General features: G+C 34.6%; 44 protein-coding genes, 4 pseudogenes and 1 riboswitch (2 of these 49 running past the window's edge). Of the genes and pseudogenes, 31 read left to right on the forward strand and 17 right to left on the reverse strand.

Annotated features, from left to right (window positions below; translation table 11 throughout):
• The 11 genes from P5P87_RS23425 to ku all read left to right on the forward strand — a co-directional run.
• Positions 1–208, forward strand: partial view of an AGE family epimerase/isomerase gene (locus tag P5P87_RS23425; RefSeq protein WP_278020767.1) — the 3' portion only. Its footprint begins 980 nt before the window's first position; only the last 208 of its 1,188 coding nucleotides appear in the window; its start codon lies beyond the left edge, outside the window; its stop codon occupies positions 206–208.
• 94 nt (positions 209–302) lie between these two features.
• A complete protein-coding gene (locus tag P5P87_RS23430) occupies positions 303–3,506 on the forward strand; it encodes a LamG-like jellyroll fold domain-containing protein (protein WP_278020768.1) in 3,204 nt (1,067 codons plus the stop codon).
• A gap of 9 nt (positions 3,507–3,515) precedes the next feature.
• Positions 3,516–4,286, forward strand: a complete 771-nt coding sequence (nagA, locus tag P5P87_RS23435; protein ID WP_278020769.1) for an N-acetylglucosamine-6-phosphate deacetylase — start codon at positions 3,516–3,518, stop codon at positions 4,284–4,286.
• Positions 4,271–4,657, forward strand: coding sequence for an amidohydrolase family protein (locus P5P87_RS23440; protein ID WP_278020770.1), 387 nt, complete (start codon positions 4,271–4,273; stop codon positions 4,655–4,657). Before nagA ends, P5P87_RS23440 begins: the two co-directional genes overlap by 16 nt.
• Complete coding sequence (locus P5P87_RS23445; RefSeq protein WP_278020771.1) at positions 4,657–5,574, forward strand: DMT family transporter; 918 nt, start codon at positions 4,657–4,659, stop codon at positions 5,572–5,574. The genes P5P87_RS23440 and P5P87_RS23445 overlap by 1 nt, the downstream gene beginning before the upstream one ends.
• Positions 5,575–5,750: 176 nt before the next feature.
• On the forward strand, positions 5,751–6,965 hold the full coding sequence (locus P5P87_RS23450) for a hypothetical protein (protein ID WP_278020772.1): 1,215 nt from the start codon (positions 5,751–5,753) through the stop codon (positions 6,963–6,965).
• 14 nt (positions 6,966–6,979) lie between these two features.
• Positions 6,980–7,984, forward strand: coding sequence for an NHL repeat-containing protein (locus P5P87_RS23455; protein WP_233074097.1), 1,005 nt, complete (start codon positions 6,980–6,982; stop codon positions 7,982–7,984).
• Between the two features lie 333 nt (positions 7,985–8,317).
• On the forward strand, positions 8,318–9,349 hold the full coding sequence (gene metN, locus P5P87_RS23460) for a methionine ABC transporter ATP-binding protein MetN (RefSeq protein ID WP_278020773.1): 1,032 nt from the start codon (positions 8,318–8,320) through the stop codon (positions 9,347–9,349).
• Positions 9,342–9,995 (forward strand): methionine ABC transporter permease MetI, encoded by a 654-nt coding sequence (locus tag P5P87_RS23465; protein ID WP_278020774.1) that lies wholly within the window; start codon positions 9,342–9,344, stop codon positions 9,993–9,995. Before metN ends, P5P87_RS23465 begins: the two co-directional genes overlap by 8 nt.
• Before the next feature lie 83 nt (positions 9,996–10,078).
• The gene (metQ, locus tag P5P87_RS23470) at positions 10,079–10,891 is read left to right on the forward strand and encodes a methionine ABC transporter substrate-binding lipoprotein MetQ (RefSeq protein WP_198856559.1); all 813 of its coding nucleotides are present in this window, start codon (positions 10,079–10,081) and stop codon (positions 10,889–10,891) included.
• Positions 10,892–11,053: 162 nt separating this feature from the next.
• Positions 11,054–11,833, forward strand: coding sequence for a non-homologous end joining protein Ku (ku, locus tag P5P87_RS23475; RefSeq protein ID WP_198856558.1), 780 nt, complete (start codon positions 11,054–11,056; stop codon positions 11,831–11,833).
• On the opposite strand, the gene ligD is transcribed toward ku, so the two are convergent.
• On the reverse strand, positions 11,830–14,394 hold the full coding sequence (gene ligD / locus P5P87_RS23480) for a DNA ligase D (protein ID WP_278020775.1): 2,565 nt from the start codon (positions 14,392–14,394) through the stop codon (positions 11,830–11,832). The genes ku and ligD overlap by 4 nt on opposite strands.
• 538 nt (positions 14,395–14,932) lie before the next feature.
• On the opposite strand from ligD, the gene P5P87_RS23485 reads away from it, so the two are divergent.
• A complete protein-coding gene (locus tag P5P87_RS23485) occupies positions 14,933–17,077 on the forward strand; it encodes a catalase (protein ID WP_278020776.1) in 2,145 nt (714 codons plus the stop codon).
• 131 nt (positions 17,078–17,208) lie between these two features.
• On the opposite strand, the gene P5P87_RS23490 is transcribed toward P5P87_RS23485, so the two are convergent.
• The 12 genes and pseudogenes from P5P87_RS23490 to P5P87_RS23540 all read right to left on the reverse strand — a co-directional run bounded on the left by P5P87_RS23490 (position 17,209) and on the right by P5P87_RS23540 (position 32,564).
• The gene (locus tag P5P87_RS23490) at positions 17,209–18,000 is read right to left on the reverse strand and encodes an aminotransferase-like domain-containing protein (RefSeq protein ID WP_278020777.1); all 792 of its coding nucleotides are present in this window, start codon (positions 17,998–18,000) and stop codon (positions 17,209–17,211) included.
• Positions 17,997–18,698, reverse strand: a complete 702-nt coding sequence (locus tag P5P87_RS23495) for a GntR family transcriptional regulator (RefSeq protein WP_278020778.1) — start codon at positions 18,696–18,698, stop codon at positions 17,997–17,999. Before P5P87_RS23495 ends, P5P87_RS23490 begins: the two co-directional genes overlap by 4 nt.
• 146 nt (positions 18,699–18,844) lie before the next feature.
• Positions 18,845–19,609 (reverse strand): acyltransferase family protein, encoded by a 765-nt coding sequence (locus P5P87_RS26240; RefSeq protein ID WP_422854080.1) that lies wholly within the window; start codon positions 19,607–19,609, stop codon positions 18,845–18,847.
• Entirely contained in the window at positions 19,579–20,115 is a 537-nt protein-coding gene (locus P5P87_RS26245; protein ID WP_422854081.1) for a DUF5009 domain-containing protein, read from the reverse strand. Before P5P87_RS26245 ends, P5P87_RS26240 begins: the two co-directional genes overlap by 31 nt.
• A gap of 80 nt (positions 20,116–20,195) precedes the next feature.
• Positions 20,196–23,192: a serine hydrolase domain-containing protein gene (locus P5P87_RS23505; RefSeq protein ID WP_278020779.1), complete on the reverse strand. Its 2,997-nt coding sequence runs from the start codon at positions 23,190–23,192 to the stop codon at positions 20,196–20,198.
• A gap of 74 nt (positions 23,193–23,266) precedes the next feature.
• Positions 23,267–24,776 (reverse strand): annotated as a pseudogene (locus P5P87_RS23510) (sodium:solute symporter).
• A 171-nt stretch (positions 24,777–24,947) separates the two neighbouring features.
• A pseudogene (gene murQ, locus P5P87_RS23515) lies at positions 24,948–25,776 on the reverse strand (N-acetylmuramic acid 6-phosphate etherase).
• A 299-nt stretch (positions 25,777–26,075) separates the two neighbouring features.
• A pseudogene (locus tag P5P87_RS23520) lies at positions 26,076–27,279 on the reverse strand (exo-beta-N-acetylmuramidase NamZ family protein).
• A 236-nt stretch (positions 27,280–27,515) separates the two neighbouring features.
• Positions 27,516–28,496, reverse strand: coding sequence for a RagB/SusD family nutrient uptake outer membrane protein (locus P5P87_RS23525; protein WP_278020780.1), 981 nt, complete (start codon positions 28,494–28,496; stop codon positions 27,516–27,518).
• Complete coding sequence (locus P5P87_RS23530) at positions 28,438–28,698, reverse strand: hypothetical protein (RefSeq protein ID WP_278020781.1); 261 nt, start codon at positions 28,696–28,698, stop codon at positions 28,438–28,440. The genes P5P87_RS23525 and P5P87_RS23530 overlap by 59 nt, the downstream gene beginning before the upstream one ends.
• Positions 28,643–29,251, reverse strand: a complete 609-nt coding sequence (locus P5P87_RS23535; protein ID WP_278020782.1) for a RagB/SusD family nutrient uptake outer membrane protein — start codon at positions 29,249–29,251, stop codon at positions 28,643–28,645. The genes P5P87_RS23530 and P5P87_RS23535 overlap by 56 nt, the downstream gene beginning before the upstream one ends.
• A gap of 25 nt (positions 29,252–29,276) precedes the next feature.
• Complete coding sequence (locus P5P87_RS23540) at positions 29,277–32,564, reverse strand: SusC/RagA family TonB-linked outer membrane protein (RefSeq protein ID WP_198856548.1); 3,288 nt, start codon at positions 32,562–32,564, stop codon at positions 29,277–29,279.
• A gap of 247 nt (positions 32,565–32,811) precedes the next feature.
• Between P5P87_RS23540 and P5P87_RS23545 the strand changes: the two genes are divergently transcribed.
• The 11 genes and pseudogenes from P5P87_RS23545 (at position 32,812) to P5P87_RS23595 (ending at position 46,742) form a co-directional block, all read left to right on the forward strand.
• Positions 32,812–33,561: a DeoR/GlpR family DNA-binding transcription regulator gene (locus P5P87_RS23545; RefSeq protein WP_278020783.1), complete on the forward strand. Its 750-nt coding sequence runs from the start codon at positions 32,812–32,814 to the stop codon at positions 33,559–33,561.
• A 329-nt stretch (positions 33,562–33,890) separates the two neighbouring features.
• Positions 33,891–36,807: pseudogene (locus P5P87_RS23550) on the forward strand (FAD-binding and (Fe-S)-binding domain-containing protein).
• Positions 36,808–36,862: 55 nt separating this feature from the next.
• Positions 36,863–37,384, forward strand: a complete 522-nt coding sequence (locus tag P5P87_RS23555) for an alpha/beta hydrolase (RefSeq protein WP_278020784.1) — start codon at positions 36,863–36,865, stop codon at positions 37,382–37,384.
• Positions 37,350–37,691: an alpha/beta hydrolase gene (locus tag P5P87_RS23560; protein WP_278020785.1), complete on the forward strand. Its 342-nt coding sequence runs from the start codon at positions 37,350–37,352 to the stop codon at positions 37,689–37,691. The genes P5P87_RS23555 and P5P87_RS23560 overlap by 35 nt, the downstream gene beginning before the upstream one ends.
• Positions 37,692–38,101: 410 nt before the next feature.
• Positions 38,102–39,583, forward strand: coding sequence for a glycoside hydrolase family 10-like protein (locus P5P87_RS23565; protein ID WP_278020786.1), 1,482 nt, complete (start codon positions 38,102–38,104; stop codon positions 39,581–39,583).
• A 13-nt stretch (positions 39,584–39,596) separates the two neighbouring features.
• Entirely contained in the window at positions 39,597–41,378 is a 1,782-nt protein-coding gene (locus P5P87_RS23570) for a beta-N-acetylhexosaminidase (protein ID WP_278020787.1), read from the forward strand.
• Positions 41,344–42,099 (forward strand): hypothetical protein, encoded by a 756-nt coding sequence (locus P5P87_RS23575; RefSeq protein ID WP_278020788.1) that lies wholly within the window; start codon positions 41,344–41,346, stop codon positions 42,097–42,099. Before P5P87_RS23570 ends, P5P87_RS23575 begins: the two co-directional genes overlap by 35 nt.
• Positions 42,100–42,103: 4 nt before the next feature.
• Positions 42,104–43,408 (forward strand): serine hydrolase domain-containing protein, encoded by a 1,305-nt coding sequence (locus tag P5P87_RS23580; protein WP_278020789.1) that lies wholly within the window; start codon positions 42,104–42,106, stop codon positions 43,406–43,408.
• A 189-nt stretch (positions 43,409–43,597) separates the two neighbouring features.
• Positions 43,598–44,737, forward strand: a complete 1,140-nt coding sequence (locus P5P87_RS23585; protein WP_278020790.1) for an exo-beta-N-acetylmuramidase NamZ family protein — start codon at positions 43,598–43,600, stop codon at positions 44,735–44,737.
• 141 nt (positions 44,738–44,878) lie between these two features.
• Entirely contained in the window at positions 44,879–45,658 is a 780-nt protein-coding gene (locus P5P87_RS23590; protein WP_278020791.1) for a TonB-dependent receptor, read from the forward strand.
• A complete protein-coding gene (locus P5P87_RS23595; RefSeq protein ID WP_278020792.1) occupies positions 45,642–46,742 on the forward strand; it encodes a TonB-dependent receptor plug domain-containing protein in 1,101 nt (366 codons plus the stop codon). Before P5P87_RS23590 ends, P5P87_RS23595 begins: the two co-directional genes overlap by 17 nt.
• A gap of 68 nt (positions 46,743–46,810) precedes the next feature.
• Here the strand turns inward: P5P87_RS23595 and P5P87_RS23600 are convergent, their stop codons facing one another.
• From P5P87_RS23600 to P5P87_RS23610, 3 genes are all read right to left on the reverse strand, one after another.
• Complete coding sequence (locus P5P87_RS23600) at positions 46,811–47,548, reverse strand: alpha/beta hydrolase (protein ID WP_278020793.1); 738 nt, start codon at positions 47,546–47,548, stop codon at positions 46,811–46,813.
• Entirely contained in the window at positions 47,545–48,378 is an 834-nt protein-coding gene (gene ygiD, locus P5P87_RS23605; RefSeq protein WP_479724225.1) for a 4,5-DOPA-extradiol-dioxygenase, read from the reverse strand. Before ygiD ends, P5P87_RS23600 begins: the two co-directional genes overlap by 4 nt.
• Positions 48,379–48,537: 159 nt before the next feature.
• Positions 48,538–49,368, reverse strand: a complete 831-nt coding sequence (locus P5P87_RS23610; protein ID WP_278020795.1) for a helix-turn-helix transcriptional regulator — start codon at positions 49,366–49,368, stop codon at positions 48,538–48,540.
• Between the two features lie 218 nt (positions 49,369–49,586).
• On the opposite strand from P5P87_RS23610, the gene P5P87_RS23615 reads away from it, so the two are divergent.
• The 7 genes from P5P87_RS23615 to P5P87_RS23645 all read left to right on the forward strand — a co-directional run bounded on the left by P5P87_RS23615 (position 49,587) and on the right by P5P87_RS23645 (position 56,678).
• Positions 49,587–49,847: a hypothetical protein gene (locus tag P5P87_RS23615; RefSeq protein WP_198856536.1), complete on the forward strand. Its 261-nt coding sequence runs from the start codon at positions 49,587–49,589 to the stop codon at positions 49,845–49,847.
• A gap of 177 nt (positions 49,848–50,024) precedes the next feature.
• A complete protein-coding gene (locus tag P5P87_RS23620; RefSeq protein ID WP_278020796.1) occupies positions 50,025–50,228 on the forward strand; it encodes a hypothetical protein in 204 nt (67 codons plus the stop codon).
• Between the two features lie 232 nt (positions 50,229–50,460).
• Positions 50,461–51,261, forward strand: a complete 801-nt coding sequence (locus P5P87_RS23625; protein ID WP_278020797.1) for a PAS domain-containing protein — start codon at positions 50,461–50,463, stop codon at positions 51,259–51,261.
• Between the two features lie 16 nt (positions 51,262–51,277).
• Positions 51,278–53,134, forward strand: coding sequence for a PAS domain-containing sensor histidine kinase (locus tag P5P87_RS23630; RefSeq protein ID WP_278020798.1), 1,857 nt, complete (start codon positions 51,278–51,280; stop codon positions 53,132–53,134).
• Positions 53,135–53,136: 2 nt separating this feature from the next.
• Complete coding sequence (locus tag P5P87_RS23635) at positions 53,137–53,592, forward strand: response regulator (protein WP_198856533.1); 456 nt, start codon at positions 53,137–53,139, stop codon at positions 53,590–53,592.
• A 216-nt stretch (positions 53,593–53,808) separates the two neighbouring features.
• Positions 53,809–53,909, forward strand: a riboswitch (SAM riboswitch).
• Positions 53,910–54,156: 247 nt separating this feature from the next.
• Entirely contained in the window at positions 54,157–55,056 is a 900-nt protein-coding gene (locus P5P87_RS23640) for a TlpA disulfide reductase family protein (RefSeq protein ID WP_278020799.1), read from the forward strand.
• A 143-nt stretch (positions 55,057–55,199) separates the two neighbouring features.
• Positions 55,200–56,678 (forward strand): aminotransferase class V-fold PLP-dependent enzyme, encoded by a 1,479-nt coding sequence (locus P5P87_RS23645; RefSeq protein ID WP_278020800.1) that lies wholly within the window; start codon positions 55,200–55,202, stop codon positions 56,676–56,678.
• A gap of 177 nt (positions 56,679–56,855) precedes the next feature.
• Here the strand turns inward: P5P87_RS23645 and P5P87_RS23650 are convergent, their stop codons facing one another.
• Positions 56,856–57,230, reverse strand: coding sequence for a winged helix-turn-helix transcriptional regulator (locus P5P87_RS23650; RefSeq protein WP_278020801.1), 375 nt, complete (start codon positions 57,228–57,230; stop codon positions 56,856–56,858).
• A gap of 92 nt (positions 57,231–57,322) precedes the next feature.
• On the opposite strand from P5P87_RS23650, the gene P5P87_RS23655 reads away from it, so the two are divergent.
• Positions 57,323–57,671: the start of a quinone oxidoreductase family protein gene (locus tag P5P87_RS23655; RefSeq protein ID WP_278020802.1), read on the forward strand. 368 nt of this gene lie beyond the right edge of the window; the window shows 349 of its 717 coding nt (coding positions 1–349); its start codon is at positions 57,323–57,325; its stop codon lies off the right edge, out of view.

Below are 57,671 nucleotides of genomic sequence, written 5' to 3' on the forward strand. Positions count from 1 at the left end.
GAAATATGCAAAATGGCATAAAATGATTCACGATTACTCGTATAGTAAATTTCATGATAAAGAAAATGGGGAATGGTTTGGCTATTTGCACCGAGACGGAAGCGTAGCTCAAACTGCCAAAGGTAATCTTTATAAAGGACCATTTCATTTGCCTCGTCAGGAATGGTATTGTACACAAATATTAAACGATTATCTTGAGAAAAATTAAAGTCCGCTTATCCTGATTTATCCGCCAGTCATCAAGTTTTTCGTTATTATTTTTTAATGCTTTTTAACCAATTTATAACCAAATATTAAAAACTATGAAAAATGTATTACGCTATTTTTGTTTGTGTTTGATGTGTTTATGCAGTATAAATACAAAAGCGCAAAGTGGTAAAGTTTTAAATCTTGATGGTACTTCAACTTATATGACAGTGGCAGATCATCCGGATTTAGACTTTGGTTCGGGTCAAAATAAAACCGTAACCTGTTGGATTAAAACAACAACCAATACTGGAACACCAAGAATTTTTGCTAAAAGAAATGGCACTTCTGGTAACGGATATGAATTTTGGACAGGAAACGGCACAAATGCAGGAAAGTTTGCCATGAACATGAGTGGTACTGGAACTCCAGCAAACATAAGTACAGCAGGCTATTCTGCTAATTCTCTCGCAGACGGAACTTGGCATCATATTGCTTTGGTTATGGATGCCTCGAGTAACCGAACTATGTATGGATACATTGACGGAGTTTTAGCCAATACAGGAAAAACATTTACTTCTGTAACTTCCGATTTTTCTAATGCTGTAAGCTTCGTTATTGGTGCAACTTCAGACGCTTCCAACAGCTACAAATGGGCAGGACAGATTGATAATGTACGTGTTTGGAATAAAGCAATGACAGCAACTGAATTGCAAGCAGATATGACAGCAGTTGTTAATGGACCTGCGACAGATCTTTTGGCGACATGGAATTTTGAAAATATAACCGGCACGTCAGTTCCAGATGTTTCAGGAAATAGTCATACGGGAACTCTTTTTGGATCTGTTACTTTTCCAAATGCTTTTCCGATGGTTTTAAATTTAGACGGAGTAAATGATTATATGTTAGTTTCAAATCATAGTGATTTTAACTTGGCGGCTGGACAAAATTTAACCATAAGTTGCAGAATAAAAACGGGCGATTTCGGAAAACGTATTTTGAGCAAACGTCCAAATGGTTCTGGAATTGGATATGAATTTATAAATAATACTTCGGCAGGAGGAGGACAGTTTGGAGTAAATTTAACGACAAGCGCAGGAGCAGCAGGCCCGCCGTACGGGACTTCGAGTATTGCAGACAATGTTTGGCATCATTTGGCAATGGTGGTTGATGTTGCCACCACAAGCTGTAAAATTTATGTTGATGGTGTTTTGCGACAAACTAAAACATCGTCTAACATTGGAGGAACAAATACAGTTTCAAATACAGGAGATTTGTTTTTTGGCACGATAAGTAATTTTTCTTCTTATATGAATGCCCAAATCGATGACATTCGTTTTTGGAGCAAAGCTATGACTGCAGCAGAAGTTTTGACCGATAAGACAGTTGCAATAACGGGAACAGAAACTGGATTAATTGCCGCTTGGGATTTTGAAAATATAAGTGGTACAACGGTTCCAGATATTTCAGGGAATAATCATCCAGGAACATTAATGAATGGAGCTTCTGTTATTGCGCAGACGAATGAAATGCAGATAAATTCGATCTCTTTGATTCAGACAGAATTACCAACAGGTTTAGGAGATACAGATCAGAGAATTATAGCGGTTAGAGCTTCTGTTTCGGGCAATTTAAATCCGTTGACGGTAAGTGCTTTAAAGTTTACTATGGCAGGAACTACCAATATTAGCGACGTTACAAATATTAAAATATATTCAAGCGGAAGCACAGCAATTTTTAATCCGACAACAGCAACATTATTTGGAAATGTTACACCTTCTAGCGGAAATCTTATTGTAAACGGATCAAAAGCATTGGCTTCTGGAGATAATTATTTTTGGATTACTTACGATGTTTCAGCTGGAGCAACTGAAGGAAATTTATTAGATGCAACCTGCGAGTCAATTGTTGCAAACGGAATAACTTATAATGTAGCCTCAAATACAGTATCTGGAAACCGAGTAATATTATTAACCAATACGCTTTTATTTACGCCTGGAGATGCAGGTTCTGCAAGTTATCGTATTCCAGCAATCATCACTGCTGCCGATGGTTCGCTGGTAACGGTAACAGATAAAAGATGGAATGGCTCAGGAGATTTATCAGCAAAAATAGATCCTGTTGTGCGTAGAAGTACCGATAACGGAAAAACTTGGTCTCCACCATTAACAATTGCCAATTTTGGAGCGGCAACCGGAGCAGGAGATGCGGCTTTGGTCTTAGATAAATCGACAGGAGAATTATTGTGTTTAGTTTCTGCAGATAAAGGCTTTTTTGCTTCAACTAATGCGGTTCCTGCAAAGGTTTTGGTAATTCATAGTACGGATAACGGCGTAACTTGGGGAACTCCTGTAGATATTACAAGTCAGATCTACGGACCAAACCCAAATTGGAAAGGATTGTTTGTTGCTTCTGGCAGAGCACATCAATTACGTGATGGTAAAATTGTTGCCGCAATTGCAGTTCGAGAAAATGTTTCAGGAACAGAACGCATTAGTAATTATTTAATTACAAGTGCCGATCACGGTATTACTTGGACAGCATCGACAAAGAGAGCAGAAATAGATGGAGATGAAGCAAAAGTGGTAGAATTGAATAACGGAAACATTATGATGAGTATAAGAAATCCGGGAACACGCCGTTTTAATATCTCGACAGATAAAGGAGCAACATGGGGAACAGCTTATAATCAAACAAGTATAACAGATCCAAATTGTGATGGTGATTTTATTCGTTATACTTCAACACTTGATGGTTACGATAAAAATCGCTTATTGCATTCAATTCCATTTTCAAGCGACCGTAAAAATGTAAGCGTGCAAATGAGTACAGATGAAGGAACAACTTGGGGTTCGCCAAAAACAATATTTCCTGGAGCATCTGCTTATTCGAGTCTTACTATTTTGCCAGACGGAACAATTGGCATTTATTATGAAAATGGCGAAAGCTCAACTTATCAGATGTATTTTGTCCGTTTCTCATTAAACTGGCTTACAAGCGGAGCTGATTCATTTTTGCCTCCATCAAGTTCTTTATCAGCAAAAAAAGTAACAGAAAATACTGTAATAGAAAACAACGAATTTAGTGTTGAAGTAAGTCCAAATCCTGTTAAGGATATAGTTAAAATCAAAGTAAATAATGCTTCTGGAATTGTCGCAATTAAATTATTCGATTTAACTGGGAAATTAATTCGAACTTCCGTTTTAAATTTGAACGAAAAAGAGATATCATTTTCATTGGCAGACCAGCCTCAAGGAATTTATCTTTTAAATGTAAAAGATTCAAATACTGGACTTAACAGTAAAATTATAAAGAAATAAAATTAAAACATGAAACAAGCAATTGTAAATGCGATTGTGCATACAGGAGATGAAGTAATTGAAAATGGAGCCGTAATTATTGAAAACGGGACTATTATTTCAGTACACCAAGAAATACCAAATGACATTGAGCAAATTAATTTGGGAGGAAATCATCTCGCTGCAGGATTTATAGATATTCAGATTAATGGAGGAGAAAAGTACTATTTCAGTCAGACTCCAAATGAAGAAACCATTCAGGATATTTATGATGCAAGCATGAAGTATGGCACAACACATGTTTTACCTTGTTTGATTTCTTCTTCGAGAGAAACTATTCTCAACGGAATTGAAGCAGTTCGAGAATACATGCAAAAGCACAAAAATGGCGTTGTCGGAATGCATTTGGAAGGTCCGTTTTTAAATCCGTTAAGACGTGGCGCCCACAGTATTGATCAGGTAAGAAAGCCAACGAATGAAGAACTAGAAGAAATAATCAGAAAGGGAAAAGATGTTATAAAAGTTATTACAATTGCGCCCGAATGTTTTACAGAAGAACAATTGAATATGCTAATCGAGAGCGGATTTACGATCTCGATTGGCCATTCGACCATAACACACAAAGAAGCACAATTTTATTTCTCTAAAGGAATAAATCTTGTGACACATTTGTTTAATGCCATGACGCAGTTTGGCCACCGCGAACCAGGTTTGGTTGGAGCTGTTTTTGAAAATGAAGAAGTTTATGCTCCAGTTATTCTAGATGGTGCACATTGCGATTATGCTTGCAGACAAAAGTAGCTTACAAGTTAAAACAAGAAAAATTCTTCCTAATAAGCGATGCAACTTTTTTAGGACGAAAAGTAGCCAATTTTAAATGGGACAATTTTGATGCGCATTTAGAAAACGGTTTTTACAGAAATGAAGACGGCAATCTGGCGGGAGCTACAATATCAATGACAGAAGCGGTGCAAAATGCTTACAATCATCTGAACGTTTCGGCTGATGAAGCAATAAAAATGGCAACTACAAGGGTAGCTTCTGCTATTGGTATGCAAGAAAAAATCGGGAAAATAAAGCCTGGTTTTCCTGCCAGTTTTGTCCAATTCAATGCTGATTTAAGTAAAATAGAAACGCTTGATTTTTCTAAAACCAACAGTTCTATTTCCTAATGATTAAAGAAAAAGTGTCTCCAATTTTGGGTAAATTTAAAGAACTCAAAATCATTTTTATCGGAATTATTTTTTCCTTTTTGTGGGCTTCTGCATCTACAGCTACAAAAATTGGACTTCATTCTGCTCAGCCTTTTGTAATTTCTATTTTTAGATTTCTAATCGCTGGATGCATTATGCTTCTTATTTCGCATCTTATAATGGCAAAACGTCTGCCTCAAAGAAAAGAATGGATTCAAATCAGTATTTATGGTTTGCTCAATATTACTTTTTATTTGGGTTTGTATGTTCTTGCTATGCAAAAAGTATCCGCTGGTTTAGGGAGTTTGGCAGTAGCAACTAATCCTGTTTTTATTGTTTTGATTTCGGCAGTTTGGTTATCTCATAAAATCGATTTTAAAAATATTATTAGCTTATTGCTTTGTCTTACGGGTGTTTTTTTTGCGGCCTATCCTTTATTACAAAGCGGCTTTGCAACTCCCAGCGGAATACTGATTCTTCTAGTTAGTATGATTGCATATTCATTAGGAACAATTTATTATTCTAGGCAAGAATGGAATGATTTGCATATTTTAACCATAAATGGCTGGCAAACCATAATTGGAGCTGTATTTCTTTTTCCTGTCTTGGTTTTAACTTATAAATCAGATCAAAATAATTTAGATTTAAATTTCTGGCTTTCCACTTTTTGGCTGGCAATTGCAGTTTCTATTGGAGCCATTCAGCTTTGGCTTTATCTCTTAAAAATAAATCCGATAAAAGCTTCGTATTGGCTTTTCTTGTGTCCAATATTCGGTTTTTTAATCGCTTACTTAGTTGTCGAGGAACCATTGACTTTTTATACTTTTCTTGGTGTTGTTTTCGTAATATTAGGATTGTATATTAGCCTTTCTTCAAAAAAAATAAAAGAAAAATGACAAGATGAAATGTTTGAAAATCAAAACATTAAAAAAGTTTTAAGTGTAGAAATAGTATACAAAAATTTACTATTAGTATACTTTATATTCATATTTTTCTTGCAATATGCTTGTTTTTATCGAGCATATTTATAGTTTTGCATGATATTTTAACCCCAAACCTACTTTACTTACTGATGAGAAAAAACACTCACTTTTTTGTATTTGCCCTATTGGCAAGTATTATTTTTGGCTGTAGTGACGATGGCGAAAACTACAAACCAAGTTACCTGCCAAGCATAGATGCTACAGCTTTACCCGCAGAAAATAAACCAATGACTATGTTTGAAGATAACGAAGACCCTTCAATCATGTACAATAAAGCAGATCGCTGGTTTAGAGTAAACGAACCTTTTCAAGTTATTTTGAAAGGAAAAGATTCTGTACAAGTTTCACTTTATTCTCCAGTTGGACTGACAGATGTTAAGGTGTACGCAAAATTGGCGAATTACGATAAGAAGTTTTTGCTTTTTAATTTTTCAAAAGTTCCAGCTTTTCATCGTTCGTTTCATAAAATTCCTTTAACGGAGCAGAAAAATGATTATTTGCTAGAAACAGGAAATACGGTAACAATCGATAAAATCGACGGATTTTCGTCTGGAGCAATTGAGTTTTTTATAGAATCGGAAGATCCTTTGTTTAAGAAAATCAAAAAGATAAAATCGACGCATTTAGTTCAGTTTCATGATGGATACCACATTAATGAATTGGGTAAATTTCTTCCAATGAATCCAGCTTTAGCAAAAGAAGCAATTACGATGATTATTAACTATTCGTATGCGTTAAGCCATCCTTTGTATTATGATACTTTCATCAACTTTGACAGATACAAACAAGAACAGGCAACGACTGCAGGGACAGCTATAAACGGTGCATTAAATTGGCATGGAAATGCTGAAGATGTTGATGGAGTTTACGATTACTATTCTAAAGAAGAAATCGAAAAAATATATTGGAACTATCTTGATAAAAGAACCGTTTGGATGGCTATGGTAGGAGGAGATTCTGCTTGGGGCGGAGGAAATCTGGCTTCGCAATGGGAGTCGGGTTATGTAACTGGACATTGGTTAGGAGAAATGTCGGTTTGGTCTCACGAATATTCGCATCACATCGGTTTTAGCCATAGCAGTAATTTAGCAAATAGTGGCGAAGGCGGTGGCCAACAGGAAATGCTTACTCATTTTTATAAATACCTGATTTACTTAAATGATCTTCCGTTTACAGATCCAGAAGTTTTAAAAACATATGCAAAAACGGCTTATGTAAAAGGAACTTATAAAAAACCAGTATTTACCATTAATCCTAAAAATCCATTTTTGCTGAAATATAAAGGTGAAGGAAAATGGAACTAAAATATAAATTAAACATGAAACATATTCTGCCCCTAATTTTAGCGCTTTGTTTGTTTACAAATTGCAGTAAAGACGATGTAGCATCTAAAGATTATACCTATTATTATCCAACAGATGAAGCTTCTATTACTAACGAAAATATTCCAGGAAGCACAGAAGCATTCGATCCAAAAGGAATTGCAATTGCAAATGAGAAATTATACGTTATTAACGGAAATGTATTGGAAGTTTTTAATGCACTAACATTAGCTCATATTAAAACAATTAAAGAGTACAAAAAAGGAACAACAACAATTCCTTTAACAAGCTTAACATCTGTTAGCGTTGATAACGGTCGCATTTATGTAGGAAGTACAGAATCGAGATTATTTGTTTTTGATGAAACTACAAATGCGGGAATCAGTACGGTAGGAAACGGTCAATGGTGGCAAACTTTTGTACACGTTTTTGGTGTTGTAGCAAAAGACGGATTGGTGTTTGTAAAAGAAAAAGAAAAAAGCATAAAAGTTCTTGACGCTTCTCAAATTACAGAAACCAGCGATTGGAATTTAAAACCTATTGCCAAATTAAATACTTTAAACGGATGGACAGAAGTGTATTCATTAGATATTCTTGACGGAAATTTGGTAGTAGCAGGAAGAGATGCAAAAAGCTATTTGTATTATAATATAGCCAATATAAAAGCTAATGCAGAAGCTTCGCTTACAACTCCTATAGAGCCACAAAAAGTGCAATTTTTGGATATTAAACCAATTGCAGTATCTTTTAGCAAGGATTGGGCAGTTACTTCAGAAAATATTGGAAGTGCTTCTTATTTAAAATTGTATCCAAAAGCAGAGTTCAATAAAATGAATTACAAAGCGGTTTTAAGCGCTTCTGATATTTTAGGAAAAAATCCATTTGGGACTATTGTTGGTACGGCACAGCTTGATGACCGTATTTTCTTATCTGATAATACCAATAAAAAAATTAGAGTTATTAAATTGAATAAATCTGTAATTGCAGAACAGAACAATTAAGATTTTGACTCTCAATACTTTTAAATCCAAGTTCCAAACTTCAAATTGGAATTTGGATTTTTTTATTTAAAGCCTTAAAATAACCTACTAAATTGATAGGTTAATAAAAGTTTTGATAATTTATGCGTTAAAATTGAAAATAACTGTTTAAATTTGCACTCGCTATGAAGAAACAGAACCAGAAAATGAATAATTATTATCGTCGCAGCATGATGTGCTGTGGTACTGTTATGGTATTTATTGAGCTGGCTTAAATATAAAATGATAAAATTTATTTCAAAAAAGCCTTTCAACTGATTTATGAAAGGCTTTTTTGTTTTTAAAACTCAAAAAATGATTGAATTAAAAAATGTAACCAAAACTTTTCATCAGAAAGACAAAATCGTTTCGGCTTTGTCTGATGTCTCTTTGACAGTTCCTGAAGGGAAAATTTTTGGTGTAATTGGAACTTCCGGAGCAGGAAAAAGTACGCTGATTCGCTGCGTGAATTTGTTGGAAAGACCAACTTCTGGCGAAATTATCGTTGACGGAAAAGCTTTAATGCAGTTATCAAACGCAGAATTAGCGATTGAAAGAAGACAAATCGGAATGATTTTTCAGCATTTTAATCTGCTTTCTTCTAGAACTGTTTTTGACAATGTGGCTTTTCCATTAGAATTGGCTGGAACTTCAAAAAGCGAAATCAAAACACGTGTTTTAGAATTATTGCAATTAGTTGGTTTAGCCGAAAAAGCAAACGATTATCCAGCAAGTCTTTCGGGCGGACAAAAACAAAGAGTAGCTATTGCAAGAACTTTAGCCAATAATCCGAAAGTACTTTTGTCTGATGAAGCTACAAGCGCACTAGATCCTGCAACTACAAGATCGATTTTAAATTTATTGAAAGATATTAACAAACGTCTGAATATTACGGTTTTATTGATTACGCATCAAATGGAAGTTGTAAAATCGATTTGTGATGAAGTCGCGGTAATCAGTCATGGAAAATTGATCGAGCAAGGAAGTGTTGGAGAAATCTTCGCAGACCCAAAACATGAATTGACAAAAGAGTTTATTGCTTCGTCTTTACATATTGATGTTCCTTCTGTTTATCAGGAAAAATTACAGAAAGAAGATAACGGAAACTTGAATCCGTTATTGAAATTAGAAATGACAGGAAAATCGGTTAATGAACCGGTTATATCAGAAGTTTCAAGACTTTTTGATACCGATTTCAAAATTGTAAGCGCACAAATGGATCAGGCGGGCGAAGTTAATTTTGGCGTAATGCTGATTGAACTTTCAGGAAAACGCGAAAATTACACTGCGGCAATTCAGTATTTTAATTCAAAACATATTAAAACAGAAATTATAGGTTATGTCTGATTCTCTTATAGATTTATTATTAAAAGGAACATGGGAAACCATTGTTATGACTTTTGTATCAGGCTTTTTCGGTTTTTTGTTAGGACTTCCAACTGGAATTTTATTGTTCTTAACTCGTAAAAATCAAATTCTAGAACAGCCAGTTTTAAACAGAACATTATCGGTTGTGGTGAACGTTTTTCGTTCTATTCCATTCATTATTTTAATCGTTTGGATGATTCCGTTTACACGCGCCATTGTCGGGACTTCAATTGGTGTGAGTGCGGCTTTGGTTCCATTGAGTATTGGTGCGGCTCCATTTATTGCTCGATTGGTAGAAAATAGTTTATTAAGTCTTCCGTCAGGATTAATCGAAGCAGCAAGAGCTTTGGGAGCAACTCCTTTGCAAATTGTGTACAAAGTATTATTACCAGAAGCTTTGCCTTCGTTAATTAATGCGACTTCAATTACTTTAATTACTCTTGTCGGATATTCTGCAATGGGTGGAGCTGTCGGAGCAGGAGGTTTAGGACAAGTTGGATACCAGTACGGTTATATTGGTTATGATGCTGTAACAATGAATTCAGTTTTGGCTTTATTGGTCATTTTAGTATTCGTGATTCAGTTTGCGGGAGATCGATTATCAAAACGATTCGATCATAGATAAGATTTGGTCGAAAGTCAAAAGTCGAAAGTCAAAAGTCAAAAGTGAAGTGTTAGAAGTTAAAATTTAAAAAAGATATAATTATTATGAAAAGAAATATTTTAAAAATAGCTGGAGTTTTGGCTTTGGCGCTTGTTTTATCCAATTGTGGAAATAAAAAAAATAATGATCCTCATTTTATTAAAGTGGGAGTGGCTTCAGGTCCAGAATTGAAAGTGGCAGAAGCGGCTAAAAAAGTGGCAAAAGAAAAATACGGATTGGAAGTAGAATTAGTTTCTTTCAACGATTATGTGATTCCAAACGAAGCTTTGAGTCAGGGTGATATTGATGCAAATGCTTTTCAGCATAAACCGTATTTAGATGAACAATCAAAACAACGCGGTTACAAATTGGCCATTATCGGAAAAACGTTTGTGTATCCGATTGCGGCTTATTCTAAAAAAATAAAAAGCCTTTCTGAATTGAAAAACGAAAGCACGATTATTATTCCAAACGATCCAACAAACGGAGGACGTTCTTTATTGCTTTTACAGAAAAACGGATTATTGAAATTGAAAGATGGCGTTGGTTTATTGCCAAAGGTAACTGACATTGTGAGCAATCCTAAAAACTTAAAAATTTTAGAATTAGAAGCGCCTCAATTGCCTCGTGCATTAGACGACGAAAATGTTTCTATTGCAATCATCAACAATACTTTCGCTTCTGCAGCAGGATTGGTTCCTTCTCGTGATGCTTTATTTGTGGAAGATAAAGAGTCGCCTTATGTGAATTTGGTAGTAAGCCGTGAAGACAATAAAAACGAAGAAAAAGTAAAACAGTTTTTACAGGCTTTTCAATCTCCAGAAGTAGAAAAAGCAGCCGAGCAAGAATTTAAAGGCGGAGCAGTAAAAGGCTGGTAAAAGAATGTGATATGTAAAATGTGAGATGTGAAATGTTATGGATTAAGACATTTCACATCTCACATTTTACAATTAACAATTATATAAAACAATCTTTTGATTTTGTAAGGCTTACATTTTTTGATTGAACTAAATTTAATGTTCAATTTTAAAACAAAAATCATGAGAGCGATTTGGACAGGTTCGGTAAGTTTTGGGTTGATTAATATTCCGATAAAAATGTTTTCGGCTGTAGAGGAAAGCAGTCTAGATATGGATATGCTGGATGCGAAAGATCATGCTAATATCAAATTTAAGCGTGTTAATGAAAATACGGGCAAAGAAGTAGATTACGCCAATATCGTAAAAGGATATAATTTGGATGGTAAATATATTATTCTGGAAGATTCTGATTTTGAAGCCGCAGATGCCATTAAAACCAAAACAATTGATATTGAAAGTTTTGCTTTCGAAAAAGAAATCCAAAGTATTTATTACGAACAGCCCTATTATCTCGAACCAGACAAAGGCGCAATGAATGCCTACGGATTGCTTCGCGATGCGCTTGAAGCTTCAGGAAAAGTAGGCATTACAAGATTTGTACTGCGAAATAAAGAAAGCCTAGCAATTTTAAAACCGTACAAAAATGTGATTGTTTTAAACCGAATTCGGTTTGAACAGGAAATTAGAAGTACGAGCGAATTGAAGCTGCCGCCAATGTCCAAAAAAGCGACAAAAGAAATGGATATGGCAGAAAAACTGATAGATCAGCTAACAGAGAAGTTTGATATTTCTGGGTTTAAAGATGAATATACAGCCAAGCTTTTGGATATCATTAAAAAGAAAGCAAAAGGAAAACCACAGAAAGCAGCTCCAAAACTAAAAGTGGTACACAAACAAAGCGACGATTTAATGGAAATGCTAAAAGCAAGTTTAGAAAATAAAAAGAAAAAATCTTCTTAACTGTTTTGACTATTTTCCAGTTTGTGAATAATCTTTTTAATATTGGCGCCTTTAGATAAAACGGGTTTCCATAAATCGCCTTTTTTCTCAAATCGCTTTAATACATTTTTGATGGTAAATTGCGATGGATGCAGTTTATCATTTACCTCACTCCATTCTAAAGGCGTAGAAACTGTAGCGCCAGGTTTTGGACGAACAGAATACGGCGCCGCCAAAGTTTGTCCGCGTCGGTTTTGTAAAAAATCGATATATAATTTGTTGTTTCTCTTTTTAATGCTTCTATCAACCGTCGTGATATCAGGAAGTCTGGATTGCACTTCTTTGGCAATCAATTCACTTAGAATTTTTATAGAATCATAATCGTATTGCGCTCCAAGCGGAATATAAATATGAAGTCCAGAAGCGCCCGAAGTTTTACAGAGGCATTCGGTTTCCAATTCGTCTAAAACTTCTTTTACAACCAAGGCCGTCTGAACCACTTGTTTAAAATCGTCTTTGGCGGGATCTAAATCAATTACGAGCCAATCTGGATTCTGAATATGTTTGATGGTCGAGTTCCACGGATTCATTTCGATACAGCCTAAATTGGCCATATAAAGTAGCGTTTCTTTATTATTGCAGATCAGATAATCAATATCGGCATTGTTGGATTCTGAGAAGATTTTTTTGGTTTTAAGCCATTTCGGAATTTTATCAACATCAACATCTTTCTGATAAAAACTAGGAGAATCAATTCCGTTCGGGAAACGATTCATCGATTCTGGGCGGTCTTTTAAATAGGGCAAAATCAGTTCTGAAACTTCATTATAATATTGCACAATATCGCCTTTTGTAATCTTATCTTTTGGAAAATAAATTTTATTCTGATTAGTGAGATGTAAAGTCGTTTTACCAATTTTTAGATCATAATCATTTTCGGCTTTATGTTTATTTAAGTGTCCCATTTCAATTAAATTAGAATCTTTATTACTATTGTTATTTCCATTCTCATTGCCATTAAAATTAACTTCATCGGCCTTTTTATCAATCCTTAATCCAAGATAAACTGGATGTCTTAAATGTTGCTCTTGCGTCCATTCTGAAAATTTCACCTGACATACAAGTTTTGGTTTTATCCATTGAATTGGGTCGTGCAAAGGAACTTTTTCATCAAGCGGAGATTTTTCAATAAAATACGGTTTTAGTTTAGTGTATAATTCTTTAAGGATTGCTTCTGTAAAACCAGTTCCGCATTTGCCAATATAGTGCAGCTTTTTGCCATCATATTGGCCAAGTAAAAGAGCGCCAAAATACTTTCTCGAATTTTTAGGTTCCGTGATTCCAATAATAATTGCTTCTTCTTCATTGGCGGTTTTTATTTTAAGCCAGTTGGAACTTCTTCTATTTACAGTATAAGTGCTATCAGATTTTTTGGCAATGATTCCTTCTGTTTTGTTTTTAACCGCTTTTTCAAATTGTTGTATTCCGTCGCCAACGGTATGTTCAGAATAAAAAACATTCGAAAAAGAATACTTATTGAAGAGAATTTTCAACAGTTCTTTTCGTTCCAGAAGCGATAATTCGGTAATTAGATTTCCATCCAAATTCAATAAATCAAAAACATAATACTTAAGATTTCCAATCCCAGTTTTCATATAGTTTTGAAGCGACTGGAAATCGGCTTTACCAGCATCATTTTCCACGACAACTTCGCCATCGAAAACTACATTATGATCTATTTGTTGTAATTCTTCGGCGATTGGTTTGAAATTATCAGTAAAAGAAAGCTGATTCCTGCTGAATAAATCTGCCTGCTGCGCATTAATGACAGCAATCGTCCTATAGCCATCGTATTTATTTTCGAAAATCCATTCTTCATTATCAAAAGGTTTTTCTCGTAAGCTGGCTAGCATGGGTTTTAGAAATTCAGCTTTTTCGGTTTTTGGATTGGTCTTTTTTTTTACAGCTTTTTTCTCAGCCGTTTTTTCTTCTGTTTTTGAAGCCTGTTTTTCAGATTTTGCTATCAGCTGTTCCAAACTTCTTTTAGAAATAACCGATTTGTCTTTTTCTAAAATATCTTCGGTAGAAGTATATTGATCTTTTTTCTTGATTAAAAGCCAGGCATTTTCCTGTTTTCCTTGAAGTTTCACTAGAGAAAATTCGCCTTTCAGTTTTTTGCCTTTTAAAACAAAACTCAAACGGCCTTTTTCGAGATCACTCAGCAATTGTTTTTCGTCCGAAGCTGTTTTTTCATCAGAAGTATACGTTCCGTTATCCCAAACAATTACATTTCCAGCACCATAGTTTCCTTCTGGAATTGTGCCTTCAAAATCCTTATAGCTGTATGGATGATCTTCGACCATCATGGCTAGACGTTTTACCTCAGGATCCATTGACGGACCTTTTGGCACTGCCCAGCTTTTTAAAACACCATCCATTTCTAACCTAAAATCGTAATGTAGATGCGATGCAGCATGCTTCTGCACGACAAAAATCAGTTCGTCTTCCGATTTCTCCACTTTGCCTTTAGGTTCTCTAGTTTGTTTAAAATCTCTTTTTTGGTTGTATTTAGACAGTGACATAAGTTTTCAAAAGAATTAAAGTGGTTAATGATATAGAGTAAAGCGTCGTTGCTGTGACAGCAAAAATAATATGGGCAAAGAACAGCTGAATATAATAACCTTTAAAATCAATTGGGGGTTGATGATCGGTCATTTTAAATATGATAATCCAGCTGAGTATGCCAATTACACCACTGATAACTCCTAGTAGGAGAGCATTGAGTGGAGAAACTGGTAATATATTCTTTACCCATACTATTTTGATATTCCATAACATTAGAAGATCAATTATAACATAAAAATTCAATAAGTCTTTTTTGAATTAAAACTTTATTTCAAAGTTACTTTCAAAAAGGTTTTTTCTGTTATAGGATTAAATTTAGCGCTTATATAATTATAAGTAAAATATTGATTTTCATATATGTTATAATTTGAATGTTATAATCCTTAAGCTGAATTGTATAAGTTTTAACTTGAAAAGCGATCTAACTTTGTTAGCCTATTGTTTGAGAAATACCTCACAAGCTTCATTGAATGATAAATGTAAAATCAACAGAAAATGAAAAATTCAAAAAAAACAAATCAAGACAATTCTGATGGAAAACAGAACGATTTAGAACAGAATAAATCAAATGCCGAGAACGAATTTTTAACCACCAACCAAGGCGTTAAAATAAACGATAATAACAATTCTTTAAAGTCAGGAGAAAGAGGCCCTTCTCTTTTAGAAGATTTCATATTACGAGAAAAAATTACCCATTTTGATCACGAAAGAATTCCAGAACGCATTGTTCATGCACGAGGTTCGGGAGCGCATGGTTATTTTGAATTGTACAATAGCATGGAAAAATATACAAAAGCAGGCTTCTTAAACGATAAGAGTATTAAAACACCAGTTTTTGTTCGATTCTCGACTGTTGCTGGTTCTAGAGGATCTACTGATTTAGCTCGTGATGTTCGAGGTTTTGCTGTTAAATTTTATACGCAGGAAGGTATTTTTGATTTGGTCGGAAATAATATGCCTGTATTTTTTATTCAGGATGCCATGAAATTTCCAGACTTGATTCATGCTGTTAAAGCAGAACCGCACAATGAAATTCCACAGGCTGCTTCGGCACATGATACCTTTTGGGATTTTATTTCGCTAATGCCAGAATCGATGCACATGATTATGTGGGTAATGAGCGACAGGGCGATTCCAAGAAGTTTAAGAATGATGGAAGGTTTTGGAGTGCATACTTTTAGATTTATTAATGAGAAAAATGAATCGCATTTTGTAAAATTTCATTGGAAACCAAAATTAGGCACCCACGGAGTTGCTTGGGATGAAGCACAGAAAATATCAGGAAAAAATTCAGATTTTCATAAACAGGATTTATGGGAAGCTATAGAAGCAGGAAATTTTCCAGAATGGGAATTAGGGGTTCAGATTATTCCTGAAAGCGACGAACATAAATTTGATTTTGATTTGCTTGATCCAACCAAATTAGTTCCAGAAGAATTGGTTCCTGTAACGATTGTCGGAAAAATGGTTTTGAATAAAAATCCAGATAACTTTTTTGCAGAAACAGAACAGGTGGCTTTTCACCCAGGACATATTGTTCCAGGAATTGATTTTTCAAATGATCCTTTATTGCAAGGAAGATTGTTTTCGTATACCGATACGCAATTATCAAGATTAGGAAGTCCAAACTTTCACGAAATTCCAATTAATAGAGCCATTGCGCCAATGCACAATAATCAGCGTGATGGACACATGCGTCAGGAAATTGCAAAAGGTAAAGTGAGTTATCATCCAAATTCTTTAGGAGGCGGATGCCCATTTCAAGCCAAAATGGATCAGGGCGGATTTGTAAGTTTTAATGAACGAGTAGATGCTCATAAAGTGCGAGAAAGAAGTAAAAGCTTTTCAGATCATTTTAGTCAGGCGGCGCTTTTTTACAACAGCCAAACGCCTATAGAACAAGATCATATTGCCAGTGCTTTGTCTTTTGAATTGGGAAAAGTAGAAACGGTTTCGATTAGAGAAAGAATGCTCGGACTTTTAAATCAGGTAAATACTGATTTAGCATCAAAGGTTGCTAAAAATTTAGGAATTCCAGTTCCGAAAAATATTGAAAGACCAATAAATCATGGGGTAGGAGCAGATGATGAAGGAAATCAAGAACCGTCAAAAGTAAAACCGAACGTAGGCAGTTCAGATGCTTTGAGTATGCTTAAAAATCCAACCATTTCCAATACAATTGCAACTCGACAAATAGCTTTTTTATGTACTGACGGCGTAAGTGCAGATTCAATAAAAGTAATGAAAACGGCTTTGCAAAATGTAGGAGCAAAAGCCGTTATTATAGCACCGCATCTAGGAACTATTGTTTCTGCAGAAGGAACAGAAATTCCAGTAGATCAGACATATAAAATTGCTGCATCAGTACTTTTTGATGGCGTCTTTATTCCAAGTGGAAAAGGAATTGCAAATCTTTCGAAAATAAAAGAAGTAAAAGAGTTTTTAAATGATTCGTATCATCACTGTAAATTTATTGCGGCTGAAGCCGAAGGAGTACAGGTCTTAAAAAATAACAGTGATATAAAATCTAAAGACCCTGGAGTTTTGACAAGTGAAAATGGGGCAGACAAATTGCTAGCTACTTCGTTTATAAAAGCTTTGGGAAGACATCGTTTTTGGGAAAGAGAAAAAAGTCTGTAATAAAATGAAAATGGCTGTCTTTTGCGACAGCCATTTTTTTTAGAATAAAACAATTATTCTGTGCACATTTATATTCCAATATAACCCATGGTTGAAACCACGCGCTATGTTTTGTTTTATGGATTGAAAAATTATTTCTCTAGAATTATTTCCAAACTCTCACTCAAAATAGAAACGGCTTTTTCCATTTCTTCTTTTTCCAAATGCCCAAATCCTAAACGTGTCGCGGTGAGGTTTTTGCTTTGATATAAAATGGTTTTTGGCAGAAACAAACCATGTTTAGAACATTCTTTTTGAAACTGAATCAGATTAAAATGATCTAGCCATTCGACCCAAATTGCCAATCCTCTTGGAGGTACTTTAAACTTGATTTTGCCTTTCAGTTTTTCATTAAGAATTGAAACAAAATAATCGCGACGTTCTTTATAGATTTTTTTATTTTTCTTTGAAAGACGGTGCACTTCGCCTTCAGTAATCCATTCGGTAAGAACTTGTTCTTTTATGACATCAATTCTGGGTTCTAAGATGTTTTGATGCTTTTCGAGTTCTTTGATAAATTCGGCAGGTGCGGCGACAAAACCGTAGCTAAAACCAGATGGTAGTGATTTTCCGAAAGAACCAATATAAACTACTTTCTGATTTGAGTCAAAAGCAGCCAATGGCAAAACAGGATTATTATCATAATGAAATTCAAAATCGTAATCGTCTTCCAAAATCACAAACCCGTATTGATTGGCCAATTCCAGCACTTCGATTCTTTTTTTAGCGCTAAGCGAAATAGTGGTTGGATAATGATAATTGGATGTCAAATATAAAACCCTGATTTTGGTTGTTTCGCAGATTTCTTTTAGCTTTTTGGTGTCAATTCCATCTTCATTTACCGGAATAGAAATGATCTGCGCTCCCGTATTGGTCAGCGTCATGTTTGACATATAATATCCGGCGAAGCTACGATGACTTTATCGCCTGGAGTAATAAGCACTTTTGTAACCAGATACAAAGCGATTTCGTGACTGCTTGTTGTAAGAAGGTTAGAAGTCGAAATACGAATTCCACGGGTAAGATTGAGATAATTGGAAAAATGAGTTTTAAAATTCGAATGCGAACGAAGTTCTATCTGTTCGTAAGTTTTAGAGGTTTTTCGTCTTTTTAATTTCGAAACATATAATCTGGCCAAAACATCGGTTTGAACCAATCGCAAATCGGGCATTCCGTCATTAAATTGATATGGCAAATTGCTAATTTCAATCGGACTTTCAAGAATAGTAGAACGCTGAAAACTAAAGCCGATATTATCTGAAGTGGTATTTTGTTCTTTCGAAATACTAAATTCAGCTTTGTTTTTTTGTTTTTGCTGAGATAAAATGAAAGTTCCTTTGTTGGGAAGTGTTTCAATCCAACCTTGTGATTCTAAATCCTGAAAGGCTTTGATTAAAGTGTTTCGGTTAACAGAAAGCACTTTACATAAAATTCTAGTACCGGGAAGTTTGGTACCTTCGGGAAGAAAACCTGTTTGTATGGCTTTGATAAATTCAAAAACAAGCTGTAAGTAAATAGCAGTGCTTTCTTCTGGTTTAAGCTGAATAAAGCTTTTAAAAGGAATTTCAACCGGACTATCCATAATTTATAAACTGACACTTTTGTTGGTACGGCAAGATACTGCTTTTCTTAAAATTTTCAAGAAAAAAGAAAAGTGATCTTTACATAAGTGCTAGAACGATGACCAAATCAAACTATTAAGTCCGGCTAAAATATTATTTAACCGACTTACACTTTAAAAATCAGTTTCTTTTTGTAGAAAATCCATAAGATAAACGACCAGAAAACAGCATAAGATAAAGCATAAGCGAGTGATGCATTTAATGGGTTTTCAAAACAAGGAACAATTCCGTGGTTATATATATACGCTTGAAGTCCAATTTCTTCTCCGGCTTTTTCAGGGTCGGCTACTTTTATACCGCTTAGAACTCTCGGAATTATTCCAGAAAAGAAAAATACGATCATTGGGTTTACACCCCAGATCAGGAATAATTTAGTCCATTTTTTATGTCCTTTAATATCGATTATATAGTACAAAAGCGTTAAACATAATGTTGCAATTCCGGCTGTGTATAAAACATAAGAACTTGTCCAGAGCGATTTGTTAATAGGGAAGAAGATGTTCCAAATTAAACCTCCAATTACTAAACCAGTTCCTGCAATGGCGGTCTTTTTTACGATTTCCATTTTATCGACAGATAAATTTAACAGCTGACCAATGTACATTCCTAAAATTCCAGTTCCAATGGCTGGCAAAGTGCTTAAGATTCCTTCTGGATCCCAAGTTTTAGATGAAGCCCATAAATGTCCGTTTAGAAGTGTATCGTCTATCCAAGCGGCAAGATTGGTTCCTTTGTCGAAATTGGCAGGACCAAATCCAGGAACGGGAACAAAAGCCATTACAAGCCAATATCCAATTAAAAGCGTGGCTAAAACTAAAAGCTGTGTTTTTAAATTAGTTTTTAAATACAAAATAGAAGTAAAGAAATACACAATGGCAATTCGTTGTAAAACACCCGAATTCGGGTATCTTCAAAATGCTCCAAACCGCTAAATGATAGTGAAATCAAAATTAGAAATACTCCAACGGCAAGAATGGTTTTTACTTTCATTGAAAAGTTTCCTAAAAGGGCATAAGCAATCGCAAAAGCAATTAGCAATCTTACTCCTAATAGAGGAATGCCTTCTAAACCAAATAAATGGATTCTGCTGAAAACACTTAAAAACAACCCTAAACAGAAGATTCGCAAAGAACGAACTAAAATTTTATTGAAAACACTTCCGTCAAAATGTTTCACAGGCATTGCAAATGGAATAGCCGTTCCCATAATAAAAACAAAAAACGGGAAAACTAAGTCAGTAGGCGTACAGCCATGCCATTCAGCATGTTCTAAAGGCGGATAAATAGATGACCAGCTTCCCGGATTATTGACAATCGTCATTAAGAGAATGGTAAATCCTCTGAAGACATCGAGTGAGGTTAAACGTTCTTTTGTCATTGGGTTTATTTTTTTTGGTTGTTAGATTTTTTTTAGATGAAAGATGCAAGAAGAAAGATTCTTTGGACTTTGCTTTCAGTTTATTTTATGATAGCGTCTTGAATGATCTGTTGGATTTCTTCTCTGATTTTTCCTTTGACTAATTTGTTTTCGTCATTTACTACTTCTGGATACGTTCTGTTGGATAGAAATACATACACAATTTCGGTTTCTGGATCTGCCCAAGCCATGTTGCCTGTAAAACCTGTGTGGCCAAAACTGGCTTCAGAAACACAGTCGCAAGTTGGTCCGCCTTTGTGTACTCTTTTATCAAATCCTAAACCTCTTAGAACGCCTTGATTTTTGTAATAACAGGTATTAAAAGCATCAAAAGTCTGAGGAGAAAAATATTGAATACCGCCGTAATTTCCTTTTTGAAGATAAAGCCGCATCATTTTGGCAACATCCATTGCATTAGAAAAAATTCCTGCATGACCTGCGACTCCACCTTCCATTGCGGCCGCCATATCGTGCACATAACCTTGAATAACCTGATGTCTGAAATAGTTGTCAATTTCGGTTGGAGCGATATTGCTTTTGTCAAATTTGTCTAATGGATTATAAAGCGTATTGGTCATTCCTAGTGTGCTGTAGAAATTTTCTTGGCTCAGCTCTTCTAATTTTTTATGTGTTTTTCTTTCTAAATATTCTTTTAAAATGATAAAAGTAAAATCGCTGTATTTGTATTCTTTTTTTAGAGCTACAGGACTTTCAGCAATGATTTTCATAATCGTATCATGATAATCATTTCGAATGTAAAGATTCTCGGCAACTTTTGTTGTAAAACCGTTTTCTGCTGCTTTTCGATAGTATTTTTCAGAAGGCTGATTGTTGCTGTCTAAAGTTGCTTTGTAAAACGGAATCCACGCTTGAAGTCCTGCATAATGATTTAGCAAATCTTTGAAAGTGATGTTTTCTTTGTTTGTTTTGGCAAAAAACGGCACCATATCTTTCAGTTTGGTATCCAACTCTACTTTGTTTTTATCGTACAATTGCATCACATTTGGCAAAGTCGAAATCATTTTTGAAATCGAAGCTACATCGTATAAATCGGTATCCGCGACTTTTTTTCCGTTATCATAAGTTTGCGCTCCGTACGATTTCTGAAAAACAACATTTCCTTTTCTGGCCACTAAAACCTGCATTCCTGGAGTCATTTTTCCGTCAATTGCTTTTTGCGCCACAGCATCGATTTTGGACAGAATTGCTGGATTCATATTTACATTTTCTGGAGCTGTAAAAGCCAGACGATTTAGTTTTTCGGTAGTCAAACCATCATTCACATGGAAAGCATCATTTATAGAAACAGGCAATTTTCCTTTGGCTTCAATGGCGCCAAAAAGTAATCCTGCCGAAACAACCTGACTAATATCTGAGTTTTGATAGGAAACTACCAATCCTTCAATATCATCAAAATTATTAATAGATAATAACGAATAAGGTTTTGCAAAAATGTCTAGAATTACTTTGTTGTGTTTTGCAATTTCTTTCAACCAAAGCATTTCTTGTAAGGTGAATTCTTGTTTTTCCCAAGCTTTATTTACTTTATGATAGCTGATAATTACCTTGTCAAATTTTTTCAATTCTTTATTTAGACTGTCCAGATTGGTGTCTTTGACTTCTGTAATATTGGTATATTTTTTTAAGGTCGAAACGAAAGTGCTATTGGTGTCTTCACCCAATTTTATATAGGCGATTTTTTCGCTTAAATCTTTTATCGGAAGAATTTCTTTTTCGTTTTTTAAAACCGTAATCGCATTTTCATACAATTTATAATGTAAAGCATCATTTTGCGACGGATTCAAATCATTGTACAAATTATTTAAATCAATCGGTTTGTATTTGTTCAGTCCTGCTTTGTATTTAAAATGAAGAATTTTTTTAACCGAATGTGCCAATCGTTCTTCGGTAATTACTTGCGTATTGTAAGCCTCTTCCAATTTCTGAAAAGCAACAGGTACATTTTCTGGACAAAGCAAAATATCATTTCCTGCTAAAATAACAGCGATTTCTAGATCTCCAGGACCTTTAAAATTGGCAGCGCCTTTCATCGCCAAACCGTCTGTAAAAATTAAGCCATTAAAACCTAACTCTTTTTGAAGCAGATTGGTTACCACATTATATGAAGCAGAAGAAGGACAATTTGGCTGTGATTCTAAACTCGGAATATTAAGGTGCGCGACCATAACAGAAGCAAGACCTTCGTCGAATAATTTTTTATATGGATATAGTTCGACTAATTCCATTCGTTCTTTAGAAAAATTAACGGTAGGTAAAGCATGATGTGAATCGGTTGAAGTATCGCCATGTCCAGGAAAGTGTTTTCCGGTACAGAAAACGCCATTTCCTTGTATTCCTTTCATTAAAGCAAGAGCTTTTTCGGTTACATTGACTTTATCTTCGCCAAAAGAACGGTTTCCGATAATTGGGTTTTTCGGATTAGTATTAATATCTAAAACTGGTGCAAAATTGAAATGAACGCCGATTCGTTTGTTTTCGGCTGCCATATTTCTTCCCACATTTTCAATTAAACTTAAATCCTGAATTGCGCCTAAAGTCATATTCCAAGGATAACGATACGTTGAATCTAATCTCATGGCTAATCCCCATTCGGCATCGATTCCGATCATCAGAGGAACTTTTGCTTTTGACTGATATAAGTTGGTTAATTTCGCCTGACGAACTGGTCCGCCTTGAAAAAAAATAACGTTTCCTATTTTATAATCTTCAATCATTTTACTGATCTGATTAACGTGCACAGAATCTTTGTTGGAATAGGCAGAAACCATAAACAATTGCCCGATTTTTTCCTGTACAGTCATTTTACTATAAATGCTGTCGACCCAAGCCGTTTCTTTATCAGAATCTTTAAAGAAAGTTTTTTTGTCTGAAGTGTTTTTTTGTACGTAAACAACAGTGTCTTTTAAAGGAATATCCTTTTTATCATCTGCTGCACCATTATTTTTTTTGGATGCGCAATTGGTAATTAAAAATATAAAAGCGGCGTATAAACTGATTTTTATAAATGGATTTTTCATATCATTTTTTTAAGAATCAATTTGAGTTTAATGCATTTAAATTCAAATTGATTCATCAATAGTATTAAGCTGAATTAGAAACTTATTTCTTTTTCACTGCGTGAACTGGTTATAAATAATCCTAAATAAGTAATTAATCCGTTTAGTATAATTAATTCATTATCAAAAACATATCCTGCGAATAAAACTTTAGAATATTCATTGATGAAATAGGTAAATAATGGAGAAAGCAAGCAGATAAACGGAACCAGTTTATCGTTTACATGTCTCGATTTTTGGAATAAACCAAAAGCGTATAATCCTAATAATGGACCGTAAGTATAGGAGGCAACTTTAAAAATCATTCCGACTACCGAACTGTCATTGATTGAGTTGAAAATCAAGATGATAAAAAACACCAAAATAGAAAAACTGATATGTACTAAATGTCTAATTCTTACCGTGTTTTTCTTATGGCTGTTTTCTGCTTTGTCCATGCCTAAAAAGTCAACGCAAAAAGAAGTTGTTAAGGCTGTTAAGGCAGAATCGGTAGTTGCAAAAGTGGCGACAATAATTCCCAATAAAAATACAATTGCAGGAACAAGCGCTAAATGGTTTAATGCAATTTCAGGAAAAAGTAAATCGGTTCTTGGTTTTCCAGTAATTAAATCGGTTGGAACAGCAATTCCGTTTTTGTTTGCATATATATATAACAACGCTCCAACACTCAAAAAGAAAATATTAATGATAACAAATATTCCTGTAAAAGTGAACATGTTTTTCTGTGCTTCGCCAATGTTTTTACAGCTCAAGTTTTTTTGCATTAAATCTTGATCTAGACCAGTCATAGCGATAGTTACGAACATTCCGCCCAAAATTTGTTTTACAAAATGGAATTTACTTCCCATAAAATCATCAAAGAAAAAGATCTTAGAATAATTGCTGTTTTTTACTTCTTCAAATGCGCTAATGGCACTCAAATCCATTCTATCGCAAATAAAATAAATAGTAAGGAAAACAGAAGTTACAAGGAAAAACGTTTGTAGAGTATCGGTAATAATAATCGTTTTTAGTCCGCCTCTGTAAGTGTACGAAAAGATAAGCAACAGCGAAATTAAAACGGTAAATGCAAAAGGAACATGATAAAAATCGAATACAAAACGCTGTAAAACAATTACCACCAAATACAATCTGAAAGCAGAACTTATCGTTCGGCTGATTAGGAAAATAGAAGCTCGCTGTTTTGTAGCTGAAAAAGCCCATTCTTTGCTCTATATATCCATAAATCGAAGTCAGATTCATTCTGTAATATAAAGGCAGTAAAAGCTTTGTAATGACAATAAATCCAAGTGCATTTCCTAAAACAAACTGAAAATATTTAAATTGTTCACCGCTTGGCGCGCCAACTTCTCCAGGAACAGAGATAAAAGTTACTCCAGAAAGAGCAGTTCCGATCATTCCGAAAGCCACTAAATACCATTTTGAATTTTTATTGGCAGTAAAAAACGCTTCATTTCCGCTGTCTTTTCTGCTGACTCTGTGCGATATATAGAACAATGTTCCGAAATAAACGATAATAAGGAGAAGGATGGTACTTGGTGTCATTTTATAGTTTTGGTGATTTTTGGTTTTTATAAATAACTCAGATAAAGAAGATTTTTTAATTGACCTGACGGATTTTACTCTGTCAGGTCGGTGTTAAAAACTCCAAAAAATGAATTTATTCAGCTTTTTGAATTTGTATAAATCTATAAAAAGATTTTGATTGTGTGGTTTTTAGTTTTCCTGATTTTTGGTGTGCGCTAATAAAACAGCTCGTACACTTTTATGTTTTTGCAGTAATTCTTCGGCAACTTCATATTCAATAGCAAGTTCTTCCATAATCATCTTGATGCCGCGTTTTACCAATTTTTCGTTAGACAGCTGCATATCAACCATTTTGTTGCCTTTTACTTTTCCTAATTTGATCATTACCGAAGTAGAAATCATATTTAAAGTAAGTTTTTGAGCCGTTCCTGCTTTCATTCTCGTGCTTCCTGTTAAGAATTCAGGACCTACAATTAACTCAATCGGATAATCAGCTTCTTGAGCGATTAGTCCGTTGCTGATACAAGAAATACTTCCTGTTTTAATGTTGTGTTCTTTAGCTTTTTTCAAAGCGCCTAAAACGTATGGAGTATTGCCAGAAGCAAGCAATTCCGATAATCATATCTAAACTTGAAATTTCGAATTTTGCCAAGTCTTTCCAAGCTTGTTCGGTATCATCTTCGGCATTTTCTACTGCTTTTCTAATGGCTGTGTCTCCGCCGGCAATAATTCCGATAATCATATCATGCGGAACACCAAAAGTTGGCGGACATTCCGATGCATCTAAAATTCCTATTCTTCCAGAAGTTCCAGCTCCGATATAAAATAATCTTCCGCCCAACTGCATTTTTTTTACAATGGCTTTAACCAGTTTTTCTATTTTAGGAATTTGCTCTTCAATAATATGCGGAACTTTTTTGTCTTCTGTATTAATGTTTGTAAGAAGTTCTTTCACGCTCATTTGATCCAAGTCTTTGTACAAAGATTCTTGTTCCGTTTCAGGATTTTTATTTTTCATTTTTCTTTTTTTGATTATTGAAACCGAGATTTTTCTACTATCAGGCTTCTCTATTTTTACATTAATAGTTTGATATTTTTATTTAGAATAGAATTTAATTTTAAAAACATAGAAACACAGGTTTTGATTTTTGTTTAAAAAGGTAACCAATCTTTAAAAAGCAAACCAAAGAGAACTACATTTCTGCTAGCAATATATATGTGTGTATTTATGCTAATGAAACGCTTTTTTGTAGGTCTATCAAATTCTATGTTTCTAGTGTTTAAAAAATTGAGTCTAAGAGAACTGAATTAGAAATGTTATTTATAAATCAGGTATTTTGTTCGCATTTTTTTGAAAGATTCTAGATCTTTCTTCCAAGATTGTCTTATCTGAGCTTCAGAAACGCCGCTTTCAATTTGCTCGCTGTAATTTTTTTGTTCCTGCCAGTTTGGTAAAAAATGCATTAAAGAATTTTGTTTTATCGCTGGTATTCTGATACGCTTTAATAAGCCATTTCAGTTCTAATTGTTTCAATTTCGGATAAGCAGTCAAATCTTCGCCAAAACATTCTTTTCCATTGTATAAAGGATCTTTTGCGCCAAAATTGGGTTTTGGAGTAAAACTGAAATTGGTTTTGGTTAAATACGGGGAGCCGTAGATTTGAAACTGTTTCTCAGTTCCGCGCCCCATACTTACGTTTGTTCCTTCAAAAAGGCATAAACTGGCATATAGATTAATAGACTGATCGTTAGGCAAATTCGGAGATGGTTTTACCAATAAACTGTACGGCATTGTTCTGCTGTAATCTACACAAGGAATAACGGTTAGTTTACATTGATCACCATCTTTTAGCCATTTTTCTCCATTTACCATTTGCGCATATTCCCCAATTGTCATTCCGTGAAGGAGCGGAATAGGGTGCATGCCAACAAAACTGGTAAATTCTTTTTCTAAAAGCGGTCCGTCTACGATAGAACCATTTGGATTTGGACGATCAAAAACAATAAGCGGAATGTTATTTTCTGCGCAAGCTTCCATTACATAATGCAAAGAAGAAATGTAGGTATAGAATCGTGCTCCTACATCTTGCAGGTCAAAAATCATGACATCAATTCCAGATAACTGCTCTGGTTTTGGTTTTTTATTTTCGCCATAAAGCGAAATAATTGGCAAGCCTGTTTTGGGATCTTTTCCGTCAACGATATGTTCGCCGGCATCGGCTGTTCCTCTAAATCCGTGCTCGGGAGCAAAAATAGTCTGAACAGTAATTTTTTTCTCCAATAGAAAATCTACTACATGAGTTTTGTCAGATAAAATTCCGGTTTGGTTGGTTACAATTCCAACTTTTTTATCCTTTAAAAGCGGCAGGTATTTTTCGTAATTGTCAGCACCTGTTTTTATAACAGCGTAATTGCTATCTACTGAAATAATAGTTTTATTGGGCTGAATGACTGCCGAATAAGACGGAGTATAAAACAGAAATGCTGTAACAAAAGCACTTTTTGCTATAAATTTTATCATTTTAATACAGTTATTAGTTAGAGACAAAATGGACTAATAAAATTAAGATTTTATCGGAGAATATATGATTGTTTTTGGTAGACTGGGGAATCTAAAAACTAACAAGATACAACCTGAATGAACAGGTTTTTTGGGGTCACAATTTGTTTTAAAAAAGTGTTTTTAAAATACTGCCTCCGAAAAGTCTCACGTCGGAGGCAGTTTTATTAAATTTGGTTTTTTCAGTTTTTACCGAATTACCAACCTGGATTTTGTTTTAATTCTACACCTTGAGCTTTGTATAAATCAATGTCATTCGTTGGAATGTTCATTAAATAATGCTTAGGTTCAAAAGTTCTTGTGCTTGCTGGGTATATTTTTACATATCCGTTTGCATCAACAACAGTTTGCGATCCAACTGGAGTTCCAATTCTAGCACCAAGATTAACGTCAGGGTTTTTATTTGTATCTAAATAATCACCTTTTTTCCAACGGTAAATATCAGCTTGTCTTAATGTTGTCCAGCTCATGAATTCAATTTGACGCTCACGACGAACTTCCCAAATTAACGGATTTACTACTCCAGTCAATTGTTCTAAAGAAGAAGTTCTTCTTGGGTCGTTAATTTGAACACCATTTGCAGAAGCATTTACTCCGTCAGTAGTCAAAGGAGCGATTCCGGCACGAGTACGCACTTTGTTGATTGATAAATCAAGATCTGCGTTTGTTGCAGTTCCTAATTCAGCACAAGCTTCAGCATAATTTAAATACACTTCACTTAAAGTGAATAATGGAGCATCGGTATAGTTGCGTCCTCCTGTAGTTACATCTGGACCTGTTGTAGCAGGATTATTGTACAATTCAAATACATATCCAGACATTGAAACTAAAGCTGTTGTACCAAAAGGTTTTCCTTTGTAACCGTAGTTAGCAGGATTTACCGTTTTACTAAAACGAGGATCTCTGTTAGTGAATGTATTTGTAACATTGTCGTCTCCTGCGTATTGGCTGTTTCCAGCTTGTTGAATAGGCAATCCGTTTGTTGTTACATAACTGTCAGCAGCCCATTTTGTTAAACCGTACTGGATTGTTGAAGTGTTTGTATAGTTTTGAAGAGAGTGCATTAATACGTTTGTTAAATAACGTTTTGCTAATATCACCTCTGAATTTCCAAGTAATTCAACTGAGTTGTAAAGCCCTTTCCAATCTGCATTCAATTTGTAGCTTGGATTGTTCATAATCATCAAAGAAGTCTGCTTTTGCTTTGTTAAGGTAAACGCTTCCATCTTGACCTAAATGGTATTTTCTGTAAGTACCTTCATAAATACAAGCATTGCTTAAGGCTGCGTAAGCTGTGTATTTATTTGCCGTAACGTTTTTGTCATCATTTACAAGCATCAAATCGGCTGCTTCTTGAAGTTCTGCAATTACGTTGTCCATAATTTCGGCTCTTGGTTTTGAAGGAGCATATACTGCAAGCATCATCTTGAGCTAAATATTTGTCAGTGTAAGGCACATCTCCAAATTTTTGCACTAAACGGAAATAGGTATAAGCTCTAAAAAATTTAGCAACTCCAATGTAATGGTTCTTTTTTTCTGTCGACATGTTTACTGTCGGGATTTTTTCTAGCATTAGGTTGCAACGACGGATAAGCGTGTAATATTCATTCCAAGAATAAAGATTCGTAGTTGCAGCTGTAACTGGCATTTGGTAGAAAGTAAAGGCAGACAAGTTATCGTCAACTCTATAATCACTTCCATGATAGTAGAAGAACGAAAGTCCAATTGTTGTACCATTTCCATAACCATAAAAAGTATCATAATTAAGCCATGAAAAGGTTTTTACGTTATCTTCTGACTGCCAAAAGTTATCGTTTGTAAATTTATCTGCTGGATCATCAGTAAGATAATCTGAACAGCTAACTGCGCTTCCTGCTAGTAAAGCAGTTGCAAATATTAGCAGAAACTTAGATTTTATATTGTATTTTTTCATTGTAAGAGTTTTGAATAGTTAGAAATTAGAAAGAGATATCAACACCAACTGACCATGTTTTTGTGTAAGGATAAGCTCTTCCCCAGAAAACTTCTGTTTCGTCAATTTCAGGATCTACAGGAAGACGTTTGTCTGCCCAAGTCGCAATATTTTCACCAGAAGTATATAATCTTACTTTTTCTAATCCTGCTTTTTTCACAAGAGCTGCTGGCAAGTTGTATCCGATAGTAAAGTTTTTAAGACGGAAATAAGACATGTCTAATAAATATCTTGTTGAAGTAACAAAGTTGTTCTGGCCTTGAGTACCAGACCCAAAAGTATTTGCTTCGTTACCATAATATGGATTTGGGAAATAAGCACCTGTGTTTTCTGGAGTCCAGTAATCTGCTTGGTTTGCATACATTTGCTGAGGCGCACGGAAGAAAGGCAATACAGCATCTGAAGCAGCCCAGTAATCACGTTTTCCAACTCCTTGGAAGAAAGTAGAAATATCAAATCCACGGAATTTACCACCCAATGTAATACCATATCTGTATCGAGGGGTTGAATTACCAATTTTTTTCAAATCTCCGTGATCGTCTGCAGTTCCCGCTCCACGAGTAATAGCTCCGTCACCATCTAAATCCACATAGTGAACGTCTCCAGCTCCGTATTTGAAGTTTCCACCCATTGTTTTAGAGTAGTCAACACCATTTACCGTTTTTCCGTTATTAGTAATTACGTCATCAGCCTGTAAAAGTCTATCACTTGTTAATCCCCAAATCTGGCCAATCTCGTAACCATCATAGTAAGGCTTAGTATCAGTGGTAACTAAAGCTAATAATTTAGAAGTGTTATTCCATTTTGTAATAACCGATTTAGAATCAGATAAAGCAACATCAACAAAAATAGAAGCAGTTTCGCTTAAATTTTTATTAAAGTTCAAAGAAAGCTCCCAACCTTGAGTTCTCATGTTTCCTGAGTTAGTTTGTGCAGAAGTCTGTCCAAATGAACCTGGAAGTGTTATACCAGGAGCAAGCATTCCTTTTGTATCACGTTGGTACCAGTCAAAAGAAGCACCAAGCATATCCAAAATTTTAATATCAATACCCACATCTTTAGTCATTACTTTTTCCCAAGTCAATGCAGGATCTACGTTAGTTGGTAAATTTGTAGAAGGCGGAAGAGTAGCACCGCTATTTACCCAAGAAGGGTTTTTAGCTGTCATGATCGATAAGAAAGCATTGTTTCCAACGTTTTGGTTACCGATTGATCCGATAGAACCACGCAATTTAAGATCGTTTAACCAGCTGCGTGTTCCTTCCATAAATTTCTCGTTCACAATTTTGTATCCTACAGAAGCAGAAGGGAAGAATCCCCATTGTTCGTTAGTTGGAAATCTTGAAGAACCATCATAACGAGCATTAAGCTCTACTAAATAAATTCCGTTGTAATCATAGTTTACACGGCCAAAGAAACCTGCAATCGAGTACTCTGTTACCGTTGGATTTAAATCTGTGTTTGCGGCTCCAGAAACAAATTGTTCACCAACTGCAAGGTTAAATTCTGGCTTAGATTTGTCCAAAAGCGTATTTCTTCTTGCGTAGTTGCGAGATAAATTTTGCCATTCTGAGTTGAAACCAGCTAAGAATTTGAAATTATGCTTGTCAAATTGTTTTTTATAGTTACCATAAATGTTTACCACATTTGTAGTTGATTCTTGTTTTGATTGTCCAACAAAATCATTTCCTGTTTCTAGAGTTGCAGGAGTAGCGGTTTGAATCGTAGTGGCATCGTATGGCATTGCAGACCAGCTGTCCCATGCTAAGAATTTACCACCATTTTGTTTTCTGTTGTAATAATCGTTTACACTGCTAATTTCAGTGATAAGGTTTAAATCTTTTGTAATATCTGCCGTAAATCTAGCGCTTACTCTAGTATTACGTTTGTTATTTTCGTTTCTAGAAGCATTAGATAAATATCCTCCAGCTGTACGGAAATTGTATCCTCTGTAGGTTCCAAAATTCGGGAAATATTGCCCCCAACGAAGCGCATAACCAAAGTAACCTCCGTAACCAGTGTCATCAGTTCCAGAACCTCCATAATAGTTAAATGGTTGATCGTAAGAACTGTTGATTGTCATTACTTTAAAATCTCCAGTAAGCCAATCTGCTAATTTTGTTGTAAAACCTAAATTAATGTTGATTCTTTGTCTTTTTTCCTGATTTACTCTTAACATACCATCTTGGTTAGTCAATCCGAACGAAGCAAAGAATGAACTTTTATCTCCTAAATTTCCTTGAGCAGAAATATTGTGTGTAGTTTGTAATGCATTGCTTGCATATAATTCTTTGTTTGCATCCCAAACTCTATAGAAATAAGGAACACCATTTTTTATTTCCCAATCTTCTCCATAAACCATTTCATTACTGGTACGATTGTTTGCATATTTTTGTTTCCAGTTTTTAATTCCGTCTAACAAAATGCTGTAATTCTGACCAAAAATTTCCGGAGTAGAACCATCAGTTCTTGTTCCTGCGGCAATTAATCCTGGAATTTCTTCTGTTGGATCTAAGAATTTAAGTGTAGAAATTGGGTTTGTAAAAGCCGTATTGGCAGAATAAGAAAATCTCACTTTTCCTTCGCCTGTTTTTCCGCTTTTTGTAGTAATAAGAACAACTCCAAATGCAGCACGAGCACCATAGATAGACGCAGAAGCCGCATCTTTAAGTACAGACATCGTAGCAATATCATTTGGGTTAATTAATGATAAATCTGTAGGAACACCATCTACTAATATTAAAGGATCGTCTGAACCATTAATTGTACCCGCTCCACGAATGTTTATTTTTGCGGCACGGTTGATATTTCCTGAATTAAAATTAATGTTTACCCCCGGAGTAGTACCTTGTAAAGCTTTACTAACATCAGTTAAAGGTCTGCTTCCAATTGTTTTAGCAACATCAATATTGGCAACAGCTCCTGTTAAATTGGTTTTTTTCTGAGAAGCAAAACCTACAACAACAACTTCGTCTAGTTTCGAAGTGCTTTCTGTAAGACCAACATTTATTTTCTGTTGGCTTTCCACTTTAATTGATTGAGTTTCATAACCCATATAACTAAAGCTTAGAGTTCGTCCCGGTGCTACAGAAATGCTGTAGTTTCCATCAAAGTCAGTTGTAGTGCCATTATTTGTTCCTTGAATAACGACGCTGACTCCAGGAATTGGAATTCCGTCTGATTTGCTTTTTACTGTTCCAGTAACTGTTTTTGCTTGTCCAAATGCTGTTTGAATGCACAAAACCAACACTGAAATAAAGAGTAACTTTTTCATGATTAATCTGGTTTTTTATGGTTGTTGTTGAGCAAATATATTTATTAATTGCATATGAATGCGTTATTTTTGATTTTTTTTCGAAAAAAAATTGAATAACGCAAAAAAACGCAAGTTTTGCCTCAAAAAGTTTATTTGATTTATTTTAAAAATCTACTTAATGCGTATTTTTGCAGTTTTTAACGTCTTTTCTGATAGAGATTAAAATATTTGATATATTTGTGATGAACTTTAACTTTTAAAAAACATGCTGAAAGCCGAAAGACATAAATACATAATGACTAAGCTTATTGAAGACCAAAAAGTTGTTACAACAGATTTAGCTTTGGCTCTCGATTTGTCTGAAGATACCATAAGAAGAGATTTGAATGAATTGGACAGTAAAAAGCAGTTAGAGAAGGTGTACGGCGGGGCAGTTCAAGTTAAAGAGAAACCTTCAAATGTATTTGATATTGCAATAACTGCAGAAGAACAAAAAAAACAAATCGTATCAAAAGCATTGTCTTTACTTCATGACGATCAGGTTATTATAATGAGTGGAGGAAGCACCAATTTGGTTTTTGCCAAGTTAATTCCTGCTAATTTAAAAGCTACGATATATACTTATAGTTTGCCAATCGCGATGCAATTATCTCAACATCCAAATATTGATTTAATATTTATTGGAGGCAAAATGCAGAAAAACGCAATGGTAACCATTGGTATGGATGTGATTCAGGTGGTTTCTAAAATCAAAGCCGATATTTGTTTCATTGGTGCCAGCAGTATTAATATCAAACAAGGACTTACAGAAGTGGGTTATGAAATCTCAATTGTCAAAAAAGCAATGATAGAGGCTTCTGATAGAGTAGTTTCTATGTTTGCTTCGAATAAATTAAATACCAAAATGCCACACGGCGTATGCGATCTTACACAACTCGATACGATTGTGACAGAGTTAGATCCAGAAGATGAAAAACTAGACGAATATAGAAAATCTGGTGTTTTTATCTTATAATTTTAAACTTACTTAATGCAGTTTTTGCGTTTTGTTGCGTTATTCTAATTTAATTATGTTAAAAAACGCAAAATAATGTATTTGTATGCTTTTTGTATCTATATTTGTTAAAACTAATTTTATTAGTCAGGTATATTTATGAAAATCATTTCTTGGTTTACTTGCCATTTCTTTGGTGCGTTAAAAGAAGTTCAAAGCTTTTACGAGGAACTTTAATAAATATCAAATTCTAATAAAATTTAGAATGTATTGTTTTTGCCAAACAACTTTTTAGTGAAGCGCAGAAATAAAACATGTATTAAAGAACCAAAAGCAACAGAACTAATTAAATGTCCGATTCTCTTCAACTACAAGAATTAGAAACCTCGCTAGAAGGAACTCTTTTTTATGATGATCTTCATAAAAAAATATACGCTACAGATGCCTCTGCTTATAGAATTATGCCTCTTGCCGTGGCGATTCCAAAATCAGAAAATGATATTGTAAATATTATTCGGTTCGCTTCAAAAAATAAAATTTCTATAACGCCTAGAACAGCAGGAACTTCGCTTGCAGGTCAAACTATCGGAAGCGGAATCATTGTCGATGTTTCGAAACATTTTAATAAAATTGTTTCTTTTGATCCTAAAAATAAAACCATAACAGTTCAGCCTGGAGTAATTCGTGATGAACTGAATATATATTTAAAACCTCACGGATTATTTTTTGCTCCAACTACATCAACTACCAATAGATGTATGATTGGCGGAATGGTTGGAAATAATTCGTCAGGAACAACCTCAATTCGTTATGGCGTTACCCGAGATAAAATTGTAGAAATAAAGGCCGTTTTAAGTGACGGAACTACCGCAATATTTAAAGATTTAACTTCTGAAGAATTTATCGAAAAAACTAAAGGCGATTCTTTAGAAAATAAAATTTACAAAACCATTTACGACGAACTTTCGAGCAAAGAAAATCAGGAAGAAATTTTAAAAGAATTTCCAAAACCAGAAATTCACAGACGAAATACAGGTTACGCAATTGATGTTTTACTGAAATCAAAACTTTTTTCGGGAACAGAAGATACCATCAATTTAGGAAAACTGCTTTGCGGAAGTGAAGGAACTTTGGCATTTACTACAGAAATTACCTTGAAAGTAGACGATTTGCCGCCAACCAATAACATCATGGTTGTGGCACATTTTCATACCATTCAGGAAAGTTTAGAAGCCGTTGTCACTGCCATGAAACATCATTTGTACACTTGCGAAATGATGGATGATACGATTTTAGATTGTACCAAAACCAATAGAGAACAAGCTAAAAATCGATTCTTTATTGTGGGCGAACCAAAAGCTGTTATTATGCTTGAAGTGGGATCGCACATTAGCATGGAAGATGCCGAATTGCAAGCCGATGCATTAATTAAAGATTTAGAAAATAATGGTTTCGGATATGCGTTGCCAAAAATCTATGGAACCGATATTGACAAAGTAAATGAGGTAAGAAAAGCTGGTCTTGGACTTTTAGGAAGTATTGTAGGAGACGACAAAGCTGCCGATTCTATTGAAGATACAGCGGTAGAATTGAGCGATCTTCCCAATTATATTGCCGATTTTGCAGCAATGATGGAAAGACACGGACAAAGTGCTATTTACTATGCACATGCTGGAGCGGGAGAGTTGCATTTGCGTCCGAAGATAAATTTAAAAACAAAAGAAGGATTGCATCAGTTCAGAAATTTATCTACTGAAGTAGCCCATTTGGTGAAAAAATATAGAGGTTCGTTAAGCGGTGAACATGGCGATGGAATTCTACGCGGAGAGTTTTTACCTTTTATGATTGGCGATAAAAACTACGAACTGCTAAAACGAGTAAAAAAAGCATTTGATCCTAATACGATTTTGAATGTTGGGAAAATTGTAAATGCTTCTAAAATGGATGAAAATCTTCGTTTTGAAGCGGGAAGGGTAGAACCTGAGATAAAAACCATTCAAGATTTCTCTGATAGTTTAGGAGTTTTGCGTGCTTGCTGAAAAATGCAACGGTTCGGGCGATTGCCGTAAAATGCCTTCTGCAGGCGGAACTTTATGTCCGAGTTATCGTGCCACAAGAAACGAAAAAGATACTACACGTGCACGTGCCAACGCTTTAAGAGAATATCTGACGAATTCTGAAAAAGAAAATAAATTCGATCACGAAGAATTATATAAAGTTTTTGAATTGTGTGTGAGCTGTAAAGCCTGCGCGAGCGAATGTCCAAGCAATGTAGATGTGGCAACTTTAAAAGCAGAATTTTTATACCAATACCAAAAAGCAAACGGATTTTCTTTCCGAAATAAAATATTTGCTTTCAATTCGAAATTGAATGAAGTGGGAAGCATTGCGCCATCTATTACCAATTGGGCTTCGAATCTTTCGTTTGTTAAAAAACGTATGGGAATTGCGCCTGAAAGACAGGTGCCTTTATTGGCTCCAAAGACCTTTAGAAAATGGCACGAAAAGAACAAAAAGCATTACGTAGACAGCGCTTTTGAAAACGGCGGCGTTTATCTTTTCTGTGATGAATTTACCAATTACTACGATGTTTCAGTCGGAATTGATGCTTACGAATTATTGACAAAATTAGGTTACAGAGTAATTATAATTGAGCATGAAGAAAGCGGAAGAGCCTTTATTTCAAAAGGTTTTCTAGAAGAGGCGCAGGAAATTGCCAATAAAAATGTCAATACCTTTAAAAATATAATTTCTGAAAACACACCTTTAATAGGTCTTGAACCTTCAGCCATATTGACTTTCAGAGACGAATATATCCGATTGGCTGCAGATAAAGAAAGTGCAGAGAAATTAGCGAAAAATACCTTTACAGTCGAAGAGTTTTTTAAAAGAGAAATTGGCAACGGAAAAATTCATGCAAATCAATTTTCTGAAAAAGAGAAAACTATCAAAATCCATGGGCATTGCCATCAAAAATCATTGAGCTCTGTTGAAGCTTCTTTTGCAATGTTGAATCTTCCAAAAAATAATACCGTTACGATTTATAATTCGGGCTGTTGCGGAATGGCGGGTTCATTTGGTTATGAAAAAGAACATTACGAAATCAGTATGAAGATGGGAGAAGATACGCTGTTTCCGAAAATTAGGGCAACAGAATCATCAACAGAAATTGCAGCCGCAGGAACAAGCTGCCGCCATCAGATTTTTGATGGAACGAGCAGAAAGGCCATGCATCCCGTAACTATTTTAAAAGATTGTTTGAAATAATTTTTTGTATTTTCCCAGTGCTTTTCAAAAATATTATTTTATAAAAACATCAATTATGAAAAAAACAATTTACACTTTCTTTCTTCTTTTTATAGCCTTTGCAGTTCAAGCGGCGAAGGTTGATACTTTGCAAGTTTTTAGTCCTTCGATGCAGAAGAATATTAAAACTTGTGTTATGGTTCCAGACAATTATAAAAAGAGCAAGAAAGCATTTCCTGTAGTTTATCTGCTTCATGGCTACAGCGGAAATTATGGTTCTTGGGCAAAAGATTTTAAAGAATTGGAAAAACAAGTTGATCAATTCGGATTCATTATAGTTGGTGTAGACGGAAATTATTCAAGCTGGTACTTTGACAGTCCGATAGATCCAACTTTTAAATACGAAACTTATGTAGTAAAAGAATTAGTTCCTTTTATTGACAAACAATTCAGAACCATTTCAGACCGTAAAGGAAGAGCCATTTCAGGTTTAAGTATGGGCGGACATGGTGCTTTGTATTTGTCTTTTAAACACCAAGATGTATTTGGAGCAAGCAGGAAGTATGAGCGGAGGCGTAGATTTTCGTCCGTTTCCTGAAAATTGGGATATCAAAAAACGATTAGGACCAATTACAGAATTTCCAGAAAATTGGAATCAAAATACAGTTACCAATATGCTTGATTTGGTAAAAGACAATAAATTAAAATTAATTATTGATTGTGGAGTTGACGATTTCTTTATGAAAGTAAACAGAGAACTGCATGCAAAAATGTTGGACATGAAAATAAATCACGATTATATAGAACGTCCAGGCGAACATAATCTTAAATATTGGGAGAATTCTTTAAAATATCAGCTTTTGTTTTTTCATGATTTCTTCAACGAAAACATAAAAACAAAGTAACGTTAAGTGCATTGCGAACTACCGATAATTCGTAATGCATAAATTTTGGTTGGTTATCCTAACAGGTTTTCAAAACCTGTTAGGTATTTTTTTGCCACTCCCGATAGTTATCGGGATAAAGGATTAAAAAAATATTCGCCACGAATTGCACAAATTTCCGCGAATTAAATCTGCGAGAGTAAAAATAGCCACAGATTAAAGGATTAAAAAGATTTTTTTGCAACAAATTAAATCCATTGAATCTGCGAGAGAAAAATAACCATCAAATAATAAAAAAAATGCGCCTCTGCGCCTTTGCGAGATTTAAAATAAGGAAAAGAAACTTTTGCAAACATAGCGTAAACCACTGCGCCCTTTGCGGTTAAACTTTTCTGCAACAATATTATACTAACTACCTAAAATAATAATTTATGAAAAGCCTAAAAATTATGATTTTGGTATTGCTGATTCAGACTAAAATTTTCAGTCAGCAATCTCCAAAAAGAGAAATGCGAGCCGCTTGGATTTCTACCGTAGAAAATATCGACTGGCCTTCTAAACCAGGATTATCAGACAAAGAAATGAAGAACGAAATGATTGCCATTTTGGATAATCTACGTTCTTATAATATGAATACCGTAATTTTTCAAATTCGTCCAACTGCCGATGCATTTTATAAATCAACAAAAGAACCAGCATCGCATTGGTTAACCGGAATGCAAGGCGTTGCCCCAGGTTTCGATCCGTTGCAGATGATGATCGATGAAGCGGGAAAACGTGGAATGAATGTGCATGTTTGGCTTAACCCGTATCGTGTTCAGAAAGATACCGTTAGAGATGTACTTTCAAAAAATCATTTATATTTTAAAAGACCAGACCTTTTCCTGACTTACGGAAAAACGAGATATTTTAATCCGGGTTTAAAGGAAACCAGAGATTTTGTGGCTTCTGTTGTGGGCGAGATTGTTCGTAAATACGATATTCAGGCAGTTCACATGGATGATTATTTTTATCCGTATAAAATTGCAGGACAAGAATTTCCAGATGATAAAGCATTTGCCAAAGAACCGCGCCAGTTTAAAGATAAAGATGATTGGAGAAGAGACAATGTCGATTTAATTATCAAGCAAATCAGAGATACCATTATTGCCAATAAACCAGAAGTCGAATTCGGAATTTCACCTTTTGGGGTTTGGCGAAATATTGCCAAAGATTCGCAAGGTTCTAATACCGTTGCTGGAGCAACAAATTATGATGATTTGTATGCGAATATCTTAAAATGGCAAAAAGAAAACTGGATCGATTATGTAACACCTCAATTATACTGGCATATTGGTTTTGACCGCGCCAATTTTGAAGTTCTGGCAAAATGGTGGGCAGAACACAAATATGGAGCTAATGTTTATATTGGTCATGGCGATTATAAAATTTCAACATCGGCTAAAGAGCCGGAGTGGAGAAGTCCTGATCAAATCGTGAAGCAGATTGAAATGATTCGTAAAATGCCTCAAATTGATGGTTCGATGCATTTTACTGCTTCGACTTTTCTAAAAAAAGGAGATACACTTAGAAATCCTCTTATTGAAAAAGAATATAAATATATCGCTCTAACTCCCGAAGCCAATAGAATTACAAGGTTAAAACCCGAACCACCAACAAATGCAGTAATTGCCAAAAAAGGAGACAAAGCAGTTTTAACTTGGAAAGCGGCATTAAACGACAAAAAATATGTAATCTACAAATTCCCTAAAAGAAGAATTACCGATTTCTCAAATCCAGAGAATATTTATTATGTGACAACAGCTCTAAAACTAGAAGTGCCAAACGCCGATTTGGAAAACTATGTTTATGCGCTCACGGCTTTGAGTCAGACCCAGACAGAAAGCAGTCCGATTGAATTTTCAATAAAATAAAATATAAAAAGAAATGAGAAAAAGTATTCTTCTATTAGCCCTATTTCTAAGTTCGCTTAGTTTTGTACAAGCCCAAAAATTAGACCTAATTCCGAAACCGGTATCTGTTCAGCAAAGTGCGGGTCAGTTTGTTTTGCCTTCACCATTAAAAATTGTTGTAGACAAAAAACTAAAAAACAGTGCCGCTTACATTGCAACAGGTTTTTCAAAAAATACTAGAATAAACCCAATTTTTTCAATTGGAAAAAAACACGGAAAAAATAATATTTCATTTCTGGTTGATAAGAAATTGGATCTTCCAAATGAAGGTTATCAATTAGAAATAAACCAAAACGGAATTTTCGTAAGAGGAAAAACAGAAAAAGGAGTTTTAAATGGATTCCAGACTTTACTTCAAATTTGTTCTGCAAAAGAAGTTAAAAAAGGAACCGTTCCGTTTGTAAAAATAGAAGATTATCCTCGTTTTGACTGGCGTGGAATGATGTTGGATTGTTCAAGACAATTCTTCGATAAACAAACCGTAAAAAATTATATTGACTGGTTGGCCGCTCATAAAATGAATGTTTTTCATTGGCATTTAACAGACGATAACGGCTGGAGAATCGAAATTAAATCACTTCCAGATTTAACTTTAAAAGGCGCTTGGAGAGGACCAGGCGAAGTTTTGCTTCCTTCTTATGGCTCTGGTGACAAACGTTACGGAGGTTTCTATACACAAGAAGATATTAAAGAAGTGGTGGCTTATGCAGTAGATCGAGGTATTTCTGTAATGCCAGAAATCGAAATACCGGGACATTCGCGTGCGGTAACGGCTTCTTATCCAGAAGTAGGTTGTGCGATAACGCAGGAACTAAAAAGTGTTCAGGGAGAAGTGAAAAATGTTTGGTGTGTTGGGCGTGAAGAAAATTATGATCTCCTAGATTCGATTATTAGAGAAGTATCTGGATTATTTCCTTTTGAATATATTCATATCGCGGGAGACGAAGTCAATCGCGCCAATTGGGAACATTGTCCAAAATGTCAAGCTTTGATGGCAAAGGAAGGATTTACAGATAGTTTTCAGCTTCAAAATTATTTCTTTAGAAGAGTACAGAAAATTGTAGACAAATACCATAAAAAAACAGATGGATGGAACGAAATCCTGAAAGGCGGAGAAATTGATCCGAACACGTTGATTTCTGCTTGGCAAGGAATTAGTTATGGAATTGAATCTGCAAAAAAAGGGTATAAAACCATCATGATGCCAGGACAATTTACGTATTACGATATGGCACAATCTGAAACAGAACGCGGCCATCGTTGGGCTGCAATCACAGATACCAAAAGAGCCTATTCGTTTGAACCAATTCCAGATACTGATTTAACTCCAGAAGAACAAAAAAATATAATCGGAGTTCAAGGTGCTTTGTGGAGCGAATATTTGGATCGTCCTGCAAGAATTATGGAATATCAAAGTTATCCGAGAATCAGTGCGTTGTCTGAAATTGGATGGTCTAAAAAAGAAGATAAAAACTGGGACGATTTTTACGGAAGATTAACTCACAGTCATTTGCAAAGATTGGCAGATATGGGAATTGCTTTTAGAGATTTTCCTCCAACAGCGATTTATAAAAACGGAACAATTACTGTAACGCCACCTTATAAAGGTGCTGTTGTGCGATTTGATAAAGATGGAAATGAGCCAACAAGACAATCGCCTCTATACACAGAGCCAATCCAAACGAAAGATTACGAACGCTATATGTTTAGAGTATTTTTTAATGAATATGCGAGCAAGTCCAGCAGTAAAAGCTGAAAAATTGCCTGTTGCGAATTGGAATACCTCTAAAGCAGAAGTCTTGACTATTTCTGAAAATATTACTGAACATGTTGATAGAAAAGGAATCTGGTATTTGACTTTCAATCCGACAGATGATGGAGCAAACGGAACAATCAAAAATGTTTCGCTTTTTGAAAACGATAAATTAATTCGGACTTATGCAGATGAAAAAGCACTAAAATCAAAACCTCGCCTAAGATTTTTGATTGAAAATTATAATGAAAAAAATACGTATCGATTAGACTTTACAGTCGAAAATAAAGAAGAGAAAAAATCTGCGACAAATGTAAAATTCAATTGTACGCCTTATCAGGAACCAGAAGTGAAAGTGACTTCTTCGATGGCAGAAAATCCGAAGTTTCCAATTGCGAATCTGGAAGATTATAATGAAGAAACCTATTTGCGTACCGATGTTGCCTGCAAAGATGGCGATTGGATTTTGTATACTTTTACGAATCCTGTAGTGTCTTCTAAAATAGATGTTTTAACTGGAATTCCGCATCATCCGAGATTTATAATAAACAACGGTTATGTTGAGTTTTCATACAATGGAACTGATTTTATAAAAGGCGATAATTTTGATTACGGAAACGCATCAATTTATCCGAAACAGCCTATAAAAGCGGTTAGAATACAAATTACAGGAACCAATAATGAGCCTTTGATGGCAGGACAGGACTTAAAAATTAATCCATAGTACTATGAAAAATATTGGTATTAAAATTATAATGGTTTCCTTGATTTTCTTGGGAGTAAAAGGTTATTCGCAGAAAAAGGCAAAGCAATCTTTTGATGTAAAAAGAAATGAGGTTTATATTGATTCGATGATGACAAATGCGCTTGAAAAAGGCTTTTTTCCAGGAGCGCAAATTATCGTGGGTACAGGAGATTTTAATGTGATTTCCAAAAATTACGGTTATCACGATTATACCAAAAAGCAATTAGTAAAATCAGATGATGTTTTTGATTTGGCTTCGATGTCTAAAGTTTTAGGAGCAACACTTGTAACAATGCGTTTGGTTGGAGATGGAGAAATTAAATTGACAGATCAAGTAGGCGAAATTGTTCCAATGTACAAAAACACAGCGATTTCCGATTTAGCGCTTTTTGAATTGCTAACGCATACTTCTGGATTAACGCCAAGTATCACTTTTTATCAAGCATTGCTTTCTACACCAGATAATTCGCCTTTTTTGAGCAATCAAAAATCGGAACAATATGTTGAGCCTTTTGATAATATGTTTGTGAACAAAAATATTGTTTACGATTCTAAATATCTGGTTTTTGAGCCAAAAGAAAATTGGGTTCAGATTTATAAAAACATGTGGCTCAATCCAGAATTTTATCCGTCGGTTTATGAAAGGATTGCAAAGGCAAATGCAAATCCGAGAGGGAAATATTTGTATAGCGATTTAAATTTGCTTTTGGTGAAGCAAATGATTGAAACGAAAACGGGCAAAAAACTCGATGAGTTCACAAATGAAATTTATTCCGAATTAGGCATTTCGAAAATTGGCTATAATCCGTTAAAATGGACTTCTATAGATACTGTAATGCCAACTGAAGTAGATAATTTTTTTAGAAAAGATACTGTTAAAGGTTATGTGCACGATGAAGCGGCGGCCATTTTTGGAGGCGTTTCTGGAAATGCAGGTTTGTTTGCCAACGCAGAATCGATTGCCGTAATCTGTAAAATGTTAATGAACAACGGAAATTACAACGGAAAACAGATTCTAAAAGCCAATGTCGTAAAAGAGTTTACAGATTCGCCACTTGCAAAAGAGGGAATTTATCGCGGTTTAGGTTTTGATAAAAGAAAACCAGATGAGTTTTTTACAAAAGACGATTTTGGGCATACGGGTTTTACAGGGACTTTTTTCTTTATGAATAGAAATACAAACCGATTTTTAATCATTCTAACCAATCGAGTTAACCCAACGAGAACAAACAGATTAATGTACAAAGACGATTTTAGTGCTAAAATCTGGAAACAGATTAATAAATAAAAATTTGCCACAGATTAAAAGGATTAAAATGATTTTTTATTGTGACACAAAATCTAAAAATTTTTCTCGCAGATTCCGCAGATTTAGGAGATTTTATTTTTAAAAATTATCTGCTAAATCTGCGGAATCTGCGAGAGGCAAAATCATTTTAATCCTTTTAATCTGTGGCAAGATGAAAAAATAATTACCATGAAAAATATAATAATTTGCATATTAATTTCAGCGGTTTCTTTTGCACAGCAAATAAGAACTGGCGCTGAGAATTCTGAAAAATACCTGCCTTTATTAAAAGGTAAAACCGTAGGAATTCTAACTAACCAAACGGGAATTATCACTAAAGAAAAACATTTAGTCGATTTTTTAGTAGAACAAAAAGTAAAAATAAAAAGCATTTTTGCACCAGAACACGGTTTTAGAGGAACGGCTGATGCTGGAGAAAATGTATCTGACGAAATAGATTCTAAAACTGGTTTGCAGATTGTTTCGCTTTACGGAAAAAACAATAAACCAACTCCAGAGCAATTAAAAGGAATCGATGTTATGATTTTTGATTTGCAGGATGTTGGAACGCGATTATATACTTACGTTTCTACAATGCACCGCATTATGGAAGCCTGTGCTGAGAATAATGTTCCACTGATTGTGTTGGATCGTCCCAATCCGAATATTGCGATTGTTGATGGTCCAGTTTTGGACATTGCTTTTAAAAGTGGTATCGGAATGCATCCAACGCCTTTATTGCACGGAATGACTTTGGGCGAAGAAGCTAAAATGATCAACGGACAAAAATGGCTGAAAGATGGTATTCAATGTGATTTGACTGTGATTCCATGTTTAAATTATACCAGAAAAAGCTCTTATAGTTTGCCTGTAAGACCTTCGCCAAATTTGCCAAACGATCAGGCGATTAATTTATACGTGAGTTTATGTCTTTTTGAAGGAACAAATGTGAGCATGGGACGCGGAACTGAAAAACAGTTCCAGATTTACGGTTCGCCCTATCTGCCAAAAAGCGATTTCTCTTTTACTCCACAACCTAATTTTGGAGATAAAGATCCTTTATACAAAGGTATAGAATGCAATGGGGAAGATTTGTCTTCTATTCCGAGAATAAGCAGATTAGAAATTAAATGGTTGATAAAAGCCTATCAGACAACAGCAGATAAATCTAAATTTTTTGATAAAAGGAAGTTTGCCATTCGCGCAGGAAATGAAAAACTCCAACAGCAGATTGAAGCTGGAATTTCGGAAGAAGAAATCAGAAACAGTTGGAAAGAAGGTTTAATTGCGTTTAAAAAAATGAGAGCTAAATATTTGATTTATAAGTAATATCTTTCAGGTTTTCTTTCGTTTTATTTGATTTCACACAAAATAGAATAGAATTTCAACCGGACTACTTGTAATTATTAAACTGGTATGCTTTGTTGGTACGGTAAGAGTTTACTTTTGCCAAAAAAATAGTAAACCAAAATGAAAAAAATCTATTTTGCTGTTTTTACAGTAATTTGTACCAATTTTTACGCACAGACAAAAAACGATTCCATCAACCAAATGGATGAAGTCATTATTAACGAAGGTCGTTTTAACACGCCAATTTCTAAACAAAACAGAAACGTTTATGTTATCTCTAGCGAAACAATAAAAAAACTTCCAGGAAGAACCTTGCAAGAAGTATTGCAATATGCCAACGGAGTAGACATTAGACAAAGAGGACCTTTTGGAACGCAAGCTGACATTAGTGTTGATGGAGGAAGTTTTGAGCAAACAGTTGTTTTATTGAATGGAGCAAAAGTTATCGATTCGCAAACGGCTCATAATATGTTGAATCTTCCTCTTCCGGTTGAGGCAATAGAGAGAATCGAAGTTGTTCGTGGTCCGGCTGCAAGAATTTACGGAATCAACAGTTTAACGGGAGCTATTAATATTATTACGAAAAAACCAACCGATTCTGGTTTTTTGGTTAGCACTTATGCAGGTTCTAATTTCGAAAAAGACACGGAAGACACTGGAGATACCTATTACGGAACAGGAATTCAAGCTGGAGCTGTTTTAGGAAAAGAAAAACAGCAACATTTAATTTTTGCTTCGCATGATAAAAGCAACGGTTACCGTTACAATACAGCATTCGAAAACAATAAAATTTTCTACCAAGGAAATGTGCAGATCAATGATAAAAACGAAATTTTAGGTTCTGCAGGTTACATCAATAACGGATTTGGTGCTAACGGATTTTATGTCTGCTCCAACTGATAAAAATGCTACCGAAATTGTTCAGACTACATTTGCTAACATTCAATCAAATCATCAAATTACGGATAGTTGGAAAATTATGCCGAGAGTAACTTACAGATACAATTATGATGATTACCGTTATTTAGGAAATTCAAATTTGACAGTTGGAAGAAGTCAGCATTATACGAATTCTATTGCGGGAGAATTGAATTCTACAGTTAAATTATCTAAAGGAGAAATTGGTTTTGGAGCTGAATTTAGAAACGAAAATATTCACTCTTCAAACATTGGAGATCATGATCGCGATAATGTTGGTCTTTATGCCGAGTACAGAACAAGTTTTACGGAAAAGTTAGATGTAAACATCGGAACGTATTTAAACTATAATTCAGATTACAAATGGCAGATTTATCCAGGAATTGATGCAAGTTATGCAATTACTGACGCATTTAAAATTATTGGAAATGTGGGAACAAGCCAAAGAATTCCATCGTTTACGGATTTGTATTTGAAACAAACTGGAAATATCGGAAATCCAGATTTAGATTCAGAAAATGCGTTTCAGAGTGAAGTTGGATTTAAATACAACAAAAAAGCTTTGAGCTTAAATGCGAATTATTTCTACAGAAAAATTGAGAATTATATCGATTGGATGCGTAACGAAACAACGGTGCCTTGGCAAAGTCAGAACACTGGAGATTTGAACACAAACGGAATCAACTTACGTGGAACTTACAGATTTGATTTCTCTAAAGATTCTAGATTAAACATTCTTTTAGGATACACTTATTTAGATTCTGAATTTAAAACAGCACGTACAGAAACGTATTCAAAATATGCAATTTCTTCATTAAAACATCAAATTACCAATACGATAGATTATCAGTTTAGAAATCTATCTGTAATGTTTGCAACTCGTTTTAACGAAAGAATTACAGGGCCTTCTTATTGGGTAAATGACTTTAGAGTAAGCCAGGCAATTAATAAATTCACCATTTTCTTAGATGGACAAAATATTTTCAATGCAACGTATTATGAAGTAGGAGCAGTCCCACTGCCTTCAAGATGGTTTACATTGGGAGTGAAATTAGTTACTTTTTAAATTACTTTATTTAGGGAATTAGATTATTGTAAAAAAGCCTGTAAACATTACGTTTACAGGCTTTTTTGTTAAAGACTATTGTTTTTTAGCCAAAGATTGACATCATCAAACATTTGTCTATTTACGGTGTGACCTTCTTCGTAAGAATGAAAATCAGGGTGTAAATTTTTTGTTTTTAGAAAATCAGAAGCGTCTATGGCGTATTGATAATTTAAAACAGCATCTTGTTTTCCGTGAGAAATAAGGATTTTAAGTTTTTCAAGACGCTTTTCATTTGCCATAAAAGGTTTTATTTCTGGCAAAAGTCTTCCGCTCATTACGGCAATTCCTTTCACTTTTTCTGGAGCGGTAAGTGCAACACTATAGCTCATGATTCCGCCTTGGCTAAATCCCATTAAGTAAACTTCTTCAGAATTAAAATGGACTTCAGATTTTAAATCATTAATAAAATCAATTAGCATTAATCTTGAATTTTCGGCCTGTTCAGCATTTATCTGAGGTTTTCCAGTAGAAAAATCTACCTGAAACCAAGCGAAACTATTTGCTCCAAAAGTCAATGGTCCGCGAGCAGACACCACCACAAAATTATCAGGCAATTCTGGTGCAAACGAAAAAAGATTTTGCTCGTTTCCGCCAACGCCATGAAGCAAAATCACCAAAGGCGGATTTGCCGTTTTTATTTTGGGTTCTCTAATTAAATAATGCAGTTTAGTTTTTTCTTTAGTTGAATTCATAATCGTAAAACTGAAAATTGATAGGGTAATAAGGACGGCAAATGCAATCCAAAAAGACTTTTTTAAACTCATGCTTTGTCTATTTTTACAGACATCATGTTGAGTGATCCAGCCACAAGCTCATCATTGAAAATCGTTGCTTTTTCGTCTTTTTCCTGAAGCGATAAAATGTACAATAACGGAAGATAATGTTCTGGAGTTGGAACGGCCAATTCAAATTCTCTTCCTTGTTTGTCAAATTGAATGAGCGATTTGTGATCCTTATCCAAAATCATGTTTTTCATTTTTTCATTCGCAATATGCGCCCATTCAAAAGCGTAACCTGGAACCATCATTTTGTCCCAAGCGGCAAGACGTAAATTGTGAACAGTATTTCCGCTTCCAACAATAAGAATACCTTTTCGGCGTAAAGCAGCTAGCTCTTTTCCTAGTTCATAATGATATAATGCTGGTTGCGAGTAATCGATACTCATTTCGATAACCGGAATATCGGCATTTGGATAAAGAAATTTGACAACCGTCCAACATCCATGATCCAACCCCCAACTGTTATCTAATCCAACCGAAGTTGAAGTGATTAATTTTTGTGTTTCTAAGGCTAATTCTGGACTTCCAGGTGCAGGATATTGCACATCAAAAAGTGCTTGCGGAAAACCTCCAAAATCATGAATAGTTGGCGGTTTTTGCATTGCCGTTACAAAAGTTCCTTTGGTTTCCCAGTGTGCAGAAATACAAAGTATCGCTCTTGGTTTTGGAAGTGTTTTTGCCACTTGTTGAAAGCCTTGAGTAAAATTATTATCTGCCAATGCATTCATCGGATTTCCGTGTCCTAGAAAAAGAACTGGCATTCGTTCTGTAGGCCCAAAAGCATCTACAGCGGTTTTAAGTGAGCTGAGTTTCATTGCTGCAGCTCCGATAGGTAAAATTGCCATGGTTTTTAGAAAATCTTTACGATTCATTTTTTATAATTAATTGCTTAAAAAGTATCTTTTATTTGTGATACAAAATTGCATTTAATTACAACGAAAGGGGTAACGATTTTCGGAAGAAAGGTTGTGTTTTTAAGAAAGAAGCTTTTTCATTTCTTCTCTAAATTCTGTTGGAGTCATTCCTGCTTTTCGTTTAAAAGCGTGCGTAAAATAGGTTTTTTCATTAAATCCGAGTTCGTAACCTATTTCGGCAATGTTTTTATCTGTTGTCATTAATAAGTTTTTGGCTTCGGTTAATTTTCTAGTTTCAATAATTTCCGAAACACTTTGCTGTAAAATATTTTGGCAGATAATATTTAAGTTGCGTGAAGTCATAAAGAGTTTTTCAGCGTAAAAATTAACATCTTTAGATTCTTTGTAATGCTGTTCTAATAACCTCAAAAAGTTTTTAAAAGTAGAACTCTGAATTTTTTTCGATTCAGCGTTATCTAAATTTAGCTTTCGTCTTTCCGATTCGATAATGGTAAAAAGCGCGCTCAATAATTGTTTGATAACAGCAAGATCAGGAGCTTCTTGTTCGTATTCATCAAAAATAATTTTACAGATGGTATCTAATTTTTCAAAACAATAATTGCTTTGCAAGCTAATATTCGCTTTGTCATGAAAAGAAGCGTAAAGACTGAAAGTAGATTCAGCGATGAATTCGCTTTTAAATCGTAAAACCCACATATCGCAATCTCCATCTTTTATGAGAGGTTTTGCGCGATGAATTTTTCCTTGAGTCACAAAACTAATAAAAGGCGCTTCAATCAATTTGGACTGAAAATCTATAAAATGTTCTAACTGGCCTTTATTTCCAATTATGAGTTCTTCAAAATCATGTGCATGAGGTTCATTTACCGATTGCATAATTTTTTCAGATTCGGCAGCCGTAATCTTAAACATTTTGAAAATCTCAGTCATAATTGGTGTTTAGCGGAATCTAAAGGTAATTATTATTCTTAGACATTTTATTGGAGACTATTGGTTAAATCAAAAATCAATTGAAAGTCTATAAGCAAATCATGTAAATTTTTCGTTAAATGATATAAGTAGTTATGGTTTAATTTATTGAATTTTACTAACTTAGGAATGAAATAATAATCGGGCTTTCAATTTTTGAGAGTATAAAATTATAGAAAATGGATACAAGAAATGAACAAAACGATTTATTCCAAGATGGTATTGATCGTACTCAAGAATCAAATTGGGATCCAATCTTAGGATACCATATGTATTTTCCAAATGATGAAAACAAACAGGAACTGTTAAACGAAGAAAATCATCCTATTCATCAACAAAACACAGGCGATTGGGGAGATGATGCCGATTATGAAGAACTTAGGCATAAAAATAATTTCAATAGAGATATTGCCGAAAATGATGCAACTAAAATAGATTAAAAATGATAAAAAAGAGCAGAAAAACTTCTGCTCTTTTTTATTACTAGTTTAGCATTTTTATAAAGTAAATTTGTTGATATATAACAAGTTAGTGGAATTGTGTAAAAAAACTAAAAGCTGAAATCGCTATTTTTATAATATTTAAAGAAGAAAATATTCAATTAAAAATATACGATTATGAAAAAGCAAATAAAAATAAAAATTGCCCTCTTAGTTTTTTTGGCAGGATTATCATTTTCTTGTAAAAAAAACGAAAGCACTACGATAGATTCATATGAAAATGATTCTATTCAAAAAACAATGGACACTGTAGGACCAGACATGGATACAGTCGATATAGACACAACAGCAACAGTTAAGGCTGATTCTATTAAGAAGTAATTTACTAGTAAATGTATAAAACGAAAAGCTGAATCCTAACGATTCAGCTTTTTTGTTGCTATGCATAATAGGAGATTGATAATGGGGTTTAAAGATGTCTTATTAAATCAAAATCATTTTTAACAAATGTTTAAAGTAAAAACGTTTTTCTCTATATTTGAGAAGGAAATTAACAATTTACATGCCTTTTACACTATAAGACAACTTTAGAAAACTATCACTCAGTACGATAATGGAGCTAATAAGTAATTTAGAGCTTTTTCAGACCGTTTTTAATTCTGCACCTAATGGAATTGCAGTTTTAAAATCTTTGTACGATAATAAAGACAAAGTCGAAGATTTTTCAATATTGTTGTTTAATTCTTGTATTATAAACTGGATCGATAATAAAGACTACAAAGGCAAAAGATTCAGTACGATTTTCTCTAAAATAGAAGGAACCAATATTTTGGAGCAATTTATTGAAACGGCAGAAACTGGTATTACAGCCAATTTTGAGCAATGGTACGGCGATGAAAATGGAAAACAATGTTTCGGATTTACTGTTGTAAAACAAGACGAAATGTTAGTCGTGACAATGGAAGATGTTACCGAAAAGAAGCATGCCGAAACTGCTCTGAATAATGCATTGATTGATGCAGAAAAACAAAAAAGACTTTATGATTCTATATTAAATGGGACACCAGATTTGGTTTATGTATTTGATCGCGATTATAAGTTTGCCTATGCTAACAAAGCTTTGTTGAGCATGTGGGGAAAAACGGCAGAAGACTCTATTGGACGCGGTTTAATTGAAAATGGTTACGAAGATTGGCATGCCGAAATGCACGAAAAAGAAATAGATACTGTGATTTCTGAGAGAAAACCAATTCGAGGAACGGTTTCTTTTCCTCACGCCGAATTGGGAAGAAGAATTTACGATTATATTTTTGTTCCTGTTTTTAATGAAAAAGGAGAAGTAGAGTTTGTCGCAGGAACTACAAGGGATATTACAGAAAGCAAACAAGCTGAAGAAAAATTGCAGACAAAGTGAGAATCGTTTCCGCAAAATGATTCATCAAACACCGGCACCAACGTTAGTGTTGCGAGGCGATAATCTTGTAATTGAGCAAATCAATAAGCATATGTTGCAAATGATTGGTCGCGGAGAAGAAATTATCGGAATGCGCTTGATTGATGTCTTGCCAGAACTGGAAGGACAATATGTTTGGGAACAGGTTTTAAAGGTTTACAACGAAGGAATTCCTTTTGACCAAAGTGAAGTTTTGGTTCCGCATAATCGAACAGGAGAATTAAAAGACTATTATTATAACTTGGCTTATCGTCCGTTAATTGAAGATGGAGAAATAACAGGAATGATTCAAGTAGCGGTTGAGGTTACACAACAAGTTGTGGCGCGCCAAAAAATGGAAGAAAGCGAAAGCCGTTTTCGAGCTTTAGTCAACGCATCATCAGACTTGGTTTATCGAATGGATGCCGATTGGATGATTATGCAAAATTTGGAAGGAGAAGGAGGCTTGTCTAATTCGGGAGAACGTGGCATCAATTGGTTAGATAAGTTTATTCATACTACAGATTTGCGACAAGCCGTTGACCTTATTTCTAAATCGATTGTCGAAAAATCCATTTTTGAAATGGAACACAAAGCAGTTAATGAGGACGATTCTGTTAGATGGGTTTTTTCAAGAGTAGTTCCGATATTAGACGATCAAGAAAAAATTATCGAATGGTTTGGAGCATCAAGTGATATTACTTCGCAGAAAGAACTTCAAAACGTTATCACAGAAAGCGAAGAAAAGTTTAGACAGCTTGCAGATCTTATTCCTCAAATTATTTGGACAGCAGATCCAGATGGTTTTGTCGATTACTACAACAGTCGCTGGTACGAATATACAGGTTTTGAAGAACATGAATTTGGAGATTCGAGCTGGATTTCAAAATTGCATCCCGATGATGTGTATTTGGTTTCTAAAAGATGGTACGAAAGTGTTCGTGCAGAATTTCCTTATCAGATAGAGTTTCGCTTAAGAAATGCAAATACAGGCGAATACCGCTGGTTTTTAAGTAAAGCGCTTCCTATTAGAGATAAAGAAGGGGTGCTTACTAATTGGTTTGGAACTTGTACCGATATTCATGAACAAAAGTCTACGACCGAAAAACTAGAAATTCTAGTAGCAGATCGTACCAAAGAATTACAGCGTTCTAATGAAGATTTACAGCAGTTTGCTCACGTTGCTTCGCACGATTTAAAAGAGCCTGTTCGAAAAATAAAGACATTTTTGAGCCGCTTAGAAGAGCATATGGAAGAGCAGTTAGACGAATCTTCATCAAAATATATTGAACGAATTCATGTTGCAGCAGATCGTATGTTTAATATGATTGATGGTGTTCTTGCGTATTCTAAAATGAATGCCGATTCGCAAAAAACAACAATAGTCGATTTAAACGAAGTGATTAAAAACATAGAAAATGATCTTGAAATTGCGCTTCAGGAAGCAAATGGCAAAATTTATTTTGAAGAGCTTCCAGTTATAGAAGGAGCTTCGGTATTGCTATATCAGCTGTTTTATAATCTAATTAATAATTCTATTAAATTCGCCCAAGAAAACATTCCGCCTCAAATTAATATTACAGCAACAGAACAAATTGAAGCAGGTAATAAAGTGGCAATAATTACAGTAGAGGATAACGGAATTGGTTTTGACCTTGATCAAACAGGACGCATTTTTGAAACTTTTACGCGATTAAATTCTAAGGATCGATACGAAGGCACAGGTTTAGGTTTGTCACTTTGCAAAAAAATAGCCGAACGTCATGGCGGAAGCATTACTGCAACAGGAATTTCTAATAAAGGAGCTATTTTTATTATTACCTTGCCGTTTGTACAAAAAGCAAAAGACATTTAATTATGGGAGAAAATATGATTTTATTAGCTGATGATGATAAGGACGATGCAGAAATGTTCTGTGAAGCATTGGCGGAGATAGATGAAAGTATTGTTTGCCATTGTTCTGAAAATGGAAGCGGAGTGCTAAAATTGTTGAAAGCTCAAGATAAAGTGCCAGGCGTAGTTTTCTTAGATTTAAATATGCCGATTATGAATGGCTGGGAATGTTTAAAACAATTAAAGGCAGAGGAACATTATAAAGACATTCCCGTAATAATGATTTCGACTTCGTCATATAAAAATGATATGGATGCCGCTGCCAATTTGGGTGCTGTCTGTTATTTTGTGAAACCCAATAATTTCAATGATCTAAAACAAGTGTTGGGATTAATTACTTCAAACCTCAAAAACGGACTGAAAGAAGGTCTTTCTAGCCTTGAAAAAAATAAATATTTGCACGTTTTTCTTCCAGAATAAATAATGTTTTTTCTCTTTTAAGTGTAAAACGTATGAATTTCTTTTATAAAAAATGCCGTTCCTAAATAATGTTTTCAGGTTTAATTTATTGATTTTTATGTATTTGTGATTTGTAAAAGTATTTTTTTAATAAAAAAAAACAAAAAATTATATTTTAAACTTGACTAATTATGTAGAATTAGTATATATTTGTATCACAGAAAAGTTATATAATGATACTTATCCAGAAAGACTGAGGGAATAGGCCCAATGAAGTCTTAGCAACCTGTTGCCGAATAAGGTGCTAAATCCTTCCGCCGTGTGCGGGTAGATAAGAAAGATTTCTTCAGTAAATCTGTTTAAGATCATCCATACTAAAAATTTTTATTACAATGAAAGCAGAATCAATATTATATGCCGGTTATGAACTTTTGAATTCAATTTTTGAAGAAAATAGCTTTGCTTTTTTCTGAATTCTAAAACAGTAATCTTTTCCAGATTTCTTTTATAAAATAACAATAGCGCTGATGGCTTTAGGCATTGGCACAAAATTCTTTTGTCTAATCTTAAAATACTAAAAATAAAATGAAAAAAATACTACTAGGTTTTGCTTTGTTTCTTGGAGCGCTTCAAACTCAAGCTCAGGAAAGCAATTTACAATTGAAAGGAACTGTTGTCGACACAGTGGCACAATATGTTTACCTGCAGAAGTTTCACAATAAAATGTTTACGACTATTGATTCTGTAAAAGTAAAAGACGGAAATTTTAGTTTTAAAACGAAAGTAAAAACGCCAGAATTATATGGTCTAAGCGTTAATACAGAAAGTTCGCCATTGTATATTTTTCTTGAAAAAGATCCGATAACAGTAAAACTAAGTCCGAAGAAATATTATACGGCTTCTGTGGTTGAAGGTTCGGCTTCTCAAGATTTGTTCGAAACCTATAAAAAGACCAAAGATGTTGAAATTAGTAAATTCATTACAGAACATCCAAAATCTATTGTTTCGGCTTATGTTTTATATAGAAACTGGTCGTATAGATTAACACCAGAGCAAATCACTCAAAATATTGCTTTATTAGATAAAAGCCTTCAGAATATCACTTACGTGAAAGAACTAAAAGAACTGGTTACCGTGTTAGACGGATTAGCGGTTGGTAAAAAAGCCCCAGATTTTACTGCCAAAGATCCTGATGGAAAGCCAGTTCGCCTTTATGATAATTTAAAAGGCTACACTTTGGTTGATTTTTGGGCTTCATGGTGCGGACCATGCCGAAAAGAGAATCCAAATATTGTTGCGGCTTACAAAGAATTTCATGATAAAGGATTCAATATTGTAGCAATTTCATTAGATAAAAAGAAAGAAAATTGGATTAAAGGAATTCAAGACGATAATTTGACATGGACACATGTTTCTGACTTGCTTTTCTGGAACAGTGCTGTTGCCAAATTATATGGAGTAAGAGCAATTCGGGTAATTATCTAGTAGATTCAAAAGGAATAATCGTTGCCAAAAACCTGCACGGAGAAGAATTGCAGTCTACATTAAAAGCGCTTTTGGAGAATAAAATTTGATTCTAAAAAAAGCACAACAAAAAATACAATTAGTTAATTTAAAATGATAAGGATATGAATGCTATTGAGCCAACAACAAAACCAACAGAATCGGAGTGTCACTTCTCTAAGTTTAGAGAAAACACAGTAGGAATTGAGCATACTTTTGAATCGGTTTACGGAGAACAAAATCTAGTTTATGCAGACTGGGTTGCCAGTGGAAGATTATACACTCCGATCGAAGATATAATGCTCAATAAAATTGGTCCAATGATAGCCAATACGCATTCATTTTCTAGTCAGACAGGAAAAACGTCTACTTATGCCTATCAGCACGCTAGAGAAATTATTAAAAAAGCGGTTAATGCCAGCGAATCAGATGTTTTAGTTACAACAGGAAGCGGAATGACGGCTGCTTTATCTAAACTGCAGCGTATTATTGGAGTGCGAAAAAACTACGAATTGGAAGCAGATAAACCAGTTGTTTTTATCACGCACATGGAACATCATTCCAATCAAGTTCCGTGGTATGAAATTAATGCAGATGTTGTAATTCTTTCGCCAGACGAAAACAATCTGGTTGATCCAAAAGTTCTTTCAGATGAAATTAAAAAATATGCCGATCGAAGCTTAAAAATAGGTTCGTTTACGGCTTGTTCGAATGTTACCGGAATTATTACGCCATATCATGAATTGGCCAAAATTATGCATCAAAATGGTGGACTTTGTTTTGTAGATTTTGCGGCTTCTGCACCATATGTCAAAATCAATATGCATCCAAAAGATCCAGAAGAACAATTGGATGCGATTTTCTTTTCGCCTCATAAATTTTTAGGCGGACCTGGAACTTGCGGTATTTTGGTTTTCAATGAAAAATTATACCAATCCGATTTTCCTGATAATCCAGGTGGAGGCAACGTAAAATGGACCAATCCTTTAGGAAAATATTGTTATAGCGATGTTATAGAAGTTAGAGAAGATGGTGGAACCCCAGGTTTTCTTCAAGTTATTAGAACTGCTTTGGCTTTAGAATTAAAAGAGCAGATGGGAGTGGAAAATATTAAAAATAGAGAAAAAGAATTGCTCGATCTCTGTTTTTCTAGACTACAAAAAATTCCCGGATTATCTATTCTAGGAGATTTAACAACAGAAAGAATTGGCTGTGTTTCTTTTGTAATCGAAGATATTCACTACAATTTGATTGTAAGGCTTTTAAATGATCGTTTCGGGATTCAGGTTCGCGGAGGCTGGTCTTGCGCCAGTACTTATGCGCATTATCTCTTCAATATCAATGAAAAGAAATCGGCTGAAATTACCAATGAATTATTGCAACGAAATCAGACCAATAAACCAGGTTGGGTTCGTTTATCCTTGCATCCCATTACGACTAATGAAGAACTTTTTTATATCTGTGACGCAATTGAAAAAGTAGCGTTGAATTATAAAAAATGGAAAAAAGATTACGAATATAATTCGGTTTCAAACGAATTTGAAAATCCCAAAATAAAAGATAATATAGAAAAAGAGGTAAAAGATTGGTTTAAGTTAGATTAGTTAGTAGTAGTCCTAATAGGTTTTCAGAACCTGTTAGGTTTTACCCATAGAAACATAGATTTTTCTATTTTGTAAAAAGACTTAGAAATAAACTAGTTTCTCAAATCGCTATGTTTTTGAACAACTGAAACGTATTTATAGATAAAACTATCTTTCTATGTGTTTAAAATTTATTTACTAATCGATTCGATAATTTTTTTCTCTATGTGCCAATCCCCAATTGACTAAGGTTTCGGTAACAGGAAGCACCGATTTGCCATATTCGGTAATGGCATAAACGACAGTCGCTGGTTTGGTATTTTGTTCAGATCTGGTAATGAGTAAATTGGTCTCCAATTCTTTGAGTTCTTTGCTGAGCATTTTAGCCGAAATACCATCAATTTCACGTTGCATTTTTTTAAAATGAATCACCTGATGCGTTCTGTTGGTTAAAAACCTTAGAATCATCAATTTCCATTTACCGCCCAAAACATCAAGACTGTCACGCATTGCCATGAGTTCTTCAGAACAATTGGCTTCGCGAAGCACTCCATTATCGTTAATTTTTGCCATACTAGTATCTATTTGGTAACCGGTTACCTTGGGTTAACCCATAACAAAAATAAAGCATTACGGCGATACTTTTGTAAACTAAAATGATAAAAATGAAAGCAATTGTATTACAGGAAAACCGAGAATTTAAGCTGGAAACAGTAGCAATTCCACAACCTGAACCACATCAGATTCAGGTAAAAATTATGGCTTCAGGATTTAATCCGATTGATTATCAAATGACCGAAAACGGCTCGGAAAGAAAGCTAATACATTCGCCAATTTTAGGAAGAGAATTTTCGGGTATAATTACAGCAATTGGCGCTGAGGTTACGGAATTTAAAATTGGAGATGCTATTTTTTGCGGTTCTGGAAGTATGGGGTCAAATGGTACTTATGCAGAATATATTTGTATTCCAGAAGGAATTGCAGTAAAAAAACCTCAGAATATTTCTTTTGAAG

Source organism: Flavobacterium ginsengisoli (assembly GCF_029625315.1).
Classification (GTDB): Bacteria; Bacteroidota; Bacteroidia; order Flavobacteriales; family Flavobacteriaceae; genus Flavobacterium; species Flavobacterium ginsengisoli.

Bases quoted from the DNA above. Each gene is read 5' to 3' on its own strand.
- P5P87_RS23430 (WP_278020768.1), top strand. From the start codon at position 303: ATGAAAAATGTATTACGCTATTTTTGTTTGTGTTTGATGTGTTTATGC.
- nagA (WP_278020769.1), top strand. From the start codon at position 3,516: ATGAAACAAGCAATTGTAAATGCGATTGTGCATACAGGAGATGAAGTA.
- P5P87_RS23445 (WP_278020771.1), top strand. From the start codon at position 4,657: ATGATTAAAGAAAAAGTGTCTCCAATTTTGGGTAAATTTAAAGAACTC.
- P5P87_RS23450 (WP_278020772.1), top strand. From the start codon at position 5,751: ATGAGAAAAAACACTCACTTTTTTGTATTTGCCCTATTGGCAAGTATT.
- P5P87_RS23455 (WP_233074097.1), top strand. From the start codon at position 6,980: ATGAAACATATTCTGCCCCTAATTTTAGCGCTTTGTTTGTTTACAAAT.
- metN (WP_278020773.1), top strand. From the start codon at position 8,318: ATGATTGAATTAAAAAATGTAACCAAAACTTTTCATCAGAAAGACAAA.
- P5P87_RS23465 (WP_278020774.1), top strand. From the start codon at position 9,342: ATGTCTGATTCTCTTATAGATTTATTATTAAAAGGAACATGGGAAACC.
- metQ (WP_198856559.1), top strand. From the start codon at position 10,079: ATGAAAAGAAATATTTTAAAAATAGCTGGAGTTTTGGCTTTGGCGCTT.
- ku (WP_198856558.1), top strand. From the start codon at position 11,054: ATGAGAGCGATTTGGACAGGTTCGGTAAGTTTTGGGTTGATTAATATT.
- ligD (WP_278020775.1), bottom strand. From the start codon at position 14,394: ATGTCACTGTCTAAATACAACCAAAAAAGAGATTTTAAACAAACTAGA.
- P5P87_RS23485 (WP_278020776.1), top strand. From the start codon at position 14,933: ATGAAAAATTCAAAAAAAACAAATCAAGACAATTCTGATGGAAAACAG.
- P5P87_RS23490 (WP_278020777.1), bottom strand. From the start codon at position 18,000: ATGACGCTGACCAATACGGGAGCGCAGATCATTTCTATTCCGGTAAAT.
- P5P87_RS23495 (WP_278020778.1), bottom strand. From the start codon at position 18,698: ATGGATAGTCCGGTTGAAATTCCTTTTAAAAGCTTTATTCAGCTTAAA.
- P5P87_RS26245 (WP_422854081.1), bottom strand. From the start codon at position 20,115: ATGACAAAAGAACGTTTAACCTCACTCGATGTCTTCAGAGGATTTACC.
- P5P87_RS23505 (WP_278020779.1), bottom strand. From the start codon at position 23,192: ATGAAAAATCCATTTATAAAAATCAGTTTATACGCCGCTTTTATATTT.
- P5P87_RS23525 (WP_278020780.1), bottom strand. From the start codon at position 28,496: ATGAACAATCCAAGCTACAAATTGAATGCAGATTGGAAAGGGCTTTAC.
- P5P87_RS23530 (WP_278020781.1), bottom strand. From the start codon at position 28,698: ATGGACAACGTAATTGCAGAACTTCAAGAAGCAGCCGATTTGATGCTT.
- P5P87_RS23535 (WP_278020782.1), bottom strand. From the start codon at position 29,251: ATGAAAAAATACAATATAAAATCTAAGTTTCTGCTAATATTTGCAACT.
- P5P87_RS23540 (WP_198856548.1), bottom strand. From the start codon at position 32,564: ATGAAAAAGTTACTCTTTATTTCAGTGTTGGTTTTGTGCATTCAAACA.
- P5P87_RS23545 (WP_278020783.1), top strand. From the start codon at position 32,812: ATGCTGAAAGCCGAAAGACATAAATACATAATGACTAAGCTTATTGAA.
- P5P87_RS23555 (WP_278020784.1), top strand. From the start codon at position 36,863: ATGAAAAAAACAATTTACACTTTCTTTCTTCTTTTTATAGCCTTTGCA.
- P5P87_RS23560 (WP_278020785.1), top strand. From the start codon at position 37,350: ATGAGCGGAGGCGTAGATTTTCGTCCGTTTCCTGAAAATTGGGATATC.
- P5P87_RS23565 (WP_278020786.1), top strand. From the start codon at position 38,102: ATGAAAAGCCTAAAAATTATGATTTTGGTATTGCTGATTCAGACTAAA.
- P5P87_RS23570 (WP_278020787.1), top strand. From the start codon at position 39,597: ATGAGAAAAAGTATTCTTCTATTAGCCCTATTTCTAAGTTCGCTTAGT.
- P5P87_RS23575 (WP_278020788.1), top strand. From the start codon at position 41,344: ATGAATATGCGAGCAAGTCCAGCAGTAAAAGCTGAAAAATTGCCTGTT.
- P5P87_RS23580 (WP_278020789.1), top strand. From the start codon at position 42,104: ATGAAAAATATTGGTATTAAAATTATAATGGTTTCCTTGATTTTCTTG.
- P5P87_RS23585 (WP_278020790.1), top strand. From the start codon at position 43,598: ATGAAAAATATAATAATTTGCATATTAATTTCAGCGGTTTCTTTTGCA.
- P5P87_RS23590 (WP_278020791.1), top strand. From the start codon at position 44,879: ATGAAAAAAATCTATTTTGCTGTTTTTACAGTAATTTGTACCAATTTT.
- P5P87_RS23595 (WP_278020792.1), top strand. From the start codon at position 45,642: ATGTCTGCTCCAACTGATAAAAATGCTACCGAAATTGTTCAGACTACA.
- P5P87_RS23600 (WP_278020793.1), bottom strand. From the start codon at position 47,548: ATGAGTTTAAAAAAGTCTTTTTGGATTGCATTTGCCGTCCTTATTACC.
- ygiD (WP_479724225.1), bottom strand. From the start codon at position 48,378: ATGAAACTCAGCTCACTTAAAACCGCTGTAGATGCTTTTGGGCCTACA.
- P5P87_RS23610 (WP_278020795.1), bottom strand. From the start codon at position 49,368: ATGACTGAGATTTTCAAAATGTTTAAGATTACGGCTGCCGAATCTGAA.
- P5P87_RS23615 (WP_198856536.1), top strand. From the start codon at position 49,587: ATGGATACAAGAAATGAACAAAACGATTTATTCCAAGATGGTATTGAT.
- P5P87_RS23620 (WP_278020796.1), top strand. From the start codon at position 50,025: ATGAAAAAGCAAATAAAAATAAAAATTGCCCTCTTAGTTTTTTTGGCA.
- P5P87_RS23625 (WP_278020797.1), top strand. From the start codon at position 50,461: ATGGAGCTAATAAGTAATTTAGAGCTTTTTCAGACCGTTTTTAATTCT.
- P5P87_RS23630 (WP_278020798.1), top strand. From the start codon at position 51,278: ATGATTCATCAAACACCGGCACCAACGTTAGTGTTGCGAGGCGATAAT.
- P5P87_RS23635 (WP_198856533.1), top strand. From the start codon at position 53,137: ATGGGAGAAAATATGATTTTATTAGCTGATGATGATAAGGACGATGCA.
- P5P87_RS23640 (WP_278020799.1), top strand. From the start codon at position 54,157: ATGAAAAAAATACTACTAGGTTTTGCTTTGTTTCTTGGAGCGCTTCAA.
- P5P87_RS23645 (WP_278020800.1), top strand. From the start codon at position 55,200: ATGAATGCTATTGAGCCAACAACAAAACCAACAGAATCGGAGTGTCAC.
- P5P87_RS23650 (WP_278020801.1), bottom strand. From the start codon at position 57,230: ATGGCAAAAATTAACGATAATGGAGTGCTTCGCGAAGCCAATTGTTCT.